At 57.9% G+C, this 57,671-nt stretch carries 46 protein-coding genes (2 of these 46 running past the window's edge); 29 read left to right on the forward strand and 17 right to left on the reverse strand.

Going from position 1 to position 57,671, the window contains the following annotated elements; all coding sequences use genetic code 11:
- Both AZE99_RS06185 and AZE99_RS06190 read left to right on the forward strand, forming a co-directional pair.
- On the forward strand, window positions 1-134 hold the 3' portion of the coding sequence (locus tag AZE99_RS06185) for a ribonuclease J (RefSeq protein WP_067198936.1). The gene continues 1,507 nt to the left of window position 1, outside the view; only the last 134 of its 1,641 coding nucleotides appear in the window; its start codon lies beyond the left edge, outside the window; its stop codon occupies window positions 132-134.
- Window positions 135-140: 6 nt separating this feature from the next.
- Complete coding sequence (locus tag AZE99_RS06190) at window positions 141-419, forward strand: DUF1467 family protein (protein ID WP_067198940.1); 279 nt, start codon at window positions 141-143, stop codon at window positions 417-419.
- 10 nt (window positions 420-429) lie between these two features.
- Here the strand turns inward: AZE99_RS06190 and AZE99_RS06195 are convergent, their stop codons facing one another.
- Window positions 430-2,766 carry a hypothetical protein gene (locus tag AZE99_RS06195; RefSeq protein ID WP_156472120.1) on the reverse strand — a complete coding sequence of 779 codons (2,337 nt, stop codon included), beginning with the start codon at window positions 2,764-2,766 and terminating at the stop codon, window positions 430-432.
- A gap of 69 nt (window positions 2,767-2,835) precedes the next feature.
- Between AZE99_RS06195 and AZE99_RS06200 the strand changes: the two genes are divergently transcribed.
- From AZE99_RS06200 to AZE99_RS06215, 4 genes are all read left to right on the forward strand, one after another.
- A complete protein-coding gene (locus tag AZE99_RS06200; RefSeq protein ID WP_067198944.1) occupies window positions 2,836-3,144 on the forward strand; it encodes a hypothetical protein in 309 nt (102 codons plus the stop codon).
- Between the two features lie 120 nt (window positions 3,145-3,264).
- Window positions 3,265-4,470, forward strand: a complete 1,206-nt coding sequence (locus tag AZE99_RS06205) for a hypothetical protein (RefSeq protein ID WP_067198945.1) — start codon at window positions 3,265-3,267, stop codon at window positions 4,468-4,470.
- Window positions 4,471-4,587: 117 nt separating this feature from the next.
- Window positions 4,588-5,583, forward strand: coding sequence for a hypothetical protein (locus AZE99_RS06210; RefSeq protein ID WP_156472122.1), 996 nt, complete (start codon window positions 4,588-4,590; stop codon window positions 5,581-5,583).
- Window positions 5,580-6,980 (forward strand): sensor histidine kinase, encoded by a 1,401-nt coding sequence (locus AZE99_RS06215; RefSeq protein ID WP_067198948.1) that lies wholly within the window; start codon window positions 5,580-5,582, stop codon window positions 6,978-6,980. The genes AZE99_RS06210 and AZE99_RS06215 overlap by 4 nt, the downstream gene beginning before the upstream one ends.
- A 46-nt stretch (window positions 6,981-7,026) precedes the next feature.
- On the opposite strand, the gene AZE99_RS06220 is transcribed toward AZE99_RS06215, so the two are convergent.
- Both AZE99_RS06220 and gltX read right to left on the reverse strand, forming a co-directional pair.
- Entirely contained in the window at window positions 7,027-8,310 is a 1,284-nt protein-coding gene (locus AZE99_RS06220; RefSeq protein ID WP_067198950.1) for a citrate synthase, read from the reverse strand.
- A 26-nt stretch (window positions 8,311-8,336) separates the two neighbouring features.
- The gene (gene gltX / locus AZE99_RS06225; RefSeq protein ID WP_156472124.1) at window positions 8,337-9,740 is read right to left on the reverse strand and encodes a glutamate--tRNA ligase; all 1,404 of its coding nucleotides are present in this window, start codon (window positions 9,738-9,740) and stop codon (window positions 8,337-8,339) included.
- A 70-nt stretch (window positions 9,741-9,810) separates the two neighbouring features.
- On the opposite strand from gltX, the gene AZE99_RS06230 reads away from it, so the two are divergent.
- Window positions 9,811-12,027 (forward strand): ComEC/Rec2 family competence protein, encoded by a 2,217-nt coding sequence (locus AZE99_RS06230; RefSeq protein ID WP_082788268.1) that lies wholly within the window; start codon window positions 9,811-9,813, stop codon window positions 12,025-12,027.
- On the opposite strand, the gene lexA is transcribed toward AZE99_RS06230, so the two are convergent.
- The 7 genes from lexA to AZE99_RS06265 all read right to left on the reverse strand — a co-directional run bounded on the left by lexA (window position 12,021) and on the right by AZE99_RS06265 (window position 18,470).
- Window positions 12,021-12,713: a transcriptional repressor LexA gene (lexA, locus tag AZE99_RS06235; protein WP_067198953.1), complete on the reverse strand. Its 693-nt coding sequence runs from the start codon at window positions 12,711-12,713 to the stop codon at window positions 12,021-12,023. The two genes, AZE99_RS06230 and lexA, sit on opposite strands and share 7 nt — an antisense overlap.
- Window positions 12,714-12,911: 198 nt before the next feature.
- Entirely contained in the window at window positions 12,912-14,141 is a 1,230-nt protein-coding gene (locus tag AZE99_RS06240; protein WP_082788269.1) for a GGDEF domain-containing protein, read from the reverse strand.
- Window positions 14,142-14,466: 325 nt separating this feature from the next.
- Window positions 14,467-15,651, reverse strand: a complete 1,185-nt coding sequence (locus tag AZE99_RS06245; protein WP_067198955.1) for a molybdopterin molybdotransferase MoeA — start codon at window positions 15,649-15,651, stop codon at window positions 14,467-14,469.
- Entirely contained in the window at window positions 15,648-16,118 is a 471-nt protein-coding gene (gene moaC, locus AZE99_RS06250; protein WP_067198957.1) for a cyclic pyranopterin monophosphate synthase MoaC, read from the reverse strand. Before moaC ends, AZE99_RS06245 begins: the two co-directional genes overlap by 4 nt.
- Complete coding sequence (gene trpC, locus AZE99_RS06255) at window positions 16,115-16,906, reverse strand: indole-3-glycerol phosphate synthase TrpC (protein WP_067198959.1); 792 nt, start codon at window positions 16,904-16,906, stop codon at window positions 16,115-16,117. Before trpC ends, moaC begins: the two co-directional genes overlap by 4 nt.
- Window positions 16,903-17,889 carry an anthranilate phosphoribosyltransferase gene (trpD, locus tag AZE99_RS06260; RefSeq protein ID WP_067198966.1) on the reverse strand — a complete coding sequence of 329 codons (987 nt, stop codon included), beginning with the start codon at window positions 17,887-17,889 and terminating at the stop codon, window positions 16,903-16,905. The genes trpC and trpD overlap by 4 nt, the downstream gene beginning before the upstream one ends.
- Window positions 17,886-18,470 carry an anthranilate synthase component II gene (locus AZE99_RS06265; RefSeq protein WP_067203354.1) on the reverse strand — a complete coding sequence of 195 codons (585 nt, stop codon included), beginning with the start codon at window positions 18,468-18,470 and terminating at the stop codon, window positions 17,886-17,888. Before AZE99_RS06265 ends, trpD begins: the two co-directional genes overlap by 4 nt.
- 88 nt (window positions 18,471-18,558) lie before the next feature.
- Here AZE99_RS06265 and AZE99_RS06270 point away from each other — a divergent pair, with 88 nt between their 5' ends.
- Together AZE99_RS06270 and AZE99_RS06275 are read left to right on the forward strand one after the other, a co-directional pair.
- The gene (locus AZE99_RS06270) at window positions 18,559-18,861 is read left to right on the forward strand and encodes a polyhydroxyalkanoic acid system family protein (RefSeq protein ID WP_067198968.1); all 303 of its coding nucleotides are present in this window, start codon (window positions 18,559-18,561) and stop codon (window positions 18,859-18,861) included.
- A 216-nt stretch (window positions 18,862-19,077) separates the two neighbouring features.
- Complete coding sequence (locus AZE99_RS06275) at window positions 19,078-19,857, forward strand: alpha/beta fold hydrolase (RefSeq protein WP_067198970.1); 780 nt, start codon at window positions 19,078-19,080, stop codon at window positions 19,855-19,857.
- A gap of 276 nt (window positions 19,858-20,133) precedes the next feature.
- Here AZE99_RS06275 and trpE read toward each other — a convergent pair whose 3' ends face one another.
- Window positions 20,134-21,684 carry an anthranilate synthase component I gene (gene trpE / locus AZE99_RS06280; protein ID WP_067198972.1) on the reverse strand — a complete coding sequence of 517 codons (1,551 nt, stop codon included), beginning with the start codon at window positions 21,682-21,684 and terminating at the stop codon, window positions 20,134-20,136.
- Window positions 21,685-21,691: 7 nt separating this feature from the next.
- Window positions 21,692-23,635, reverse strand: coding sequence for a peptidylprolyl isomerase (locus AZE99_RS06285; protein ID WP_067198974.1), 1,944 nt, complete (start codon window positions 23,633-23,635; stop codon window positions 21,692-21,694).
- Between the two features lie 153 nt (window positions 23,636-23,788).
- Between AZE99_RS06285 and tpiA the strand changes: the two genes are divergently transcribed.
- The 4 genes from tpiA (at window position 23,789) to AZE99_RS06305 (ending at window position 27,811) form a co-directional block, all read left to right on the forward strand.
- On the forward strand, window positions 23,789-24,535 hold the full coding sequence (gene tpiA, locus AZE99_RS06290; RefSeq protein ID WP_067198975.1) for a triose-phosphate isomerase: 747 nt from the start codon (window positions 23,789-23,791) through the stop codon (window positions 24,533-24,535).
- Window positions 24,536-24,780: 245 nt separating this feature from the next.
- On the forward strand, window positions 24,781-25,173 hold the full coding sequence (gene secG, locus AZE99_RS06295; protein WP_067198977.1) for a preprotein translocase subunit SecG: 393 nt from the start codon (window positions 24,781-24,783) through the stop codon (window positions 25,171-25,173).
- A gap of 178 nt (window positions 25,174-25,351) precedes the next feature.
- Complete coding sequence (locus AZE99_RS06300) at window positions 25,352-26,983, forward strand: CTP synthase (RefSeq protein ID WP_067198979.1); 1,632 nt, start codon at window positions 25,352-25,354, stop codon at window positions 26,981-26,983.
- 132 nt (window positions 26,984-27,115) lie between these two features.
- Window positions 27,116-27,811 carry a Crp/Fnr family transcriptional regulator gene (locus tag AZE99_RS06305; RefSeq protein ID WP_067198981.1) on the forward strand — a complete coding sequence of 232 codons (696 nt, stop codon included), beginning with the start codon at window positions 27,116-27,118 and terminating at the stop codon, window positions 27,809-27,811.
- A gap of 166 nt (window positions 27,812-27,977) precedes the next feature.
- Here the strand turns inward: AZE99_RS06305 and AZE99_RS06310 are convergent, their stop codons facing one another.
- A complete protein-coding gene (locus tag AZE99_RS06310) occupies window positions 27,978-28,457 on the reverse strand; it encodes an Hsp20 family protein (protein ID WP_067198983.1) in 480 nt (159 codons plus the stop codon).
- Between the two features lie 507 nt (window positions 28,458-28,964).
- Here AZE99_RS06310 and AZE99_RS06315 point away from each other — a divergent pair.
- The 5 genes from AZE99_RS06315 (at window position 28,965) to AZE99_RS06335 (ending at window position 36,804) form a co-directional block, all read left to right on the forward strand.
- On the forward strand, window positions 28,965-30,215 hold the full coding sequence (locus tag AZE99_RS06315) for a lipoprotein-releasing ABC transporter permease subunit (RefSeq protein ID WP_067198985.1): 1,251 nt from the start codon (window positions 28,965-28,967) through the stop codon (window positions 30,213-30,215).
- The gene (locus AZE99_RS06320; protein WP_067198986.1) at window positions 30,208-30,894 is read left to right on the forward strand and encodes an ABC transporter ATP-binding protein; all 687 of its coding nucleotides are present in this window, start codon (window positions 30,208-30,210) and stop codon (window positions 30,892-30,894) included. Before AZE99_RS06315 ends, AZE99_RS06320 begins: the two co-directional genes overlap by 8 nt.
- 98 nt (window positions 30,895-30,992) lie before the next feature.
- Entirely contained in the window at window positions 30,993-31,466 is a 474-nt protein-coding gene (locus AZE99_RS06325; protein WP_067198988.1) for a glutathione peroxidase, read from the forward strand.
- Window positions 31,467-31,642: 176 nt separating this feature from the next.
- Entirely contained in the window at window positions 31,643-35,146 is a 3,504-nt protein-coding gene (gene dnaE, locus AZE99_RS06330; protein ID WP_067198990.1) for a DNA polymerase III subunit alpha, read from the forward strand.
- A gap of 50 nt (window positions 35,147-35,196) precedes the next feature.
- The gene (locus tag AZE99_RS06335) at window positions 35,197-36,804 is read left to right on the forward strand and encodes a long-chain fatty acid--CoA ligase (protein ID WP_067198991.1); all 1,608 of its coding nucleotides are present in this window, start codon (window positions 35,197-35,199) and stop codon (window positions 36,802-36,804) included.
- Here AZE99_RS06335 and AZE99_RS06340 read toward each other — a convergent pair.
- Window positions 36,801-37,898, reverse strand: coding sequence for a PA0069 family radical SAM protein (locus tag AZE99_RS06340; RefSeq protein WP_067198993.1), 1,098 nt, complete (start codon window positions 37,896-37,898; stop codon window positions 36,801-36,803). The two genes, AZE99_RS06335 and AZE99_RS06340, sit on opposite strands and share 4 nt — an antisense overlap.
- A gap of 48 nt (window positions 37,899-37,946) precedes the next feature.
- Window positions 37,947-38,474, reverse strand: coding sequence for a molybdenum cofactor biosynthesis protein B (gene moaB, locus AZE99_RS06345; RefSeq protein ID WP_067198994.1), 528 nt, complete (start codon window positions 38,472-38,474; stop codon window positions 37,947-37,949).
- 233 nt (window positions 38,475-38,707) lie between these two features.
- On the opposite strand from moaB, the gene AZE99_RS06350 reads away from it, so the two are divergent.
- The 7 genes from AZE99_RS06350 to trxA all read left to right on the forward strand — a co-directional run bounded on the left by AZE99_RS06350 (window position 38,708) and on the right by trxA (window position 49,925).
- On the forward strand, window positions 38,708-40,939 hold the full coding sequence (locus tag AZE99_RS06350; RefSeq protein WP_335339236.1) for a sensor histidine kinase: 2,232 nt from the start codon (window positions 38,708-38,710) through the stop codon (window positions 40,937-40,939).
- Between the two features lie 4 nt (window positions 40,940-40,943).
- Window positions 40,944-41,390: a tRNA (adenosine(37)-N6)-threonylcarbamoyltransferase complex ATPase subunit type 1 TsaE gene (gene tsaE / locus AZE99_RS06355; protein ID WP_067198997.1), complete on the forward strand. Its 447-nt coding sequence runs from the start codon at window positions 40,944-40,946 to the stop codon at window positions 41,388-41,390.
- Window positions 41,387-42,373, forward strand: coding sequence for an aminoglycoside phosphotransferase family protein (locus AZE99_RS06360; RefSeq protein WP_067203356.1), 987 nt, complete (start codon window positions 41,387-41,389; stop codon window positions 42,371-42,373). Before tsaE ends, AZE99_RS06360 begins: the two co-directional genes overlap by 4 nt.
- Window positions 42,370-43,086: a nucleotidyltransferase family protein gene (locus AZE99_RS06365; RefSeq protein ID WP_067198999.1), complete on the forward strand. Its 717-nt coding sequence runs from the start codon at window positions 42,370-42,372 to the stop codon at window positions 43,084-43,086. The genes AZE99_RS06360 and AZE99_RS06365 overlap by 4 nt, the downstream gene beginning before the upstream one ends.
- On the forward strand, window positions 43,079-46,078 hold the full coding sequence (gene addB / locus AZE99_RS06370; RefSeq protein ID WP_067199000.1) for a double-strand break repair protein AddB: 3,000 nt from the start codon (window positions 43,079-43,081) through the stop codon (window positions 46,076-46,078). Before AZE99_RS06365 ends, addB begins: the two co-directional genes overlap by 8 nt.
- A complete protein-coding gene (gene addA / locus AZE99_RS06375) occupies window positions 46,071-49,523 on the forward strand; it encodes a double-strand break repair helicase AddA (protein WP_067199001.1) in 3,453 nt (1,150 codons plus the stop codon). Before addB ends, addA begins: the two co-directional genes overlap by 8 nt.
- Window positions 49,524-49,598: 75 nt before the next feature.
- A complete protein-coding gene (gene trxA / locus AZE99_RS06380; RefSeq protein ID WP_067199002.1) occupies window positions 49,599-49,925 on the forward strand; it encodes a thioredoxin TrxA in 327 nt (108 codons plus the stop codon).
- On the opposite strand, the gene AZE99_RS06385 is transcribed toward trxA, so the two are convergent.
- Together AZE99_RS06385 and argJ are read right to left on the reverse strand one after the other, a co-directional pair.
- Window positions 49,922-50,728, reverse strand: coding sequence for an inositol monophosphatase family protein (locus tag AZE99_RS06385; protein ID WP_067199004.1), 807 nt, complete (start codon window positions 50,726-50,728; stop codon window positions 49,922-49,924). The genes trxA and AZE99_RS06385 overlap by 4 nt on opposite strands.
- Before the next feature lie 4 nt (window positions 50,729-50,732).
- Complete coding sequence (argJ, locus tag AZE99_RS06390) at window positions 50,733-51,962, reverse strand: bifunctional glutamate N-acetyltransferase/amino-acid acetyltransferase ArgJ (protein WP_067199006.1); 1,230 nt, start codon at window positions 51,960-51,962, stop codon at window positions 50,733-50,735.
- Window positions 51,963-52,021: 59 nt separating this feature from the next.
- Here argJ and AZE99_RS06395 point away from each other — a divergent pair, with 59 nt between their 5' ends.
- From AZE99_RS06395 to AZE99_RS06410, 4 genes are all read left to right on the forward strand, one after another.
- The gene (locus tag AZE99_RS06395; protein ID WP_156472126.1) at window positions 52,022-52,348 is read left to right on the forward strand and encodes a hypothetical protein; all 327 of its coding nucleotides are present in this window, start codon (window positions 52,022-52,024) and stop codon (window positions 52,346-52,348) included.
- A 104-nt stretch (window positions 52,349-52,452) separates the two neighbouring features.
- Window positions 52,453-55,194 carry a preprotein translocase subunit SecA gene (gene secA / locus AZE99_RS06400; RefSeq protein ID WP_067199010.1) on the forward strand — a complete coding sequence of 914 codons (2,742 nt, stop codon included), beginning with the start codon at window positions 52,453-52,455 and terminating at the stop codon, window positions 55,192-55,194.
- Between the two features lie 32 nt (window positions 55,195-55,226).
- Window positions 55,227-55,994, forward strand: a complete 768-nt coding sequence (locus AZE99_RS06405; RefSeq protein ID WP_067199012.1) for a sulfite exporter TauE/SafE family protein — start codon at window positions 55,227-55,229, stop codon at window positions 55,992-55,994.
- A 643-nt stretch (window positions 55,995-56,637) separates the two neighbouring features.
- Window positions 56,638-57,671, forward strand: the 5' portion of a protein-coding gene (locus tag AZE99_RS06410; protein WP_197460265.1) for a GGDEF domain-containing protein. 121 nt of this gene lie beyond the right edge of the window; 1,034 of the gene's 1,155 nt are visible here — the first part of the coding sequence; the start codon lies at window positions 56,638-56,640; its stop codon lies off the right edge, out of view.

The raw sequence follows: 57,671 nt of genomic DNA on the forward strand, positions 1-57,671 counted from the left end.
TTGTCAGCAAATATTCCAAACCGGTTGGTGATATCGACAAGTTCAACGAGGCGATCCGCTTGCTGGTCCGGCGCAGCGCGACCGAATGGACGGGCAAGAAACCCATTGTTTCGGTGCTCACCGTGGAGGCCTAAACGACCATGGAACTCACCTCTGTCCTCGCCATCTACATATTGTTCTGGGTGACGGCTGCGTTCATCATCCTGCCGATCGGCATTCGTAACCACCACGAATCCGGGATTGACATGGTCAAGGGGCAGGCAGATGGCGCGCCGGTCAACTTCCGGCCGCTGCGGATATTAATGCTGACGACGTTGCTGGCTACGGCTGGGTTCGGGCTATTCTATCTCAACTATGCCAATGGCTGGATCACCCTGGACACTATCGACTTCTTCAACAGCCGCGAACGGATGCGCTAGGGGCGGGGCGCTAGTTGCGCAGGCGCTCAATAGCCTGAGCCAGCGCGACGTAAAGCTTGCCGACGTCAGAGGACAATAGCGTAACGCTGACCGCGCTGCCATCACGGGTGGCGAGCACGCCACGCAGCATCGCTTCAAAATCATGGATATAGCGGTTCACATGCTCGCGGAATTCGTCATTGCCGGAATATTGAGCGAGGATTTCGCGGACTTCCCTGTTGTCGAGCAGGCGAACGGCTCGCCGTGTGAAGATGCCGCGATCGCCTTTCAGATAAGCGGCCCACTCGGTGTCGGTAACGTCGTTGGACAGGATCTTGCCGACATCGATCGAGATGGAATTGAGCGATTCGGTTAGCTGCGCCACCCGCCGGGTGAAATTCTCGTCGCTGCTTTGCTCCGCCTTTTCCCTGGCGAACAGGATCCGCTGCTCCAGCTTCGTCGTCATATCCTCGATTGCGGCCAGCTGCTCGGTGAGATGGGCAGCGGTGGACTGTGTGGTCACAACCGCGCTTGATACCGCCTGTTCCAGCTTCGGTGCGATCGAGGCTATCTTGTCGTCGATAATCCGGTTCAACGCCTCTTCACTCATTTTTTCAAAAGCTTCGGTCGAGCCGGCGATGGTATTTTCAAATGCCTGGCGCGAATGTTCGGAGGCCTGTTTCGCGGTCTCTTTCACCCGCAGAAGCGCGTTGATCATCTTCTCGCCAGCGCTTTCGGCCAGCGATTCATTCTGCTCGCGCACAGCCTCTATGGCTTTGGAAATATCGTCAATCTGCTGGACGACCGACTTGCTTGTATCGTCACTCTTGTCGCGCAGCTTGCCTAGCTGCTCCTGCTGCTTGGTGATCGAATGGTCGGTCTGCGCAACCTGTTGTGCCACTCTGCCAGCGTCTTCCTGCGCCTTGCGCGCTTCGCGGGCGATTTGACTGTATAGTGCCAGACTTTCCTTCGATTTCTCCGACACTCGTTCGAAAGCCGTGGGCAGGGTCTCATCCATTTCCCGGGCGCTGCTGTCGAGCGCGACAAGCAATTTCTCCATCCGTTCGATCATGCCATCGGCGACGCCATAACCATTTTCGAGTGATTGCTGCAAAGCGGCGCTATTCTGTTCCATCGCCGTCATGGCAAAGGCCAGATTCGCCGTCTTTTCGCCGCTTTCATTATCAAGATTCTCGAGGTTATCGGCAATCTCGGAAATATGCTGATTGAGCGTCGTGGCCAGAGCTTTCAACCGGACTTCCTCTTCGTCGGCAATCTGTCCGGCTGAAGCCAGCGCTGCTTCCAGTGCATCCAGATCTGACCGCATAGCCAGAGCCGATTCCGAGGCTTCCGTGGCCAGTTGAGCGCGGGTCTTGTGAATGGCGTCCACGGTTTCAGCTGTCGTTTTATGCAACAGGTTGGCGAGCTGGTGAGAACCAGCCTCCGCTTCAGCAAGCTGTTCCGCCAGACTGGTTTTGATGCGCTCAGCTTCCGCGGCCAGGCTTTCCACCGACAGAGCTGACTTGTCCGTCAGTTCGGTGAGGCTCTTCCTTGCGGCCGTGCCGACTTCCCCGATCTTTTTGAGCGTCGAGACCATGGCCACCATTTCGTTCTGGGCGGTGCGACCGGAATTGCCGATCTGGTTGGTCACGTCCTTGGCGGTGCTGATGACTACCGGCAAATGTTCGCGCAATTGTTCGAGATTCTTAAAGGCAGAACCGCCTACGTCATCGAGCTTTTGCATCTGGCCAAGACCGTCATCGAGGGATTTCTTGATCAAACCAGCTGCAGTCGTGAGCTTGCGGGAAGACTGATCGCCTAAAAACTGCAGCTCGCGGCTTTCATGGCCCAGGAATTCGCGGGCCACACTGAGTTCGTTGTTGACTGTCTTCAACCGGGTCTCGAGCAATTCGGATTCCGCGCGCAAGGATATTGCGACATCGGCAAAGCGGTTGGCTTCGCGCGTGCTGTTGCGCATGTAGAGCAGATAGCCAATGCCAAGCGTTGCGATCGGCAAACACCATTGGACCAGCAGGTCGATTCCCGCCTTGGCCGTCGGTATTGTTGTAAAAATGTCGCGGTTGGCCCACAGGAAAAATCCGGTCCAACATGCGCCCGAAAGGACCAGCAACAATAGCGGCATATTATGGGAGCGGGCAGGGGGTGAAACTATATCGTCGGCATAATGGTTCCAGTCGCCTTCCGAAGTGCTGTCGCTATTTTGCTGATTTTCTTCGGGAAAATCATGCATTTTCGCTTCCTGGCCATGCGCTTCGCTTTCCACGCCTGCGGTTGTTTCTCCCTGGTCACTGTCAGGGCTTTCCCCCCGGTCGCGCCACATCCCGATAATCTTAGATTCACCTGCCATGGGGACTATTTAACACAATATCAGATCATAGAAACCATAAGTTAAGCATCTGGGGTGTAAGGAACAGAAATGTCATTTGATTATGGAGCTTTGGATGCCGCTCTGACGGCTGCAGTGGGGGACGATCAACCTCTTATTGCGGAATTGCGCGCAGCGTTTCTGGAGAGCGCGAAGCGGCAGGTCGACTTGCTGGGAAGAGCGCGTTGTGATGCCAATTGGGAATATGCCGCGTGGCGCCTGAAGGGGCTGGCCGCCAGTTTTGCTGCGACCAATATTCTGGAGCTGGCCGATGAAGCCGCCCGTTCCGCACCGGGCGATCCGGTAATATTGCGTAAACTGGAACGCGCGGTTTCCGCAGTCGAGGCCCATCGGGACTGATATCCCGTTTCTGCGGCGCCGAAGGCAGGACAATCGGCAGATTATCGCTTGGCATGTCCGGACGCCACCATCTATGGATGAAAACACCTTTTCTTTCCATCGTTCAGGACCCCAAAATTCGTGAAACTGGCACTGATTTCTCTGGCTAAAGACGATCTTGACGGGCACGGGCCGATAGCCCTGCTGCCGTTGTTCGCCGGTACTTTGCTCGATCTGCAGGTCAGTGCGGCGCAACGCTTCGGCTGCGAGAAATTCGTCTTTCTGTGTCCTGTCACCCACGGCGCGCTCTTGCAGAAGATCGACGCGATGAAGCAGCAGGGCCTCGATGCAGAATATGTCCGTAGTCCCAGTGACCTGGTGCAATATGCGAGCGATCAGAATCATATAATCTATATCGCCGACGGAATTCTTCCCAGCGAGGAAATTATCGATCAGTTGAGTGGCCCGCCCCAGGAACTGCTGTTCACTGTGCTGCATGCCGAGGAATATCAGGAGTTCGAGCGCATCGATCTCAACCAGCGCTGGCTTGGCATTGTCTCGTTCAACGCGGCGCGCCTCATTGCCATGATCGATATTCCGGATGAGTGGGAGATCGGTTCAGCCCTGCTCCGGACCGCGGTCCAGGCCGATTGTCCGCGCGCGATCATATCGGACCGGCGGATGGGTTCGGGAGCAATCGCTCACATCCAGAGTGAGATCAGCGCGGCTCAATTTACCCGGCGAAAGTTGAAAGAAATGCCCGCCGAAAGGGATAATTTTCTGAACCGCTTTCTTTTGCGCCCCTTGATCAAACGGAGCCTTCCCAAGCTTTGGGCAAGAAAAGCTGCGCCGCAATATCTTCAAATATTTTCTCTGGCTGCTGGATTTGCAAGCATAGTGACGGCGGTGTTCGGCTTTGCTGTGGCGTCATTATGCATATTTTTTCTGGGCAGCGTCGCGCAATTTACCCGCTCTTCCTTGGTGCAATTCGGCAGCGCCATCAAAATACAAGACTGGACAGCTTGGGTACTGGATTTGATTGTAGCAACCGTTGTAGCAATTCTTGTGGTGCAAGCGTCTGATGCGGCGACATTGGCACCCAATCTGGTGATTTTCATATTGCTGGTCGCGCATCTTGTGCTCTTGAGATTTGCGCCGGAAAACGTGCGTCTGGCGCTGACAAAACCGGATATTCGATTGCTTCTGCTGATCTTGCTCCTAGCATCAATTTTCGGGCCAATAACCTATGGTATTTACGCAGCGGCACTATATTCTGGCCTGACGCTCATAATCGACCGCTTTTTGAGCAGGGATTCGTCGAAAAGTCCCAAGCCTGACGACGCGTAGCGGTATATTCGGCTTATCGGCTTGTTAACCACATTGAGGTACGGCCTAGCCATGGCACAGCAAGTTTATCCGATGGACCGAACAAAGCACAACGATATTATCCGGCATGCGAGAGCAATGGCCAATAAAGCCTCTTTTGTGGCTGATGATTTTGCTCAGGCCCTGTTTCCCAGAACGGACGTGGTTTTCAATGACCGCATGCGTTCGAATGCGCAGCAATATTTGCGCAATGTCATCGGTCAGATAGAAAAGCGGATATGCCTGATCGCGACCCAGGACCTCGGTGTCAGCCAGGAAAAGCTTGTCGCAATCGCGCAGGGCGGCAATGGTCAGAGCTTCGGCTTGCTGAAACATTCCGGCTTGCTGAAAACTGCCGAAATCGTTCAGCATCTGTTTGTCAGAACCCAGCAGAGCGAGCTGGCTGCGCGATTGCTGCAGAAAATTTCACAAGAAGATCTTGAATTGACGCTGACCCGACATCTCGATCATGACGATCCTGCTGTCGCGGACGCGGCCATGGGACTTCTGGTAGCCCAATCCAAAACCACTGGTGCAGCAGGTGAAGTTGCCGCCAGTCTGGCAGATTTGCCGCCGGAAATCGTTTACGCCTTTGCCTGGCCAGTAACCGCAGCATTGGCCCGTCTGTCCGGTTTGTCTGGCTTGCAGCTGCAACAGGCGACCGAACGGCTGCTCACCGCGCATGACGAAAGCGCCGGCGTCGCGCGCAAGGCCGAACGGCTTGCCCAGTTGCTCGAACAATCGAAGACGGAAAAGGATCCTTTTCCCCATCCGATGCGGGACGGCCTGCCGCTGTTCGGCGCGCGTCTGGCCCGGAAATCCGGTTTGACCAGCGATCAGATCGTCGCTTTTACGGCCGAGCCGAATATGGTGCGATTTGTCGTTACGATGCGTGCGGCAGACTTTCCCGTGGCGGACGCATTGTCGATATTCGCGGCGCTTGACGGTGGCGACCAGATGCTGACTGCAGCAACCTATGGAGAGACTGATCAGGACCGGTCGTCGGCTCTGGTATCAAGCTGGGCATCACCGCATGCCTACCAAAATGCTGAGCGAATTCTGGGCAGCGACTTTCTGGGCGATCAGGGAGCATGACGACGGCGCGCCATTTGGCCGAGCCGGTGATGGGGCAGGTGGACGTTGATGGGTTGCTTCTGTCGGCGGATCCTCTGCTCATGCGCCTCCATTTGCGCTGTGGCGGCAAGGAAGGCGGGCCATTGGCAGTCCCCGAACTGGCGGAGCTATGCCGTCTCAGCCGGCGGCTAGGGATGAACCTCTCGCGTCCGGTCCAGGCATCGGACGATGACTGCCGCATCGAAATGTGGGTTGAAACACGTTTCGATTCACTGGAAAAGACAAAGCCGCTGAGCCTGTCGATCATCGACTGGAAAGAATATAGCCATGACGATAGCGGCAAAATTGATTCCGGCCGCGAGCGTGATTTTGACAGGTTGGAAGGCCGGGGAGCGATCAGGACTGACGCAGCCTTGCGAATCATTGCGCAGCAAATGCCCGGAGGCGCGGAACAGGATTCTGAGGGCATAGGTCAGTCTCTACTCGATATATATGATGTGATTCCACCTTCTGCGCATGCCAAATTGCTGGAGGCTGTGGCGGAGCGTCAACCGATCCGGAACCAACGGATGCGGCAAAGAAATGCAGCGCAGCGTTTGTTTGTCCTGCAAGGTTATCCATTGATCGACAAGGCGGGCCTGTTCGCCGGCTATCGCTTCATGGCAACGCCGGAGGACGCATTGGCTGATCCGGAAGCCAGTGAAACAAACGTGAAACGCGCGACCGGAAAACTGATCAGCGACAGTCTGTTCGGCATGCAACTGGGCCCGGCTCTGCGCCAGCCGCTCGGAAAGATCATTGCCAATGCCGAAACGATCAGTGGCAAGCTGGAAGGCCCGCTGCGCGGTGACTATGCCAGCTATGCCAAGGATATCGCCTCGGCCGGCCGCCATCTGCTTGACCTCGTCAATGATCTGTCCGATCTGGAAGCGATCGAGCGGCCGGAATTTAGCGTTGCCGGCGATGATATCGATCTGGTTGATCTGGCTCACCGTGCGGCAGGCCTGCTAGCGGTCAAGGCAGCCGACCATCAGATAAGAATAGAACTTCCGGACGAGGACGAAAAGGCGCCCGCGAGCGGCGAATTTCGTCGGTCGCTGCAAATTCTCGTCAACCTGATCGGGAATGCGATCCGCTATTCGCCCGATGGTTCCGTGATCAAGCTGTTTGTCTCTAATGAACCGGGATTTTCCAGGATTTCCGTTTCCGATCAAGGCGATGGTATCGCCGAGGAAGATCAAGCTCGGATTTTTGAAAAATTCGAGCGTTTGGGTCGATCCGGCGACGGTGGCAGCGGACTGGGCCTGTTTATCTCCCGCCAGCTGGCCCGGGCGATGGGTGGAAGTTTGGCCGTTGAGAGCAAGGCGGGCGAAGGTTCAACTTTCACATTGTCGCTACCAGAGCGGAAAAAGCCATAAAAAAAGGGGAGCGAAACGCCCCCCTTTTGCACAATTTCAATTTTTATCAGCGCTTGTCGATCGAGACATAGTCGCGTTTGGCCGGGCCAGTGTACAACTGGCGCGGACGACCGATGCGCTGGCCGGGATCGGAGATCATTTCGTTCCACTGGGCGACCCAGCCGACGGTGCGGGCCAGAGCGAACAGCACCGTGAACATCGATGTCGGGAAACCGATCGCCGAGAGGATGATGCCCGAGTAGAAATCCACGTTCGGGAACAATTTCTTGTCGATGAAATACGGATCGTTGAGCGCCATTTCCTCAAGCTTCAAGGCTACGTCGAAGACCGGATCCTTGACCTTCAGCGTTTCGAATACTTCGCGAACCGTTTCCTGCATCACCGATGCACGCGGATCGTAATTTTTGTAAACGCGGTGGCCAAAGCCCATCAGACGGAACGGATCGTCCTTGTCCTTGGCGCGCGCGATATATTCCGGAATGCGGTCGGGATGGCCGATTTCGTGGAGCATGTTGAGCGCCGCTTCATTGGCGCCGCCATGCGCCGGGCCCCAGAGGCAGGCAATGCCGGCTGCGATGCAGGCAAACGGATTGGCACCGGATGAACCAGCGAGACGGACGGTCGAGGTCGACGCATTCTGCTCGTGATCGGCGTGGAGGATGAAAATCCGATCCATCGCCTTTTCAATCGCCGGATGCACTTCATATTCCTCGGCCGGAACGCCGAAGGTCATGCGCAGGAAATTACCGGTATAGGACAGGTCATTGTCGGGATAGACGAACGGCTGACCGATCGAATATTTATAGGCCATGGCGGCAATGGTCGGCATCTTGGCGACCAGACGATGGCTCGCGATCATCCGCTGAGCGGGATCGTTGATGTCGGTGCTGTCATGATAGAAAGCCGACAATGCGCCAACCACACCGCACATGATCGCCATCGGATGGGCGTCGCGGCGGAAGCCCTGATAGAAACCGCGCAACTGCTCGTGCACCATGGTGTGGCGTGTGATCGTGTTAGTGAAATCGGCATATTCATCCGCCGACGGCAATTCGCCACGCAGCAGAAGATGCGCGACTTCCATGAAGCTGCTGTTCTCGGCGAGCTGTTCGATCGGATAGCCGCGGTGCAGCAATACGCCTTCGCCGCCGTCGATGAAGGTCAGTTCAGACTCACAGCTGGCGGTCGAGGTGAAGCCCGGGTCATAGGTGAAGGCACCGGTCTGGCCATATAATTTGCGGATATCGACGACATCGGGGCCCACAGTGCCCGTCAGAACCGGATATTCGTAATTTTCACCGTTGATGCTGAATTTTGCGTTATCGCCCACGATATTGTCCTTTCTGCTCCTGAAACTCAGGTTTTTTCTATTTGATCTGCAAGACGCCCCAAAGACTCTTCCTTGCCAAGAAGTATCAGGACGTCAAAAATTCCGGGTGAACTGGTACTTCCTGTCAGTGCAGCGCGCATAGGTTGTGCGAGCTTTCCCAACCCCAATTCGGCAGACTCTGCGATCGCTTTTATGACTTCTTCCGTGGCCTCGAGCGTCCAGTCTTCCAGATCGGTCAAGCCAAGATGAATCGATTTAAGCAGCGTCCGTGCGTCAGCGTCTAGCAGATTTTCTGCCCGTTCGTCGAGGCCAAGTGGGCGTTTTTTAAAGAGAAAAAGACTGGATTCGGCTAATTCGATCAGATTTTTTGCCCGGCTCTTCAAAACCGGCATCGCCTGACCGAGCAATTCGCTATCTGCTGATGATAATGTCCTGCCCAAATCCTTCTCGATCCACGGGGTCGCGAGCCGAACGAGGTCGGCATCATTTGCCTCGCGCATATAATGGCCGTTCAGATTCTGCAGCTTTTTCGTGTCGAAGCGCGAAGGCGATTTGCCGACGCCTTCCAGCGCAAACCACTCGATCGCCTGTTCCCGGGAAATGATCTCGTCATCGCCATGACCCCAGCCGAGGCGCAACAGATAGTTGAACATCGCGTCGGGCAATATGCCCATATCGCGATAGGCCTCGACGCCGAGAGCGCCGTGGCGCTTGGACAATTTTGCGCCGTCATTGCCGTGGATCAGCGGGATATGCGCATAGGCCGGTTCGGCCCAGCCCATCGCCCGGATCAGGGCGAGCTGGCGGAAAGCATTGTTGAGATGGTCATCGCCGCGAATCAGATGGGTGACGCCCATGTCATGGTCATCGACCACCACGGCGAGCATATAGGTCGGCGTGCCATCCGAGCGCAGCAGGATGAAGTCGTCGATCTCGCTGTTCTGGACCGAGACATCGCCTTGCACCATGTCAGCAATGGTTACCTTGCCAGAGGTTTCGGTTTTCAGCCGGATCACGAACGGCGCGCCTTCCGGGGCTTCAGACGGGTCGCGGTCGCGCCAGCGGCCGTCATAGCGCATCGGCTTTTTCTCGGCCCGCTGCTGTTCGCGCATTTCGGTCAGCTCTTCGGGTGTGGCGAAACATTTATAGGCATTGCCGGATGCCAGCAATTCATGGGCAACTTCAGCATGGCGTTCGGCGCGTTCGGACTGGAAGACGGTTTCGCCATCCCAGTCGAGGCCAAGCCATTCAAGCCCTTCAGAAATCGCATCAATCGCTTCCTGGGTGGAGCGCGCCTTGTCGGTATCCTCGATGCGAAGCAGCGCTTTGCCGCCGTGATGCCGAGCAAATAGCCAGTTGAACATCGCGGTTCGCGCGCCGCCAATATGCAGGAACCCGGTTGGGGAGGGGGCAAAGCGGGTTACGACCATATTTGTCTCTTTCGGCTGTTCAGCATCATTTGAATTCACGCTTGCAAGGTCCCTGTGATAGGTATTTGAAATGCGGGATGGATTGAGCCCGAATGGCACCTTAGGCACCGGTTCCGGTTCGACTGGCACCGCCCTTAGCACGCTGTTTCACCCGCGACAATTGTCTGATTTCCGGCGCGGGCCGCAACTCCCCAAATTGATTGAAATGCAGCTCGAGAAGGAGCGGGACCAGCTTCCCTTATGGGTGCCGGTGGCGCTTGGCTGCGGCATTGCGTCCTGGTTCAATCTGGCCAACCCCGCCTGGTGGCTGGCGTTTATAAGTCTGTGCGGCGGGCTCGGCCTGATTGCGGTCATGAACGGGCGAGATACGCGCGCAGGCAAGGCTTTATTCTGGTTCGCGCTGCTGGCCGCCATAGGCTGCGCGCTGATCTGGCTGCGTTCATGGAGCGTCGCTGCGCCGGTGCTGGAACGACCAATTGTCGTCACTTTCAACGCGGAGATCGAGCGGGTCGAGCCGGTTTTAGCGCGCGATATGGTGCGGCTGACGCTTGGCACCGGCGAAAATCCCGAATTGCCGCCGCGAGTTCGGGTGAATGTGCCGCTTGACCGGGCCAGTCCCGATTTGCAGGACGGTGCCCTGATCCAGCTGCGCGCCCGGCTGATGCCACCGGCGATGCCGGCGCTGCCGGGGGCCTATGATTTTTCCGAAAGGGCCTGGTTTCAGGGGCTCGGCGCGACCGGCCAGGCGCTGGGCGCTATTCAGATATTGCGCCGCGCCGATCCGCTTTTCGCGCTGTCGCGATACCGACAACAGCTCTCGGCTCATGTACAGGCGCGGATGGCCGGCGCTGCCGGTGCGATTGGCGTGACCCTGGCCACCGGGGATCGCGGCGCGATTGCCGAAGCGGATGCCGAAGCGATGCGGCGCAGCGGGCTGGCGCATCTGCTCTCGATCAGCGGGCTGCATGTCACTGCGGTTGTCGGGGCGATTTATCTGATGGTGCTCAAAAGTCTCGCTCTCTCACCGACACTGGCGCTGCGCTTTCGGTTACCGGTCGTGGCGGCCGGATGCGCGGCGCTGGCGGCGGTCGCCTATACCTTGTTGACCGGAGCGCAGGTGCCGACGATTCGGGCCTGTGTCGCGGCCTTGCTGGTGCTGGTGGCGCTGATGATGGGGCGCAGCGCGATCACCTTGCGGATGGTCGCTGCCGGCGCGCTCTTCGTGTTGATTTTCTGGCCCGAATCGCTGGTGGGACCGAGCTTTCAGCTCAGCTTCGCGGCGGTTACCGCGATCATTGCGTTGCACGAGCATCCGCAGATTAAGGCGCTGGTCATGCTGCGCGAGGAAAATCTGTTGCGCCGCGCCGGACGTTTTATTTTTGCGCTGTTCCTTACCGGGCTGGTGGTGGAAATCGCGCTGATGCCGATCGCGCTCTATCATTTTCACAAGGCGGGGCTTTATGGCGCATTGGCCAATATCGTCGCTATCCCGCTGACAACATTCGTGATCATGCCGCTGGAGGCGCTGGCTCTGGTGCTGGACAGCGTGGGTCTTGGCGCGCCGGTCTGGTGGCTCTGCGAGCAGGCGCTGAGCAGCCTGATCGGGCTTGCCCATTTTGTCTCGAGTAGACCCGGCGCGGTGACGATGTCGCCGACTATGCCGGTGCTCGCGTTCGGATTGGTGCTGCTTGGCGGGCTGTGGCTTTGTCTGTGGCGAGAACGCTGGCGTTATCTGGGGGCGATTCCGGCGATGATCGGAGCGCTGTTGATCGCCAACACCCGCGCGCCCGATATCTATATCACCGGCGACGGCCGCCATGTCGGCATTCGCAACGATCAGGGCGAGCTGGCGATGTTGCGCACACGCAGCGGTGATTTCATTCGCGACATTATCCGGGAAAATGCCGGAGTAGAAGGGGAATCGCAGGCGCTGGAAGACTGGACGAATGCCGATTGCAATGCTGACAGCTGTCTGGTCACTTTGCGCACGGACGGACGTGACTGGCATATATTGGCGACCCGCAGCTCGCATTATATTTCCGCTCTGGCTCTGTCCGCAGCCTGTCGCCGCGCCGATATCGTCGTCAGTGATCGGTGGCTGCCGGCAAGTTGCCAGCCGCGCTGGCTGAAGGCTGACCGCAACCTGCTGTCACAGGTCGGCGGCATGACCATCGATCTGGAAAGGCAGAAAATATCCACCGCGCTCGGCTGGACCGGCAGGCATATATGGACCCGCTATCGCTCCGTCAGGAATGGTGGTAACGACAGCGGCAGGCCGGATCAGTAGCGGCGCAGCAATCCGGCCATCTTGCCCTGGATGCGCACTTCGCCTTCGCCATAAATCTGCGGCTCATAGGCGGCATTGGCGGGATCGAGGCGGATGCTCCGGCCATCCTTGCGGAGATATTTCAGCGTCGCTTCTTCCTCGTGGATCAGCGCCACAACAATCTCGCCATCGCGCGCGACTTCGGTTTTCTGGATCAGCGCATAATCGCCATCGAGGATACCCGCGTCGATCATCGAATCACCGGATACTTCCAGCGCATAATGCTCGCCGGGGCCGAGCAGGGCGGCAGGAACGCTGAGCGCCGACTGGCCTTCCATCGCCTCGATCGGCGCGCCGGCGGCGATGCGGCCGTGCAGCGGGATTTCCAGGACATCATTATTGGCAGCCGGAGCAGGATTGGAAATGACTTCGCGCACCGGCGTTTCCGGGTGCAGCGAGACAACATTTGATGGGGCCGCTTCCTGCACGCCACCTTCCGGCAGTTTCAACACTTCCAGCGCCCGCGCCCGGTTGGGCAGGCGGCGGATGAAGTGCCGCTCCTCGAGCGCGCTGATCAATCGGTGAATGCCGGACTTGGACTTGAGCCCCAGCGCTTCCTTCATTTCCTCGAACGAGGGGGAAACGCCGCTATCCTTGAGTTTTTCATCAATGAAGCAGAGGAGTTCATGTTGCTTTTGCGTGAGCATGTCCAGTGTCCTGTTCTGGGAACGAATAAAGAACAATTAAGAAACAAAACGGGGGAAGTCAAGCGGGAAAGCACACAGGGTCCGGGCTGTTGAAGCGCGACGGCAATCCTTGCAGCGACAGCGCGGGGAGCGCGAGGACATATTATGTATGCATAGCCTGCCAAGCAGGTTGTCGAGCAGTGTCCAGCGGACTATTGATCAGCCCAATGCGCGCTTAAACCTGATTTGTTCTGATTTTAGTGGGGGCTCGGGCTCTTTCAGAGGGCGTTCCGCTTTCAGATTGCGTTCTTCGGCATTCTCGACACGGTTCCGGCCGCTCGACTTGGCCCTGTAGAGCGCAGCATCGGTTCGCGCGAACAACTGCTCATATGTCTCCCCATTACGGGCTGTGGCCACGCCAAAACTCGCAGTCAGACGGACATCGTTGCTCAGGCCGGAATGCTCGAGACTTTCGAATGCCCGCCGGATTCGGTCGGCCGACTGCTCTGCAGCGTTATTCGGGCAATTCCAGATGGCGATGCAGAACTCCTCTCCGCCGATTCGGCCGGCCGTGTCACATCCACGCACCATGTTTCCGATGAGTTTGCCAATGCCCGCGATCGCCTGGTCGCCCGCCTGGTGCCCCCAAATGTCGTTCACTTTCTTGAAGTGGTCGATATCGACTACCACCAGGCTCAGTGGCAGTCCCTCCGTCTGCGCACGTGGGAGAAGATTTCGCATCGACTCTTCAAACGCACCCCGGTTGCACAGCCCGCTGAGCGCATCACGCTCACTGCTTTCCCGCAGCGAAGTCGTCCATTCGGCGATTGTCGCACCGATCAGAACCGTGGCGGTGGTCACGCCTTTCACTCCGAGAACAAGCCCGATTAGGGAATAATAGATCGAGTCCCGATAGACCTCGGCCGGAATCGCCTGCTCAAACAACAGGGTCAAGGTTGGTCTTAAGAGGAAATCGGCAGCATGAAACGCCATGACCGCGATGATCGCAACATCGAACACTTTGCGGCGCCGCGCGGTGAGGAGCGTCGTCACGCCCATGGCGAACATGACACCGTAGCCCATATTGACGATGACCAGCCGCGAAGCGACTTCGTTGGATAAGCTGACAGCCACTCCCAGCACCAATGCGCTAATGAGGTAAACGACTGCCATGCTTCCTAGATGAAGCCGCTGCCCGGCGCGCTCGCAGACCGAAACCAGCATCACCGTCGTGCCCATAGTGTAGAAAAACTGCGTCAAATGGAAGACGTAGAAAGCATCAGCAGGCAGCAAATGGGTGATCAGAAATCCCGCCGCAGAAAGGGTGAAGGCAATGCCGTAGCCGAGCACGTGACGCTTCATGCGTCCTACTCGCCAAAGCACTGCGAAGGTCGCCGCGAAAAATAGCACCATGAGCGGTGTTACCAGTCCAAGAATTTGCGTCTGCATCGACCCTTAGTGCTCCTTTTCCAGTCGGTTAGTCCAATAAGGTTAATGGCGCGTTTCGGAATCGGACTTTGTCCATGGATTTTTAATTGTCTCACACAATTGGACGTCTCGACGACCCCACTTTGCCCAGCGCTGGCCAACCTTCTATCTGCGCACGGTATTTTTCATTCCCGTCAGATACGTTTGAAGGACACCGGATCTCAGCCGTTCAGTGCGCTATCAAGGTACCGATAGCGGATGACGATTATGGCAAGATCAAAATAAAAACTTTGAGAAGATTATCATAAGGCACTGATTCCAAGAGATTTATTCTGGATACTATGAATTATATCCCAACATAGGGCACCATCTCACCAACATCAGACGCTGCCGCATGAGCTGGCCGACATAGCAGTGCATTCGCCGCCGCCAAGACCGAAAGCTTAGCGCTGTCCTGGCTGTTGAAGGGCGTGATCCCGGCCTGGTCGACCTTCGCCCGCAGAAACTGGGCGCGGGGACCGTTGGCGGGGAGGGCTTCGCGGGTCGGGGCGCTCTGATAGTCGGGCAGATAGCGGGCGGCTCCGGCCATGAAGCGGATCAGCGGCAGCAGGAACAGGGTGGCCGCGACAAAGGCGGAGGCGGGATTGCCGGGGAGCGCCAATATCACCGTCTTGCCGAGCTTTCCGGCCATCACCGGCTTGCCCGGTTTCATCGCGATCTTGTAGAAATCGATTGCGGCGCCGAGCTTGCGGAAGGCGGGGCCGACCAGATCATGATCGCCGACCGATGCGCCGCCGATGGTGACGATGATATCGCAGTCTTTTGCGCTGTCCAGCGTCTGGCACAATATGTCCATATCGTCGGGAATGCGGCTCAGGCTGCGGGTTTCGGCGGTCAGGCCGCAGAGCATGGCTGACAGCATGACGTCATTGCTGGCGGGTATCTGGTGGGGCAGGGTGTCGCTGCCCGGCGCGACCAGTTCGTCGCCGGTCGAGACCACCGCCACGCGGGGCTGTGTGCCGACCGACAGTTCGCCATAGCCGGCGATAACCGCTTCGCCGAGCGCCGCCGCATTGAGCAGGCTGCCTGCGGGTAATCCGACGCTTCCTTGCTTGAAATCGCCGCCCTGATGCCGGATATGCCGGCCCTTCTCGGGTGAGGGTTCTGCTGTCAGTCGGATGGTGGCGCCGTCCGCTTCGACATTTTCCTGCATGACCACGGTATCGGCGCCTTCGGGCAGCAGGGCGCCGGTGAAAATGCGGGCGGTTTCTCCCGGTCGCAGCGCGCGGCAGGGCGGGCTTCCGGCGGGACATTCGCCGATCAGGGTCCACGGGCCGTTCCGGTCCTCGAAACGGATCGCATAGCCGTCCATCGCCGACATATCGGCCGCCGGCTGCTCGCGTCTGGCGATCAGGTCTCCGGCGAGATAGCGGCCGAGCGCATCATGGACGGAAAGCGTTTCGGCGGGCAGGCGGGACGCCAGCGCGATCAGTCGCTGCTGGGCTTCGTCCAGAGGCAGCAAGCTGCTCATTCCGCGACCCAGTCTCCTGACTTGCCGCCGCTTTTCGAGAGCAGCCGGATGTCGCTGATCACCATATCCTTCTGCATCGCCTTGGACATGTCATAGATTGTGAGAAGTGCGACCGAACAGGCTGTTAAGGCTTCCATTTCCACGCCGGTCTTGCCGGTGAGGCGGGCCATGGACGACACCTGGATACCATCATCGAGAAAGGTGAAATCGACCGCCACTTTGGTCAGCGCCAGCGGGTGGCACAAGGGGATGAGATCGCTGGTCTTCTTCGCCGCCATGATCCCGGCAATGCGAGCGGTCGCCAACACATCGCCCTTCTTCATGGCGTTCGCTTTTATAGCTTCCAAGACTTCCAGTTTCATCGCGATCCGGCCCTCGGCATGGGCCTCGCGGACCGTGTCGGCCTTGCCGCCAACATCAACCATATGGGCCGCGCCGTCGCCGTCGATATGGGTCAATTTGCTCATTGGGTTCCTGTCAGCAGTTCGCGGGTTGCGGCCTCCACATTATCCTGTCGCATCAAAGATTCACCTACCAAAAAGGCGCGGGCTCCGGATTGGGAGAGGCGCTGGCAGTCTTCATGGCTGAAGATACCGCTTTCCGACACCATAATCCGGTCGTCGGGCACCAGCTTCGCCAGCCGTTCGGTCTGGTCGAGGCTGGTCTCGAACGTCTTCAAATTGCGGTTGTTGATGCCGAGCAGCGGCGATTGCAGCTTCAGCGCCCGTTCCAGCTCCGCTTCGTCATGCACCTCGATCAGCGCGTCCATGCCGAGCGCCAGGGCTTCCGCTTCGATCTCAGCCGCCAGAGCGTCATCGAGCACCGCCATGATGATCAGGATCGCATCGGCGCCCAGCGCCCGCGATTCGGCGACCTGCCAGGGATCGACCATGAAATCCTTGCGCAGGCAGGGCAGGTCGACCGCAGCGCGCGCAGCCACCAGATATTCGTCCGCGCCCTGAAAATAGGGCTGGTCGGTCAGAACCGACAGGCAGGCAGCTCCACCAGCCTGATAGGCGCGGGCGTGAGCAGGGGGATCGAAATCCGCGCGGATCAGGCCCTTGGACGGGCTGGCTTTCTTGATCTCGGCGATCAGGGCGAAGCCGGTGGCTGATTTCTCCCGGATCGCCGCAGCAAAACCGCGCGGCGCGCTCTGACGGGCGATGTCATCGCTCAGCTTCGACGCCGGGACATCAGCCCTCCGTTGCCGGACATATTCCCGCGTTGTCGCGCAGATTTCTTCAAGCTTGTTCATTGATTGGCGATCCAGCAATTGAGCATGGCGTTGGCAAGCCCCTTGTCGAGCGCCTCGGCGGCTTCCTCGACGCCTTCTTCCCAGCTGTCGACTTCGCCCGCGACCATCAGCGCGGCAGCGCTGTTGAGCAACACGGCATCGCGATAGGCGGATTTCTCGCCCTGCAGCAATGCCTTGAGCGCAGCGGCGTTATATTGCGCATCGCCGCCCTTAATCGCTTCCGCCGGATGGCGGGTCAGTCCCGCGTCTTCCGGGGTGATGCGGCTGATGGTGACGCGGCCGTCGCTGATCATGGCAACGCGGCTGGGACCGGAAATGCTGAGCTCGTCGAGTCCTTCTTCGCCGGACACGATCATCGCCTTGTCATAGCCCAGTTGCAGCGCCGCTTCGGCATAGGTCTCGACCAGATCGGGCGAGGCTACGCCGATCAGCTGGCGTTTGACCTTCGCGGGATTGCACAGGGGACCGAGCAGATTGAAGATCGTCCGGCGGCCGATGGCCTTGCGGATCGGTCCCAGCGGGCCGAGCGCCGGATGATGATTGGGCGCAAAGAAAAAGGCGATGCCGATGTCGCGCAGGCTCTGCTCGCCATTGGCCGCCGCTTTCGCCAGATCGAGACCGAGCGCCTCCAGCGTATCCGCCGCACCCGATTTGCTCGATGCGGCGCGGTTGCCATGTTTCGCCATCGGAATTTCGCAGGCGGCTACCACCAGAGCGGTGGCGGTGGAAATGTTCAGGCTGTGGCTGCCATCGCCGCCGGTGCCGCAGACATCTATGGCATTGGCGGGCGCGTCGACGCCGATCATCCGCGCGCGCATTTCCTGCGCAGCAGCGGCAATCTCGGTAGCGGTTTCGCCCCGGTCGGCCAGCGCGACCAGAAAGGCGGTGATTTCCTCTGCCGAACAGGATCCGTCCAATATCGCGGAAAAGGCTTCGCGGGCCGCGGCTTCGGACAGGGCGCTCGCCGGGTCGGGCAGGGTCATGCCCGTTCCTTCGCTTCGATCCCCGCGATCGCCATGAAATTGGCCAGCAGCGCGTGGCCATGTTCGGTGGCGATGCTCTCGGGATGGAATTGCACGCCGTGGATCGGCAGACTTTCGTGGCGGAAACCCATGACCGAACCATCGTCGGCGGTCGCGTTGACCGGCAGGCAGGCGGGAATATCCTCGACGATCAGCGAGTGATAGCGGGTCGCGGTATAAGGCGAGGGCAGGCCGGCAAAGACGCCGCTGCTGTCATGGGTGACCGGCGATGTCTTGCCGTGCATCAGCCCGCCGCGCACCACCTTGCCGCCGAAATGCTGGCCGATGCTCTGGTGGCCGAGACACACGCCGAGCAACGGCTTGCCCGCATCGGCGCAGGCTGCGACCAGATCGAGCGATATGCCCGCTTCATTGGGGGTGCAGGGACCCGGCGAAATCAGGAAGGCCTGCGCGCCGGTGGCGAGAGCTTCGCTGGCGGTCAGTGCATCATTGCGCTCGACGCGCACCTCGGCGCCCAGTTCCATCAGATAATGGACCAGGTTGAAGGTGAAGCTGTCATAATTGTCGATAACGAGGATCATGCAAAGCTGCCTAATCGGAAATTCCGCTCTCGCCAAGCTTTGACGTGCGACCGAGTGCTGATAAAGCACCGAAAAGGGAGAATATTTCATGGGCGAGCCCGTCACCGTCAACATTCCGCACAAACTGGGTCTGGCCGAAGCCAGGAACCGCATCGGCAGCGGCATCCACACGCTCAGCGATGTCATCCCGGGCGCCAGCCTGACCGACCATCACTGGGAAGGCGATCATCTCCACTTCACCCTGGAGGCCATCGGCCAGCGCATCATCAGCGACATGCATGTCCGTGAAGACGAGGTCTACGCCGTTCTCGACCTGCCGCCGATGCTGGCGATGTTCGCCAACAAGATAAAGGCCAAGCTGCAGAAGGAAGCGCCGAAGATGCTGGAGTGAGTCTGGTTGGCTAAGAATAGGTTTAAGCCGTTAGTGTGCTGAAGCGCTGTTCGTCTTTGACGTCTGCTATTGGGTGGGGAGCGGTCATTCAAGATGAGCGATCCGTATTACAGCTTCTGGGCCGGTAACGGACTATCCGCTCTTGGCGAACCACTCGGCAAAATGGACAGCCGTGGGCCGAGCGGAACTTAACCCGTTGTAAGGTGTTACTTTCACATGACCTTACACCACACGCGCATAGGCCGCGGAAAACCACTTCTGCTTGTTCATGGACTGGGGGGAACTTACCGCTCTTGGGATACGATCTTGCCTGCGCTTGCCCAAGTGAGGGAGGTAATCGCCCTGGACCTGCCAGGGCACGGGCAGACACCCGAAGAGGCCGACAGTGGGACGTTTAACGGGCTGGCGCGCAGCTTGGACAATTGGCTCGGGGCTGAGAAACTCACAGGGATCGATATGGTTGGCAGCTCCATGGGCGCTCGCATGGTGCTCGAGATGGCGCGACGCGGCAAGGCCGGCGCGGTCGTCGCTCTGGATCCAGGTGGCTTCTGGCAAGGATGGGAGCGTAAGTTCTTCAGGACCACTATAACGGCATCGATTGCTCTGGTTCGGGCGCTGCGACCGGCGCTTCCTGCCATTACCGGAAATATCGCAGGTCGGAGCGCGCTCCTGGTCCAGCTTTCCGCAAGGCCGTGGGCGCTCGATCCCGCATTCGTCGCGCACGAACTAAGGTCATTGGCGGATACGCGTATCGTCAACTCGCTTGTGAAGGATCTCGCTACCGGCGCAAATCAGCAGGGTTCTGCGAACACGCCTTCACCAGTTGTAATCGGCTGGGGACGCAAGGATCGGTTGTGTCTACCGCAGCAGGCGAACCGCGCGATGGCGGCCTTTCCTGGAGCAACGATCCACTGGTTTGAGCGCAGCGGACACTTTCCTATGTGGGATCAGCCACAGGAGACGGTCAAGGTCATTCTGGAAGCAACCGATGACTAGTGTCATATTGACGCTGCAATAGGCGGATTAGCAGCTCGAAGACTCCAATATGGGCTTACCCCGCATTGGCGCTTATTGGAGCGAAAGCCGCCGTCGCCTGCCACCTGAACGGGTGGCAGCTTTCAGGGTAATAAACAGGCGAGTCGAATGGCCGAAATTGGGGCGCGAAGCGGACATAAAATCGTGTTTCGGCGAATGTCTGATATTCGGACGGTAGCCGACGGACAGGAACTGCACGCGCCATGCCCCTATTTGCGGCCATAGCGAACTTTTAAGCTATTGCCCGAAACCAACATCCCGCGCTCGCTTCACCGCCTCTTTCGCCGCCGCCAGCAACGCCCCGGCCTTGGCCCGGCATTCGGCCAGCTCATAGGCGGGGTCGCTATCCGCCACGATCCCCGCGCCCGCCTGCACATGCAGCGTGCCGTCCTTCACAATGCCGGTGCGCAGGACGATACAGCTGTCCATGCTGCCGTCGGGGGAGAAATAGCCGACGCCGCCGGCATAGGCGCCGCGGGTTTCGGGTTCGAGTTCGGCGATGATCTGGCAGGCGCGGACCTTTGGCGCGCCGCTGACCGTGCCGGCGGGGAAGCCGGCGAACAGGGCGTCGAGCGCATCCTTGTCCGGGGCCAGTTCGCCAACGACGTTGGAGACGATGTGCATGACATGGCTGTAGAACTCGACGGTATAGCTGTCGGTAACCTCGACGCTGTGCGCGGATGCCACCCGGCCAACATCATTGCGGCCAAGATCGAGCAGCATCAGATGTTCGGCGCGTTCCTTGGGGTCGGCGAGCAGGCTGTCCCGGTTCGCCTTGTCCTCGGCGGCATTCTTGCCGCGCGGGCGGGTGCCGGCGATCGGCCGGATGGTGACTTCGCCATCGCGCGCGCGGACCAGGATTTCCGGGCTCGAACCGGTCAGGGCAAAGCCGGGCAGGTCGAGGAAGAACAGGAAAGGGGACGGATTGATCCGGCGGAGCGCGCGGTAGAGTTCGATCGGCGGCAGGGTGAAGGGCGTGGTGAAACGCTGGGCCAGCACCACCTGGAAGATATCACCGGCTTCGATATAGTCCTTGGCGCGCAGCACCATCTCGCCATATTTCTCGGCAGAGATTTGCGGGGTGAATTCCGGGCCGTTCGGGCTGAGATTGTCGACGTTAGCCTCGTTGGTGGCTGAGACTTGTCCTTCGACAAGCTCAGGACGAACGGGGAGGGACAGTCCGCGCTGCGCCTCGTCCAGTCGTTGTTCCGCTGAAGCAATCTTGGCTTCGTTATCGCCGTCACTCTCGGGCCACACTGGTGCCACCACAAACAATTCATCGGCCAGCCGGTCAAAGATCAGGATTACGGTGGGCCGCACAAACAGCATGTCGGGCAGGTCGAGCTCGGAATGCGGCGCGCGGGGGAGCTTCTCGACCAGCCCGATGGTTTCATAGCCGAAATAGCCAACCAAACAGGCGAGGGCGCGGGGCAGATCTTCCGGCACGTCCATCTGGCAGGCCTTGACCAGATTGCGCAAGGCCGAGAGGCTGTCGCCGCTTTCCGGGGCAAAGGCTTCGCGGTCCTGCAGCCATTTAGGGTTGATCGCGGCTTTTTCGCCATCAGCCCGGAACACCAGATCAGGCGCTAGCCCGATCATGCTGTGGCGTCCGCGCGTTTCCCCGCCTTCAACCGACTCGAGCAGATAGTCGCCGCGGCCTTCTTCCATCAACTTCAGGGCCGCTGACACCGGCGTTTCGGTGTCGGCAACCTGCCGTCGCCAGATCAGCGCCGGCTTGCCGCTGTCCAGTGCCGCGCGCGCCGCTTCAAGTCCGAAACTGCCCGCCATAGGTGGGTCAGTTTCCGCCGAGCAGCTGGTTTTTCAGCGCGGTGAGCGTTTTCTCGTTCCGTTCCACACCAATATCCGCCTTCATCGCGTTGATGAACTGCGCGGTATATTCGTTACCGAACACCTGCTTGAACTGGGTCTTTGTCGCGTTCAGCAAATCTTCGCGTTTCGAGGCATCGCCACGATTGAGCTTGTCGAGGGTAACCACGAACCAACCTTGATCGCGCGGCGCTGCCAGCGATTTGGCTGTGCCCTGCGCCATGCTGAACATCAGGCTGAGCGGCGCAGGAACCTGACCCTGCTGGCTTTGCCGGGCAAGGTCCGCTCTGGTCGAGCTGATCTTCTGGATGCCGGGCAATTTCACCCCGGCATCGACCACGGCCTTGGACAGGGATGTGCCACCACTGACCGCTTTGGCAATCTTGTCCGCGACGGCTTTCGCCTTCTTCGATCCCTGGTCGAGCATATAGTCGCGGGTCACCAGCTGCTCGATCTGTGCCAGCGGCGGCGGCGCGGATTCGGTGATTTCCGAGACATCGACAGCGGCATATTGCTGGCCGGGAATGATTTCGACCACCTGCGGATCGGAATCTTCTTCCAATGCAAAAGCTATCGGCAATATCCGCTGCATTTCCGGGATTGGCCGGTAATTTTGGTCATTCGGGTTCTGGCCATTGGCGAGGAGAGCAGGAGTGGATTCAATTTTGAGCTGTTCCGCTTTGGCAATGTCGCCGAGCGTCGCTCCGTCAGCAAACTCGTCCTCCATGCGCACGGTCAATTCCGCCATTGCCTCTTCGATCTTTTCGCGAGTCAGTTCGTTGACGATCTCGGTCCGGACCTGGTCGAGCGAGCGGGCAGGGGTCTGCTTGATATCCGTCACCTTGATTATGTGCCAGCCAAGCGCACTTTGCGCCGGCCCGGCAATGGCGCCGGATCGAACCGCAAATGCGGCGTTGGCGACAGCCTGCGATGCGCTGCCGGCAAAGGCGGTCTTGCTGACCGATCCCACTTCGGCGGCAGACAGGCCGACTGACTGGGCAGCCTGTTCCAAAGTCGTGCCGCCATTGATCTTGGCGGCCAGTGCCTTTGCCGCTGCTTCTGTCGGCACAATGACCTGGTTGAGATTGCGGGTCTCGCTGGCAGAATAGCGGACCTTGTTGAGATTATAATAGCCGGCAATTTCTTTTTCGGTTGGCTTGATCTTGTCGTTGAACCGGGATTTTTCGAACAAAGCGTAGCGGATCGTCCGGCGTTCGGGAATCGTGTAGCGGGAGGCGTTCTTGGCATAAAAGGCCTCAACAGCTGCCTTTGCCGGCTTGCTATTGTCAATGAACGCAACCGACGGAATGGTGGCGATCTGTCCTTCGCGGGATTCCAGCAACAGAGAGGCATAAGGTACGACCAGCTTTTGCGGAACCGCCGCCCCGAAACCTGCTGCGGTCAACAGCTGGTCAGCAAGCAGATTGCGCGTGAAATCATCGCGCAGTTGGGTTTCGTTTATACCCTGCTGCTGCAAGGCGCGCCGGAAATTTTCTTCGCTGAACTGACCATCTGCACCCTGAAAGGTCTGTATGCTGGCGATTTCGCCATCGACCAGCCGTTTGCCAGCGGCCATGCCATATTTGGTACCGAAATCGGCAATGGCAAAGCTGTTGATCAGCCGTTCCAATACATCGTCAAATCCACCGCCGTTGATAAAGCTCTTGAGATCGAGGCCAGTATTCTCACGCTGTTCGCCGCGAAAGGCATTGTTGACCGACTGGCTGAGCTCCGCGCTGGTCAGTTTGCTGTCGCCAACTTTTGCAGCGGTGCCGGAGCCGGTGACCCCGCCGAATGTGCCGCTGCTCGACACGTCTGCCGTGGCGAAGGCAATGGCAATCAACCCGACAAAGCAGAAGGTCAGGAAAAGACCCAGCTTCGAGGAAAAAATACGGCGGAAAAAACTGATCATGAAAGATAGGTTCCATTGCGGGAGTTGGATTTGCGCCTGCTTTAGGCGGCTTGGCTTTGTGGTTCAAGCAAAAGACTGCGGAAGGAAATTGGCAAGCGCATGGATATTTGTTAGCGGGCGAGCATCAGGAAAATAGAAAAGGCTGAGGGCATCATGGCAAACCGCAAATATATTGTCGGCAACTGGAAAATGAACGGACTGCGCGCGCAGCTTTCGGACATAGCGGCCATTGCCGCGATCGCAGCCAATCATGAAGGCGCTGATGTAGGCATCTGTCCCCCGGCGACTTTGATTGGCCCGGCTGTGCAGGCCAACCCCGGCTTTGCCATTGGCGCGCAGGATTGCCATTTTGCCGAGAGCGGCGCGCATACCGGCTGTCTTTCCGCCGCCATGCTCAAGGAAGCAGGAGCAACCTATGCGATTCTCGGTCACAGCGAACGTCGCGCCGATCAGCAGGAAGGCGATTCCGAGGTAAAGGCCAAGGCGGAAGCGGTCCATGCGGCCGGTATGGGAGCGATTATCTGCGTGGGTGAAACCGAAGAGGAGCGCGATGCCGGACAGGCGATAGACATTGTCACGATCCAGCTGGCCCGTTCCTTTCCCGCGCATGCCAGTGCAGATTGGCTGACTATTGCCTATGAACCGGTATGGGCGATCGGCACCGGCCGGGTTCCCGAAGCTAGCGATGTCGAAGAAATGCACGCCGCGATCCGGGCGAAGCTCGCAGAATTGATGGGGCAGGGTAGCGACGCCGTGCGCATCCTCTATGGCGGATCGATGAACGGCGGCAATGCAGCCGAGTTGCTGGCGATTGCCAATGTCGATGGCGGACTCGTCGGCGGCGCAAGTCTGACAGCAGCGAAATTCGGTCCGATTATCGAGGCGGCTGCAGCAGCCTGAACAATCTCGATATGAAGGCCTATGTCCCGGTCTCGAAGAAAACGGATGGCCAATCCGTCCAGAATTTGATTTCCTTCATTTGTGAGATTCTATCTGGCAACATGTGTTCGCGGCTTTCCCTGGCCCGAAGTTTGACAATCTTTGTCTGTTGCATGGGAGTGGATCATCGCTTGAACTCGGACGGGGCAATCGCTATGTGCGCTGCACGTCGGAGCGCTTGCTCGCTATATTAGTTCGGAAAACCCATGTTTCTTTTTCTCACCGTCCTTCAAGCCATTGTAGCCGCCATGCTGGTTGGTGTCATATTGATGCAGAAATCCGAAGGCGGCGGACTGGGTGTCGGCGGCTCTCCGTCGGGCATGATGTCGGCGCGCGGCGCAGCGGATTTGCTGACCCGGACGACATCGGTTCTGGCGGTATTATTTGTCGCCTTGTCGATCACGCTGGCGGTTCTGGCTGCTGCGGAAGGCAAGGTTGAATCGATTGACCAGAGTCTGCAACGCGATACGGCGCCGATTTCCGCTCCGGCTGATGATGTGCCTCTGGTCGGCGACGATCCACTGGCGGCAGCCGCTGCAGCAGCGGCAGAAGAAGCACCAGCAACCAGCACGGACGGTTCGATTCCGCTCGACCAATAAGTTTTCTCAACGCTTTCGACAGAGTTTGATTCTCCAGGTGTCACAGCTGTAGCTGTGAACGTTGGTTTGTTAACCGCTCAATGAGCGGAAAATGACCATCTCCTAATAATATTTATTTCGCTTTTCCGGATTCGCGGGATTGCCATATGTGGGGTTAACGGCTTAAGCCTTTTCTCCCATGGCGCGATATATTTTCATTACCGGCGGTGTGGTTTCCTCTCTTGGCAAAGGTCTGATGGCGGCGAGCCTCGGCGCTCTGTTGCAGGCTCGCGGATATTCCGTGCGAATCCGGAAACTCGACCCCTATCTCAACGTTGATCCGGGCACGATGTCGCCCTATCAGCATGGCGAAGTCTATGTCACCGACGACGGGGCGGAGACCGACCTCGATCTCGGCCATTATGAGCGCTTTACCGGCGTTCCTTCGTTGCAGTCCGACAATGTCACCTCGGGCCGAATCTATCAATCGATCATCACCAAGGAGCGCCGTGGCGACTATCTCGGTGCGACGGTACAGGTCATTCCGCACGTCACAGATGCGATCCAGGAATTTGCCGAAGACAAGCTGGATGGCATAGATTTCGTGCTGTGCGAAATTGGCGGCACGGTTGGCGACATTGAAAGCCTGCCGTTTATCGAAGCGATTCGACAGTTGCGCAACAAGGTTGGCCGGGACAATGCAATTTCCGTCCATGTCACGCTGGTGCCTTATATTGCCGCGGCCGGTGAACTGAAAACAAAGCCAACACAGCACAGCGTCCGGGAATTGACATCGCTGGGTATCCAGCCGGACATATTGCTCTGCCGCTGCGAGCATCCGCTGCCCGAAAGCGAACGGGCCAAGATCGCTCAATTCTGTAATGTCAGGAAAGAATCGGTGATCCCGGCTCTGGACGCGAGCAATATCTATAACGTGCCGTTGCAATATCATAGGGAAGGTCTGGACCGGGAGGTGCTGCGCGCCTTTTCCATCGATGATGCGCCGGAGCCTGACTTGTCACGCTGGTACGATGTGATGGAGCGGATCGAACATCCGGAAGGCGAAGTGATTGTCGGCGTGGTCGGCAAATATGTCGGCTTGCAGGACGCTTATAAATCGCTCCAGGAAGCGCTTTTTCATGGTGGCCTGGCTAATCGGGTGAAAGTGCAGGTTCGTTGGCTCGATGCGGAAATGTTCGAGAATGAAGAGGATCTGGCCACCAAACTGGAGCCGCTTCACGCGATTCTTGTGCCGGGTGGCTTTGGCGAACGGGGCAGCGAAGGCAAGATCGGTTCGGTCAAATTTGCCCGGGAAAATGACATTCCGTTTTTCGGTATCTGTCTCGGCATGCAAATGGCCTGCGTCGAAGCGGCCCGCAATCTGGCCGGCATTGACACGGCGTCGACAACCGAATTTGGTGAAACCGAAGAGCCGGTCGTGGGGCTGATCACCGAATGGATGACCGAAGAAGGTCTGCAAAAACGGGAAGCCGGTGGCGATATGGGCGGTACCATGCGACTCGGAGCTTATGATGCGATGTTGCAGCCCGGCTCAAAAATCAGCGAAATTTATGGCAGCCGCGAAATCAGTGAACGCCACCGCCACCGCTATGAGGTAAACAAGGGCTATGTCGAACGGCTGGAGAAAACCGGTCTGATCTTTTCGGGCATGTCTCCTGATGGCGAGTTGCCGGAAACCGTTGAACGACCGGACCATTGCTGGTTTGTCGGCGTCCAGTTTCATCCGGAACTGAAAAGCAAACCTTTCGATCCCCATCCGCTTTTTGCGTCTTTCATTGCTGCGGCATTGCAGCAAAGCCGTCTCGTTTAGGCACATAAAACAATTGTTTTCGCTAGATGTTGGCAGATGTCGAATCTGTCCAATATATTTTACAGGATGTGACTATTGTCACGCGAATACGGTGCAAGGGAGCTGGCAAAAGCTTCCAGACAGGACCGAGGGATGGGTGCAGTGAAAGCCGAAGAACTGGCAAACATATTGGCCGACCATAGTCTGTTTGCTGATTGTGACGAGGCCGAGTTGGCCGACTTGATATTGCGTGGGCATTTTGTGCAATATAAAAAAGGGGATGAATTAATAATGCAAGGCGATCCTGGAAACTCGCTCCTGATATTATTGTCAGGTAATGCGCGCACCAGCATGATCGCCAGCAATGGCTATGAAGTTGTTCTCGATTATGCGGAAGCCGGGCAGGTCCTCGGTGAAATCGCGCTACTCGACGGCGGCGAGCGGACGGCCAGCGTGACCGCCATCGAACCGACGTCGGCGCTTTCGATAACTCGGGAAGCCTTTGAAGAAATTCTGGAAAAACACAAAAGCATGGCGCTGCGGCTGCTGAAAGTCATGGCCAAGCGGATCCGCATGGCCAACAGCATGATCGAAGGTGATCGGGCGTATACATCTGGTCCACGGCTGGCACGCTATCTGTTGAGGCTATCGGTAGTCGGCGCAGAAGAAGGGCGGCTGAAGCTGGACCTGAGCCAGAGCGAACTCGGTAACTTTGCCGGGATGTCGCGTGAACATATTAATCGGCAGCTGTCCGCCTGGTCGGAAGGCCAGATCGTGGCAGTGGAGAGCGGAAAGGTCCGGATATTGGACCATGCGACGCTTTCCAATATAGCCGAAGCAGATTCTTGACGAAAATTGGCCTTTTGCGACCCGGGCTAATTATCGTCAAGAGTGACACCAAGCGGGTGTCAGGGGCAGTCGGATCCTCATCCGGCTGCCCCATTTCATTTTACAGCTGATAAAAAAAGGCAGCCAGATTGCTCTGGCTGCCTCTGTTTTTTGATGAAAGCCTGACTTAGGCGGCCTTGTCTTCTTTCTTATTCCGCTTGTCAGCAATCTTGGTGACATTGTCGCCCTTGTTAATGGCGATTGTCTGCGGCCGCATCGCTTCCGGAATTTCCCGGACCAGGTCGATCACCAGCAGGCCATCGGCCAGCTCGGCATTCTCGACGCGGACGAAATCGGCGAGTTCGAAGCGCCGTTCAAAGTTGCGGTTGGCTATGCCCATGTGCAGGAATTGCTTGCCTTCATGGTCTTCGGCTTGCTTGTTGCCGGCCACGAGCAGCAAATTTTGCTGGGCGGTGATTTCGATTTCATCGTCCTTGAAGCCGGCGACGGCGAGCGTGATCCGATATTGATCTTCACCGCTGCGTTCGATGTTGAACGGCGGGTAATTCTCGGATTGCTGCGCGCGAGCATTATTTTCAAGAAGGTCGAACAGCCGGTCAAAACCTACGGTCGAGCGGCGGTATGGGGTAAAGTCAAAACGGTTCATATCTATATCCTCTAAAATTGAGCAATGTAAATTTGGACCCGCAAATGCGGCATCCGGTTCGTTGCTGTGAAACCCGAATGGCGTCTCACAACAATAAAGATATGATCAAGCTGCTGGATTTCAAGAGGAAGAAAAAGACAAATTCACAAGGGCTTAGAAAATAATCAGCGCAAAAAAAACGCCCGGATGCCAATAAGCACCCGGGCGAAAATGGTGACGAAATAATTCGCCCCCTGTTTTCCCGTCCTATTCAACGCCGCGTGTCCCCCAACATTTGGCGGAACCGGAAGGGATCCCTGAACCATGACCCGTTAATCGAGATGTTTGATTCTGTAACCATCTCTGATCGACTGACATAAATTTGTCATGATAAATTTGGGCGTTTCAGAAGATTGATCACTGCTTGTGTCTTATCGGCAACAGCATATTTCCCACCATGCCACTTGCTTGCCCCGGCCAGCAACCGTAAAGGCAGGGAAACCTGATCCAAGGAAGTCGTCCCAAGTCATGCTCCTATCCCGTTATGAATGGGTCATCGCAAAACGCTATCTGTTGCCCGGCAAGGGGGAAGGATTTATTTTCCTCGTTGCCAGTATCAGTCTGGTCGCAGTCATGTTGGGCGTTGCCGCGTTGATCGTGGTGATGAGCGTCATGAATGGTTTCCGCGCGGAACTGTTTGACAAGATCGTCGGACTCAATGGCCATGCTGTTATCCAGGGCTATGGGGGCCGTCTGCCGGATTGGCGCGAGTTGCTTGAGGAAACCCGCGAAACCAAGGGTGTGGTCTCCGCGTCACCGATGATTGAGCAGCCTTTGCTGACTACATTCAACGGACGAGTCGAGGCAGTGCTGGTGCGCGGCATGCTGGTGCCCGACATATTGAACAATGACACGCTGGACGGAAAAACTGTGGCCGGAGATTTGTCGCGCCTAGAGCCCGGCGCCGGGCGCGTCGGTATCGGCAGCCGCTTGGCAACAACACTAGGGGCACAGGTAGGAAGCCGGATCACTGTTATCAATCCGCAGGGTCGGTCCACGCCGTTCGGAACGATGCCACGAGAGATTGCCTATGAGGTGGCCGCGATATTCGAGGTCGGTGTCTATGATTATGACAAGGCTTTGGTGATGATGCCGATGGAAGACGCTCAGACGTTACTTCTGCTGGGTGACCAGATCGGGATGATCGAGATCAAAACAGATGATGCTGACAATGTCGGGAAAATTATTGCACCCCTGGTGCCCAGGGTAGCTGATCGCGGCGTTATCACCGACTGGCAGACGATGAACGCTTCCCTGTTTGAAACGCTGCAGGTCGAGCGGGTGGTGATGTTCGTGATCCTGTCGATCATCATTTTGGTTGCCGTCTTCAACATATTGTCGTCGCTGATCATGTTGGTGCGCGCAAAAACCAGAGACATAGCAATCCTCCGCACCATGGGTGCGTCGCGAGCGTCACTGGTGCGGATTTTCGTCACTGTCGGAACCGCCATCGGCACGCTCGGAATAGCCGCGGGAATCGTGCTCGGCCTGATTGCGATATATTTCCGCCAAAATGTAATCAATTTCGTTCAGATCATCACCGGGCAAAATCTTTGGGATCCGTCGATCCGCTTTCTGACCGAGTTGCCGGCGCGGACCGATCCGATGGAAGTCGTCGGTATCGCCGGACTGGCATTATTATTCAGTTTTCTGGCGACTCTCTATCCCGCCTATAAGGCCGCCAGTACCGATCCGGTTCAGGTGCTTCGCTATGAGTGACAAGACAATCGAAAAAACCGTCGAATTGCGCGATGTGAAGCGCAGCTTTGTGCAAGGCGACGTCGTGATCGAGGTGCTTCGCGGCGTAAATCTCGATATCCATGCGAATGAAATAGTCGCGCTGGTTGGCCCCTCTGGTTCGGGAAAGTCAACTTTATTGCAGGCGGTCGGATTGCTCGAAGGCGGCTTCGAAGGATCGATCAAGCTCAACGGCGAAGAGACCGCACAATTGCCAGCAAGCGGCCATACGCGGATCAGGCGCGATTTGCTGGGTTTCGTATATCAGTTCCATCACCTGCTACCCGACTTTACCGCACTCGAAAATGTAGTGATGCCGCAACTGATTGCAGGGGTGAGCCAGAAAGCGGCCGAAGCACGAGCGGAAACACTTTTGCGCAGCCTGGGGCTGGGCGAGCGACTGGACCACAATCCCAGCAAATTATCCGGCGGTGAACAACAGCGCGTTGCGGTTGCCCGCGCTCTGGCCAACGCCCCAAAACTGGTGCTGGCCGATGAGCCCACCGGTAATCTGGATGAAGCGACAGCCGATTTGGTTCTCGCTGAATTTATCGCACTGGTGCGGCAGGAAGGCAGTGCTGCATTGATCGCGACGCATAATGAACGCATGGCCGCCAAAATGGATCGGGTCGTCCGGCTCCATGAGGGAGTTTTAACCTAGGTTTTTCAGGTCGAAACGAGATTGGCTTTGACTTTTTACGTGTGAGTATCAATCTGTGGGCGAGCAAAACCTAAAAAAACAAACGATGCGGGGCGCATATGAAGGTTACGGAATTTCAGGTGAAGCAAGCGGATGGTTCAATGGAGGACTTGTCCGCCCATCAGGGCAAAGTGCTTTTGATAGTGAACACCGCCTCGAAATGCGGGTTTACACCGCAATATGAGGGGCTCGAAAAACTGCACCAGGAATATCAGGACAAGGGTCTCGAAATACTGGCATTTCCCTGCAATCAATTCGGGAATCAGGAGCCTGGTGATGCCGAAGAAATAAAGAATTTCTGCTCGCTCAACTACGATGTCAGCTTTCCGTTAATGGGCAAGATTGATGTGAACGGCAATGATGCCGATCCACTCTGGAAATATTTGAAATCCGAAAAATCCGGTCTTCTCGGTTCCCGGATCAAGTGGAATTTCACAAAGTTCCTGGTCGACCGCGAAGGCAATGTCGTTGCGCGCTACGGTCCGGCGGTGAAGCCGGAACAGCTGAAAAGCGAGATTGAAGCGCTCCTGTAAGCGCCGCCGCCCGAGGCGATTGTTCGCCGCGATCAGATCCCGATCGTTTGAAACAGACGGGGGAACGCGATCCGAATTGGCGATCCGCCAACTATACTGTGGACAAATAGTCGATAGTTAAGATTCTGGTCACGGTCAGCATATGCAAGACCTTATTATCACGCTAGTCTGACGCCATGGTCCAAATCCCTTTCGTCCATCTTCGCGCCTTTTCTGCCTATACGATCCTCGACGGTGCGATGGAGCCGGCGGTTATCGGTGCTGCAGCAAAAGAGCGTGGTTTCCCGGCGGTTGCGCTTTGCGACAGGATTGGCCTTTTCGCTTCAATGGCTTTTGATGACGGCTGTCGTTCGCAAGGCGTGCAGCCCATCACCGGTTGCTTCCTCAGAGTTGCGCGACCGGGCAGCGGCGACCCGGCCAAGCCGGTTCTGGATTGGCTCGCACTCTACGCGCAGGATGCGGAGGGATATGAAAATCTCTGCAAGCTGGTCTCAGCGTCCCATCTCGATCGGCCCAACGAGCTGGAAGCGCATGTCGGGATGGATATGCTGGGAAATCACAGCGCCGGCTTGATCGCTTTGACCGGTGGCGGTGAAGGCGCGCTCGCCCGATTGATCGCGGAAGAACAGCAGTCGGAAGCCGAATCCTATCTTTCATTATTACAGGAATATTTTCCCGGACGGCTCTATATAGAACTGTCCCGCCGCGAAGATCCGGTCGAAATGGCTGCGGAATCCGGTCTCGTCACACTGGCTATGGATCGCGACATTCCTCTGGTCGCCACCAACCCGAGCTGTTTTTCCGATCCTGATTTTCACGAAGCCCATGATGCGATGAAATGTATCGCGCAGTCCGCTTATGTCGAAAATGGCGACCGCGAAAAACCATCCAAACATCTTTGGATGAAAAGCGCACTGGTGATGGAGGATCTGTTCTCCGACATCCCGGAAGCGTTACAGAACACTGTGGTCATAGCGCAAAGATGTGCATTCTCGCCGCCGAAAAGAGATCCGATCCTGCCCAGTCTGGCCGGCGATCTGGCGGGAGAGATCGAGCAATTGCGCCGTGATGCCACCGCTGGTCTCGAAGCGCGCCTGGCAATTCTGGACTTGTCGGACGAGGATGAGCGGAAAGTTTACTTCGACCGTCTGCAATTCGAGCTTGATGTGATCGTCAGCATGGGATTTCCGGGCTATTTCCTGATCGTTGCCGACTTTATCAAATGGGCGAAAGATCAGGATATTCCAGTCGGGCCGGGTCGTGGTTCGGGCGCTGGCTCGGTTGTCGCATGGGCGTTGACGATCACCGATCTCGATCCGATCAAACTCGGCTTGCTGTTCGAACGTTTCCTCAATCCGGAACGGGTTTCGATGCCGGATTTCGATATCGATTTCTGTGAAACCCGGCGCGGTGAAGTCATTCGCTATGTGCAGGAAAAATACGGCGACCGGCAAGTTGCCCAGATCATCACCTTCGGAAAGCTGAAGGCGCGCGCCGTGCTGCGCGACGTCGGCCGGGTGCTGCAAATGCCTTATGGGCAAGTCGACCGGCTGACCAAATTGATACCCAATCATCCCACCGATCCCTGGGATTTGAAGCGCTCGCTCAACGGTATTTCGGAATTGGCGCAGGAATATAAGCAGGCGGACGTGAAGCGGCTGTTTGATCTGGCCATGAAGCTCGAAGGTCTGCCACGACACAGCTCGACCCATGCTGCCGGCGTGGTGATCGGTGATCGCCCGCTGGACCAGCTGGTGCCGCTATACCGCGATCCACGCTCGGATCTGCCGGTGACCCAGTTCGACATGAAATTTGTCGAAAAAGCCGGGCTGGTGAAGTTCGACTTTCTGGGACTGAAGACTCTCTCCGTGCTGAAAAAGGGCGTCCAGCTGCTCGCAGAACGCGGCGTGGAAGTCGATCTGGATAGTCTCAGCTGGGAAGACGAGAAAGTCTTCGAGCTGCTTCAGCGCGGCGACACTGTCGGCGTGTTCCAGCTGGAATCGGAAGGCATGCGCCGCACGCTGGCGGCCGTGAAGCCGACCAATTTCGGTGATATTATCGCACTGGTTTCGCTCTATCGGCCAGGTCCGATGGACAATATTCCCCTGTTCGGCGACCGCAAGAACGACCGCGTCGAAATCGCCTATCCGCATCCGCTGCTGCAAGATATTCTCAAGGAAACCTACGGGATTTTTGTCTATCAGGAGCAGGTTATGCAGGCCGCGCAGATCATCGCCGGCTATTCGCTCGGCGAAGCAGATTTGCTGCGCCGGGCCATGGGCAAGAAAATCCAGGCGGAAATGGATGTCCAGCGCAAAAGGTTCGTGACGGGTGCCGCGGAAAACGGTTTGAACAGCGAGCAGGCCAATGAGCTGTTCGACTTGATCGACAAATTTGCCGGCTATGGTTTCAACAAAAGCCACGCTGCCGCTTATGCGCTGCTCGCCTATCAGACCGCCTGGCTGAAGGCGCATCACCCGCATGAATTTTACGCGGCCTCGATGTGCTTCGACATGCACCAGTCTGACAAGCTCAGCATCTTTGTCGACGATATGAAGCGGCTGGGCGTCACCGTATTGGGCCCCGCGATCAACAAGAGCCGGCCCAATTTTTCCGTCGAGGAACAGCCGGAAGCTTTGCTTGCCGTCCGCTATGCGCTGGCAGGTCTGAAAAATGTCGGCGAGAAGGCGATGCAGTCCCTGGTCGCCGAACGCGCCGAGGATGGCCCGTTCTCGTCGATCGAGGATTTTGCCAACCGGATTGACCCGCACGGCCTCAACAAGCGCCAGCTGGAAAGCCTTGCTTCGGCCGGTGCGTTTGATGATCTGGAACCCAATCGCGCCGCGATTTATGACGGCGCAGACATGATCCTGTCGGTCGCCAATAGCGCTGCCGACGCGCGTGAAAGCGGGCAGGGCGGCCTGTTCGGAGAAGGCAGCGCCGGCGGCGAAATGCAGGCGATACGATTGCCGGAGAACAGCAACTGGTCGCTCAACGAGGTCATGATCCATGAACGCGATGCCTTCGGCTTCTATTTCTCCTCGCATCCGGTTTCCCAGTTCCAGGCGGTTGCCGCTTCGCTAGGCGCGCAGACTTATGCCAGCCTTTGCAGTGGGGACCCGATTGGCGAAGGGATTCGCAAGCCGGCGGTCATGTCGGCGCTCGTCGAGAAAGTACGCTGGCGCGACAGCCGCAGGGGCAAGAGATTCGCGCTTTCCGACCTGTCGGACAGCAGCGGCCAGTTTTCCGCCAGTTGCTTTGATGAAGACCAGTGCAAGATTCTGGAAGAGCTCGCGCAGCAGGGCCGCTGCGCTCTGCTCAAGGTTGAGCTGGACCAGCAGTCGGAAGATGAAAATCCGCGTGTTGCGATCCGAACGGTTCAGCCGCTGGACGGACTGGAGAAAACGACCCGGACACGCATGGAACTGGAAGTCCATGATATCGCGGGATTGCATGAACTGACCAATTTGCTGGCGCCTTTGGTTGGCGGCCAGAGCGAACTGGTGGCGCTGATGGCTGGACCAGACGGCGACCCTGTTCAAGTCTGTCTAGGAAGGTCCTTCCGTCTGGATGCCGAAACCGTGGAGATGCTGGATCGGGTAAAAGGTATCTCCGGTGTCCGATTGGGCCCGGCCCGACCAATGCGGGTAGCGAAACCCAAATTAAGGCTTGTCAGCTAGCCCTAAACATACCAGAAACCGGCCAAATATAACTTATGTGGAGAGAAAATATGGCCGGTGCGATGCAAGCGAGTTCGCTCAAGATCACCAATCTGATCGATCATGCTGCAAGGGAGCATGGTGACCGCGAGATTGTCAGCTATTGGGCGGATGGCAATGTCACGCGCAGCAACTGGGCCGAAATCGGGCTTGAATCGCGAAAATTCTCTCAGGCATTGCAGCGGCTTGGAATGAAGAAAGGCGATCGGATCGCCACAATCGCCATGAATCACGCCCATCATCTGATCAGCTGGTATGGTTCGGCCGGTATCGGGGGCGTCCTCCATACGGTTAATCCGCGTCTGTTCGAGGAGCAGCTGGTCTATATCATCAACCATGCCGAAGACCGCGTCTTGCTGTTCGACAAAATGTTCGCGCCAGTCGTCGAAATGCTCAAGCCTCAGCTCAAATCGGTCGAACATTATATCCAGTTTGATGGCGAGAAAGGCGACTATCCTACATTTCGCGAGCTTGTTGATGCGGAAGACGGAGAATTCGAATGGGTCGATGTCGATGAAAATGATCCTTGTGGCCTCTGCTACACCAGCGGCACCACCGGCAATCCGAAAGGCGTGCTGTACGAGCATCGCTCGAACGTCATTCATGCGATTACCGAGGTGCAGCCCGATGTGATGGATCTGGCAACCCGCTCGGTGATGTTGCCGGTCGTGCCGATGTTCCACGCCAATGCCTGGGGATTGCCCTTTGCCTGTGCCGCGGTCGGTGCAAAAATGGTCTTTTCCGCCAGCAACGAAGCACAGGTATTATGGAAATTGATCCGCGAGGAAGGTGTCACCCATAGTGCCGGTGTGCCGACGGTCTGGCTGTCGATGTTTGCCGATATGGATGAAAATGGCGGTGACTATGGCAAATTGGGCGTGGTCGTGATCGGCGGCTCGGCCTGTCCCCGGTCGATGATCGAACGGTTGATGAAAAGCGGCATTCGCGTCGCCCATGCCTGGGGCATGACCGAGACATCGCCGATCGGAACAACCGGCGCGCTGCCGGCAAACTGGGACGAACTGAACTTTGATCAGCAGGTCGATATCATTTGCAAGCAGGGCAGGCCGCCCTTTGGCGTCGAATTGCGCGTGGTTGATGAAGAAGGCAATGTTGCACCGCGCGATGGCAAAACCAGCGGCACGCTCGAAATTCGCGGGCCATGGATCATCAAGCGCTATTATCGAGCGGATGAGGATGCCGTGGAAGATGATGGCTGGTTTGATACGGGCGATGTCGCCGTGCTGCATCCTGACGGCACTATGCAGATTACCGACCGGGCCAAGGATGTGATCAAGTCCGGCGGCGAGTGGATCAGCTCGATCGAACTGGAAAATGCCGCTGTCGGTTGTCCCGGGGTCGCCGAAGCGGCTGCGGTTGGCGTCTATCATCCGAAATGGGACGAGCGGCCTTTGCTGCTGGTGGTGCGCAAGCCGGGCAGCGATGTGTCGGAAACCGATGTGATCGAATATCTCGGCGACAAGGTTGCCAAATGGTGGCTGCCCGACGAAGTGAAATTTGTCGATGAGGTGCCGCACACGGCTACAGGCAAGATTCTGAAACGAGCGTTACGCGACGAATATCGGGAATATCAGCTGAAAAGCCTGGTCGAAGCTTAAAAAAGTTCAAACTGGCTGCCCTTGATTATCGGGCGCCGGAACAGATCGGTTCTGAGCTTGAGCTTGGCCTTGCCGACTCCGGCCTTGCGCGACGCGATGCCAATCCGGGTGCGGATCAGGTCGGCCCATGGGCCCTGACCACGCATGCGGCTGTGGAAATCGGGATCGTTGCGCTTGCCGCCGCGGATTTGCCGGACGATGCTCATCACTTTGGATTTCCGCTCCGGATAATGGCTTTCGAGCCATTGTTCGAACAGCGGTGCGACTTCATGTGGCAGGCGCATGGGGATGAAGGAGATGCTCGTGGCGCCCCAATCTGCCGCGGCAGCAACAATCGATTCAATCTCGTGATCGGTAATGCCGGGAACGACCGGTGCAATATTGACGTGCACATATATGCCGGCGTTGCTGAGGGCTCGCACAGCTTCCAGTCTCCGTGCGGGAGCGGGCGCTCTGGGCTCCAGCAAACGCGCCGTCTGTGGATCGAGAGTGGTGACGGAAATCGCCACTGCCGTGAGCTGTTGCGCGGCCAGCTGTGCCAGCAAGTCGACATCCTCGACCACGCGATTGGATTTGGTTGTAATCACCACCGGATGGAAAGTCTCCAGCATGACTTCCAATATCTGCCGGGTGATCTTGTAGCGTTTCTCGATCGGCTGATACGGGTCGGTGTTGGTCCCGATGGCAAGGCTGGCTGGCTGATAATTCGGTTTGGCAAATGTCTGGCGGATCAAGTCCGCAGCATTGGGTTTGGCGAACAGCTTGCTTTCGAAGTCGAGCCCGGGGGACAGGTCATGATAAGCGTGGGTAGGCCGCGCGTAACAATAGACGCAGCCATGTTCGCATCCGCGATAAGCGTTGATTGACCGGTCAAACGGCAGGTCGGGTGACTGGTTGTAGCTGATGATCGATTTGGGATATTCGATCGTGACGTCGGTTCTCAGCTTGGCGGCGCCGTCTCCGATAATGTCTCTTTCATCCAGCCAGTCGCCGTCGATCTCGCGGTCCTGAAGATTGAACCGTTGCGATACTTCGTTGGATGGCGCACCCCGGCCTTTTCTTGCGTCTGGATATATTCGGCTTTTGTCGCGCATTCGTTCTTCATACCATGAGAACATATAAAGAACAAATGAATTGAATAGCTATTTTTCAAGTAGCCTGGGGATCAGTTCGACAAAATTGCAGGGCCGGTGGCGGCTGTCGAGCTGCGTATCCAATATGCCGTCCCAGCCATCTTTGACCGCGCCATTGGAGCCCGGCAGCGCAAATATATAGGTGCCGCGTGCGACCACGGCGCACGCGCGGGATTGCACAGTGGAGGTGCCGATTTTGGCAATGCTCAGATAGCGGAACAATTCGCCGAACCCGGGAATATCCTTGTCCTTGACTGCATTAAGCGCTTCCGGGGTAATATCGCGGCCAGTCAAGCCGGTGCCGCCGGTGGTGATGATGACATCGACCTGTTCATCGTCAATCCACTGGTGGAGCTGCGCGACAAGGATGGACTTTTCGTCTCTCAACAGGTTGCGATAGAATAATATATGGCCCTTTTTCTCGATCCGCTCGGCCAATATGTCGCCCGACGTGTCTTCTTTTGGCGTGCGTGTATCGGAAACGGTCAGCAACGCGATATTGATCGGCTTGAAGGTCCGGCTTTCGTCAATCGGCATGGCTGTTCTCCGCTTTATTGCGACGGGAAGAATAGCTTAGTCCGTCGCGCTTTTCCAAGTCATAAAGAATAGGGGTTTTCGAAGGTTAACTATCCGTCTAATCGCAATAGTCAATGTCGAGTGTTCCGGATCTCACTGCTGTAATTTTGGGCCTCATTCTTGCTGCCTGGCTCGGTGGTGCCGCTTGGGCAATTTGGACGGGCCTGGCGATGAAGGCCAGGGCGGAGTCCACCTTGCGTCAATCCGGCAGATTGGGGCGATTGCTCGAAACATCTCCTGCTTTGCCACTGCTGGTGCGATCAGACGGCAAATTGGAGGCTTCCCAACGGCTGATGCACTGGCTTGGTTTCGATCACCTGCCTGCGCATATTTCAGAATTGCACGAAGAATCCCGCGGGATGATCCGACAGGATCTCGATGCTCTGATGAAGGATGTCAATCTTGCCCAAAAAACCGGAAACAGTTTTGTTCGGGCCATTAAAATTGTCGGTTCGGACAAGTCCCTGCTGATCCGTGGCGGACTGGCGGATCAGAAGATTGCCCCCAATGGCAGCGCTCTTTTATGGGTTTTTGATGCCACCGACAGCGAAGGGCAGATAGCGAAGCTACGCGAGGAAAACGAAGCGGCACGCGCGGCATTTGATGCGCTCTCTGCCTTGATTGAGGCAGCGCCGGTTCCGATGTGGCACCGATCTCCAGATTTGCGCCTGACATTGGTCAACAGCGCTTATGTTGCCGCTGTCGATGCCGCCAATGGCGAACAGGTGATTGCCAAGGGAATCGAGCTGGTGGAACCGGTCGATGGCTTCAGCCCGGCACATGCCGCGGCCCGTGCGCGGGATAGAGGTGAGCCACTCGAACGGATCGTTGCGACGACGGTGGGCGGTGAACGACGCATGATGCAGGTGGTCGACGTGCCGCTGGGTAAGCCGGGCATTGCTGGCTATGCGATCGATATTCAGGAACTGGATGATGCGCGGCGGGAACAGCGACGTTTCGGTGAATCGCAGCGTGACATGCTCGACAAGATTTCCGCCGGCGTGGCCCAGTTTGGTCCGGACAAATCGCTGAGATTCTGCAATCTGCCGTTCCAGCGCATTTTTTCCATGCGTCGGCAATGGATAGCGGAGCGGCCGGAATTTCCGCGTGTTCTGGACCGCATGCGCGAAATGAACCGCCTTCCGGAGGTCCGTGATTTTCCGGAATGGCGCGAAGAACGAACCGGCTGGTTTCAGGCCACCAGAGCAAGTGAGGAAAACTGGTTGCTGGCCGATGGTACCCACCTCAGGGTGCTCGCCAATCCGACACCGGACGGTGGATTGCTGGTCATTTTCGAAGACCGTACCGAACAGGTCCAGCTGGCGAGCGCCCGCGATACCTTGCTCAGGGTCAGGACAGCGACGTTCGACAATCTGTTCGAGTCCCTCGCGGTGTTCGCAGCTGACGGCAAGCTGAACATCTGGAACCATCAATTTGCTAATAATTGGGGTCTCGATGAAACCGACCTTAGCAAGCATCCGCGGGTGGATTCGCTGATGCAGAAAATGGCGGGGCAGTTGAAACAGCCAGCCCGCATTTCGGAAGTGCGGGAAATGGTGCGCAGCGCGACGACCGAGCGGCAGCAGAAGGGCGGACGTCTCAACTTCGCCGATGGCCGGCGGTTTGAATTTGCCGCGATTCCCTTGCCCGATGGCAATGCGCTGTTCACCATGCTCGATATTTCGGACAGCTACCGGATCGAACAGGCGCTGCGCGAACGCAACGAGGCGCTGGTCGAGGCCGACTCGATAAAGGGCAGTTTCCTGTCCAACATGAGCTACGAATTCCGGACTCCGCTTACCTCCATCGGCGGTTTTGCGGAGCTTCTGGATCAGGGCATTGCCGGACCGCTGACCGATAAGGGCCACGAATATGTGCGCGCCATCCTGCAGTCGGTCAAACGTCTGGGCAACCAGATCGAAAATGTTCTCGATCTCAGCCAAAGCGAAGCCGGCGCGCTGCCGATAGCCAAGGAGAAGGTCAATCTGAAGAGGATGATCGAGGATATAGCGGGCCATTTCGCTGACGATGCTTCCGCCAAGGCGATCGGTGTGGAGTTGCAACTGGATGAGAAGCTTGGCTCGGCGATGGCTGACAAGAAAAGGCTGACCCAGGCCATTTCGCAAATTGTCGACAATGCGATCAAATATACCAACGAAGGCGGGCGGTTGCTCATTCACGGATCCGGGGATGTGAAGCAGGCTCTGATCCACATATCGGACAATGGCCCCGGGATGACCGCCGGCGAGCAGTCCAAGGTCTTTGACAGTTTCGCCCGGTCTCGGGACCAGAAGGCCAATCAAAAAGCGGGCGGCCTCGGGCTACCGCTGGCGCGCCAGTTGGTCCGCGCCCATGGCGGTGACCTAACCCTGACCTCCGAACCCGGGCAGGGTACGCTGGTCACCCTGCATCTGCCGCGGCAATGAGACAATGCTGATATTGGAAAACGAGCAAGCGACCCTGGATGTCGGGCGGAAACTGGGCGCGCTGCTGCGGGCCGGGGACAAGATCGCGCTGCGGGGCACGCTGGGTGCCGGAAAAACGACATTGGCGAGAGGCATATTGCAGGGACTGGACTATGACGGGGAAGTGCCCAGTCCGACCTTCGCGATTGTCCAGCCCTATGAACCGCCCGAAACCAGGATCCCGGTCGCCCATGTCGATCTCTACCGGATCGATGACCCGGAAGAAATTCCCGAACTCGGTCTGGAAGACGCGCTGGTCGATGGCGCCATGATCGTCGAATGGCCTGACCGGATGCCCGACAGTTTCTGGACGGATGCTCTCAATATTGAATTGGAAATTACCGGGGAGGGCAATCGTCGGTTGACTTGGACAGCCGGGGACGCTTGGAACAAACGATGGCCACTGACATGAAACCGCCAGCAGCAGCGGCAGAATTTTTGACACAATATGGATGGCGCGATGCAGAACTGTCGCCGGTTGCGGGAGATGCGTCTTTCCGCCGCTATTTCCGCGTCCGTGACGGTGATCGCCGGGCCATATTGATGGATGCTCCCCCGCCGCATGAAGATCCGAAACCGTTTATCGCGATTGCCGAATATCTGGTCGGAGCCGGATTTGCCGCGCCCGAGATTTTCGCCCGCGATCTCGACCAGGGTTTGGTGCTGCTGGAGGATTTCGGAGACCAGCGGATGCGCGAACATCTTGACGACCATCCGCAGGACGAGGACGCGATCTATCGTCGGGTGATTGATCTGCTCCGGGACCTGCACAAGGCACCGGCGGCGGCGCTGCCGCCCTATGACGAGGCGCAATATCTACGCGAAGCGAATTTGCTGACCGAATGGTATTGTCCGGCGCAGCAACTGGATGTCGATGCAGAGGGTTTCGAAGCGATCTGGCGGGGCATTCTCGCGCCCGTGATCGCGGCGCAATATCCGCCGGTCACGGTGATGCGCGACTATCACGCCGAGAATATCATGCTGCTGGATGACGGCCGGCTCGGCCTGCTGGATTTCCAGGATGCTCTGATGGGCCATCCTGCCTATGATCTGGTCTCGATGTTGCAGGATGCCCGCCGCGATGTGCCGGATGAACTGGAAGAGAATATGCTCGCATATTATCTCGCCGGTCATGACCAGGATGCGGCGGACGAATTTCGCCGCCATTATGCCATATTGGGCGCGCAGCGGAACACCAAGATCATCGGCATCTTCACGCGTCTCTGCATGCGGGACGGCAAGGCCCGCTATCTCGATTTCCTGCCGAGAATGTGGCGCCTGCTGGAGAAAGATCTGCGTCATCCTGCGCTGCAACCGATGGCAGAATGGTTCGGCCGGAATATTCCGCACGAGGTCCGCAGCCGCCCGATGCCAGCAGCGAAAGCAGCCCAATGATCAAAGTCGACACCGCGATGATCATGGCGGCTGGACTTGGCAAACGCATGCGGCCGCTGACCGAAGCGCGGCCCAAGCCGTTGGTCGAGGTCGCCGGCAAGGCAATGATCGATCATTGTTTCGAAAAGCTTGTCGCAGCGGGAATAGGCAAGGCTGTGGTCAACGTGCATTATCTCGCCGACATGATGGAAGCGCATCTGGCCGCCTTGCCTTATCCGATCGATATTCAGGTGTCCGACGAGCGGGCGCAGCTGCTGGAGACCGGCGGCGGACTGGTGCAGGCACAGCCGCTGATCGCGGAAGATATTTTCTTCTGCATCAACAGCGACAATCTATGGACCGATGGGCCAGCCAACAGCCTGCTGCAGCTGGCGGAAGCATGGGACGAGGACAGGATGGACGCGCTGCTGCTGCTGATTGAGCGGGAGGCCGCTCACAATTATCAGGGCCATGGTGATTTCCATCTCGATGGCGAGCAGCGGATTTCGCGCAAGCTTCCCGACCAGAAGGCGCCGCTGATCTATTCGGGCATCCAGCTGATCTCGAAACGGCTGCTGCGCGATGCGCCCACCGGTCCTTTTTCAACCAATATCTTCTGGGAGCGCGCCATCGGCGAAGGTCGTCTGTTTGGCACAGTTCACCACGGCCAATGGTTCGAGGTCGGCTCGCCGCAAGCGATAGCGCCGACAGAAGCCGCGCTGGCGAATGTCTGACCGCCGCCGACCATCCATCTACAATATCGCCGCACACGGCGGTTTCGCTGATGCGCTGGCACAGGGACTGATCGACCGATTTGCCAAGGACGCCTTCGGGCTCGCCCGCGGCCTCGTCATCTTGCCCAACAACCGGGCGCAGCGCGCGCTGCAGGAAGCTTTTGTCCGGCTGAGCGAAGACGGGCTGTTGTTGCCGCAAATGGCGGTGATCGGCGATCTCGATCTGGACGAATCAATCGGTGTCGCGCTCGATTCCGGGGAATTGGCGCTCGATATTCCGGCCGCCGTCGATCCGATGGATCGCCTGCTCACGCTGGCGCAACTGATCCAGAAGGAAATCCGGCTGCGCGACGATGCCATATTGGCGAAGGATGCGCTGCGGCTGGCGCGCGAATTTGCCAGCACGCTCGACCAGCTGAATGTCGAGGAAATCTCGCTGGCCGACCTGATGAAGACTGAGCCAGAAAGTCTCGACCTGTCCAGCCACTGGCAGGATTCCTACCGCTTCTTCCTGATCATCGCCGAGAAATGGCGGCAGCAGCTGGAAAAATGGCAGCGGGTCGATCAGGCGGTGCGCCGCAATGCCCTATTTGATCATATCGCGAAAAGCTGGAAGACCTCGCCGCCCGATCATTTCGTCGTCGCGGCCGGCATCACCACCTCCGCTCCGGCCATTGCCCGTTTTCTGGAAACCATATCCTTCATGCCCCAGGGGCTGGTGGTCTTGCCAGACCTCGACCTGATCATGCCGGACGAGGAATGGGAACTGCTCGGCCCGTTCCAGCCCGACCCGGACAGCGGTTACACAAAGCGCGCGCAGGAAACCCACCCGCAATATCATATGAAATTGCTGCTCGACCGCATGTCGATCGCGCGCGGCGAAATCTTGCGCTGGCCGCGTACCGGCGAAAGCGGCGCGGCGGCCAGGCGCAGCCGGGCGCTGAGCAATGCCTTCGCGATCCCGAAACTGACGGTACGCTGGCAGACGCTGGACAGCAGCGAACGCAGCCTTGCCGGGGTGCAGACGGTCGAGGCGCGCAACAGCGCCGAGGAAGCCCAGATCATCGCCCTTCTGGCGCGCGAAGCACTGGAAGATCCGGATCAGCGGGTAGCAATTGTAACGCCGGACCGATCATTGGCGACCCGTATCTCGGCCCATCTGAAACGCTGGGAAATTCAGGTCGATGACACCGCTGGCCAGCCCTTGGCGAAACTGCCGGAAGGCGTTTTTTTCCTGAACCTGCTGGCTGCGGTCGCGGACGGTTTCCCGCCGGCGGAATTTCTAGCCTTGCTCAAACACCCGCTGGTGCAGCGCGGGGAAGGGCGGTTGCAATGGCTCGACCATGTCCGCAGGCTCGACCTGCTGCTGCGCGGCCCGCGCCCGGCACCGGGACTGGCGGGCATTGACGCGCTGCTGAAGGCCGAGAATCACCGGACAAAGAAATTGCGCGCCGCCATCACGCCATGGTGGCAATCGGTGCGCACGATGTTCGAGCCGATGGAAAGTCTCTTCGCCTCTTCGCTCGACTGGCCCAAGCTTCTCGACCAGCTGAGGCAATTGGCCGAAAATTTGACCGAGGGCGCGATCTGGGCCGGTCCGGGCGGCCGGGAACTGGCCGACCTGCTGGCGAAGCTGCAGATTCGCGCGGAAATGGGACCGATCCGCATCAAGGCAAATGAACTGCCCGGCTATTTCGAGACCCTGATGGCCGATATTTCTGTTCGTCCGCCTTATGGCGGCCATCCTCGGATCGCGCTTTACGGTTTGCTGGAAGCGCGGCTGCAACAGTCGGAACTGGTGATCTGCTGCGGCCTCAACGAGGGCAGCTGGCCGCAGGCGATTACGCCCGATCCGTGGCTCGCGCCGATGATCCGCAAATCGCTCGGCCTGCCGGCGCAGGAGCGGCAAATCGGTCTTTCCGCGCACGATCTGGTCGGCGCAATGGGAGCGAGGAAGGTCATCCTCTCCCGGGCGCACCGGGATGATTCCGGTCCCGCCATTGCTTCGCGTTTCCTGCTCCGGCTGAAGGGCATGTGCGGCGACAATCTGAAGGAACATCCGCAGGCCCGAGCCTGGTTGTCCGCTATCGACCAGCCGGAAAGCGAACCCGCGCCCTATGTCCGTCCAGCGCCCCTGCCGAGCAGGGAACAGCGCCTTATTCCTATTTCGGTCACTCAGGTCGATAGCCTGATCGCCGATCCCTATTCCTTCTATGCGAAGAAGATCATGGGATTTGCCGCGCTCGACATGATCGACGCCGACCCGAGCGCGGCCTGGCGCGGGACCGTCATTCACGACATTCTCGACCAATGGGCGAGAGAGGATGATTATGCGCCGGCGGCGTTGCGCAAACGGGCGCAGGCATTTCTCAATGATCCCGGCCTGCACCCGCTGATGCGCAGCCTGTGGGCGCCGCGCCTGCTGGAAGGGCTGGACTGGATCGCCGCTACGCTGGCGGAGGGTCGCAAGACGGGCCGCGAACCGCTGGCCTCGGAAATTTACGGCAAGGCCGAGATTGCTGGTGTCGAACTGTCCGGCATCGCCGACCGCATCGACCGGATGCCCGATGGCGGTATCGCGATTGTCGACTACAAGACCGGCGGTGCGCCGAGCAACAAGGCGGTGGCCGAGGGCTATAATCTGCAGCTTGGCCTGCTGGCTGCCATCGCCGAACTCGGCGGGTTCAAGGATATTGAAGGTGAGGCGGTTGCCTTCGAATATTGGTCGCTGGCGAAAAAGGGCGGCACCGACGATTTCGGCTATATCCGCTCGCCCGCAAAGGGACGCGGCGAGAATATCATCCCGGCGGACGCGATGGTCGACCATGCCGTCGCCCGGTTCAACGAGGCCGCCGATCAATATCTGAAGGGCAGCGAGCCGATGACCGCCAAGCTGCATCCGGAATATGCCCGCTACGCCGATTATGACCAGCTGATGCGGCTCGAGGAATGGTACGGTCGTGCACCGGCAGAAATGGCTGACGATGAGTAGCGCCAAGCCAAAAATCTTTCCGCTCAAGGACCGGCAGATCGATGCGGTTGAGCCTGATGCCCACATCTGGCTCAGCGCATCGGCGGGCACCGGCAAGACCCAGGTCCTGACCGCGCGGGTATTTCGCCTGCTGCTGACCGAAAAGGTCGATCCCGAACATATTCTCTGCCTGACCTTCACCAAGGCCGGCGCGGCGGAAATGGCGGAACGGATCAACCGGCAACTGGCCGCCTGGGTGCGGATGGATGATGTCAGGCTGGCCAGCGACCTTGCTGCAATCGGCGCATCGACCGGACCGGAAACCAGAGATCGCGCGCGGACCTTGTTTGCCCGCGTGCTCGATGCGCAAGGTGGTGGCCTCAGGATCATGACCATCCACGGCTTCTGCCAGTCCTTGCTTGCCTCTTTTCCGGAGGAGGCCGGTATCGCCTCTATGTTCAAGCCGATTGAGGCGCGCGACCAGAAAATTTTGGCGCGCGAGGCGCTGGGTGATCTGTTGCTCGACGAGGAACAGGCCAGGCGTCCGCAGATCATCGAGGCGATCCAGCGCCTGAGCGTCCGGATGGGCGAAGAGGCGACCGAGCATTTTCTGATGGCCTGCGCGGCCAAGGCCGATGCGATGGAGGGACTGCCCTCTGGTATATTGCCGTTCGTCCGCGGGCTGCTCGGTCTGCCGATTGACGGCGATGCGCAGTCGTGGCTGGCGGATCGTTGCAGCGACGAAGCGATCGACCTCCGCGCGATCACCCTGTTGCGCGATGCAATGGCAGAAGCTGGCGGCAAGAAGGAACAGGAGCGGCAACTGGCGATTCGCCTGTGGCTGACCCTCAATCCGCAGGAACGCGCTGCCGCCCTGCCGGATGTCCATCTGGCCTGGGCGACCAAGACCACCGGCGCGCCGCCCAAACCCACAAAGGGCCTACTCAGAGCCCTGCCGGACTATGATTTCATCGCCGGATCGCTGTTCGAATGGAGCAACGGCCTGCTCGAAAAGGCGGTGCTGTTCGAATATGCCGATCTGTTCGCAGGTGCCTTACAGGCCGGGCAGGCTTTCTACCATCGCTACGCTGACGCCAAGAAATTGCACGGCGTTGTCGACTTTGACGACATGATCCGGATGACCGCCCGGCTCTTGCAGAAAAGCGATATGGCGGCCTGGATCCGCTACAAGCTCGACCAGCGCACCGATCACATCTTGATCGACGAGGCGCAGGACACCAATGTCGCGCAATGGGATATTGTCCGGGCGCTGGCTGGTGAATTTTTTGCCGGCATGGGCGTGGAGCCCGAACGGCACCGGACATTGTTCACCGTCGGCGATTTCAAACAGGCGATCTTCGGATTTCAGGGCACTAGTCCGCATAATTATGCCAATGCGCGAACCGAGTTTTTCGCTCTGGCAGAGGCATCGGAAAAGCCGTTCGGCGACCTGTCGCTGGATCGCAGTTTCCGTTCCACACCGCCGATATTGAAGGTTGTCGATGCAACGCTGGAACAGCTTAGCCACGAGCAACTGGGTCTCGACGAGAAAATCCCCGATCATCGCAGCAATTATCTCGACTCCAGCGGCAGCGTGACTTTGTGGAAGCCGATCGCCAACACCAGCGACGGTGATGACGAGGATGAGGAGTCCTGGGCCAGCGAGGAAAAACGGGTCTTCGCCCAGCAGCTGGCGGTGCAGATCAAGCAATGGCTGTCGCCGGAAAACCCGCTTTGGCTGGATCGTCAAAACCGGGCGCTGCAACCCAAGGATATATTGATATTGGTGAGCAAGCGCGACGAGCTGAGCGCGCTGATCGTCGCTCGCCTGTTTGCCGAAAAGGTTCCGGTCGCCGGGATCGACCGTATCCGCCTGAACCAGCCGCTGGTGGTGCAGGATATGCTCGCGGCCATCCGCTTCGTGCTGCAGCCCAATGATGATCTCAATCTCGCTAGCTTGCTGGTCTCGCCTTTGCTCGGCTGGACGCAAGAGGGTCTGCTAGCGCGTGGTCATCGCGGCAAGGCCAATGGCGAGAAGAGCCTCTGGAAATTTCTGCGCCGGCAGGACGGGCTGGGCGAACAGATAAAGCCGTTGCAGCAATTGCTGGCGATGGCCGATTTCAACACGCCTTACCAATTTCTCGAAACGATCTTGTCCGGCCCGATGCAGGGCAGGCGCAAATTGTTGTCCCGGCTTAGCCATGCGGCGGTCGACCCGCTCGACGAATTGCTGGCGACCGCCCTGGCCTTTGAGCGGGACCATATCCCGACCTTGCAAGGGTTCCTGGACTGGTTCGACCGCGGTGATGTCGAAATCAAGCGCGAGCAGGTCGAGGGCGGCAATGAAGTGCGGCTGATGACCGTGCACGGCGCGAAGGGCTTGCAGGCGCCTTTGGTGATCCTTGCCAATGCGACTTTCGATCCGGCGAGCAAGAAAAGCGGCGGTTTCAGCATCAAACTGGGCGAGGGGACCGATCGCGAACGGGAATATCCGGTGGTGCCGGTCCGCAAGGCCGAGCGCGTCGGCATATTGGCCGAACATGCGGCCTATGCCGACAAGGTTGCGATGGAAGAACATTGGCGGCTGCTCTACGTCGCGATGACCCGGGCGGAAGAACATCTGGTGGTGGCGGGTGTTCTCGGACCCAGAGCGAATGGCGAAGTGCCGGAACTAAGCTGGTATGGCGCGATCGAGCGCGGCCTGACGACCTTGGGCAGCGAATGGCGCGAAGACCCGGACTGGTTCGCGGTGCGCGAATATCGGACGGAGAGCCGGAACAGGCCCGCGACACCATCTGTCATCGACGATGGTAGCGACCATGGTGCTGGAAAAGCACCGCCGCCGGACTGGCTATTTCGGCCGGCACCGGAAGAATCGCGCCCGCCGCGACCCCTGACTCCATCGCATCTTGGCCCCGATGATGCCAGCAACCCGCCGCCGGATCTGACCATGCGCGATGCTGCCGAACGAGGCATATTGCTGCACAGCCTGTTCCAGCGATTGCCCAATATCGTGCCGGATCGCCGGATGGATGTCGCCGACCGCTGGCTGGAAAAGCAGAAGCAGATCGCCGATCCTGCTCGCCGTGCAGAGATTATCACGACGGTTCTGGCGGTCATGGACAATCCGGTCTGGTCCGCTCTTTTTGCACCGGAAAGTCTCGCAGAAGCGCCGATAGCCGCGGTGGTCGGCGAACATGTCATCTCCGGCACGGTCGACCGCTTGCTGATCACCGATGATTATATCTATGTCGTCGATTTCAAGACCGGCCGCAGGGTTCCCGACGATGCCGAACAGGCGCCCGTCGCCTATCTGCGCCAGATGGCGGCCTATGTCGCCGCGCTGGAAAAAATCTTCCCGGATCGCCCGATCAAGGCCGGTCTGCTCTACTCGCACGGTCCGCAAATGCTGGAACTTTCCCCGGATCTGATCGACCGGCACAAGCCCGGCTTTGAGCCGATATGAAAATCCTTTCCGCTACTGCGCTTGAGCAGCGGCGCGACCATACCTAAATAGGGTTAGAACAATTGGAGATTCGTTATGGCTACCAAAGCAATTACCGACGCAAGTTTTGAAGGCGATGTCCTGAAGGCTGACGGCCCCGTGCTCGTCGATTTCTGGGCAGAATGGTGCGGCCCCTGCAAGATGATCGGCCCCGCGCTCGAAGAAATCAGCGATGAACTGGCCGGAAAGGTGACCATTGCCAAGCTTAATATCGACGACAGCCCGGATGCGCCGGCGAAATATGGCGTACGCGGCATTCCGACCATGATCCTGTTCAACAACGGCGTTCCGGTTGAAACCAAGGTTGGCGCGGCTCCAAAAAGCCAGCTGAAAACCTGGCTCGAATCCAGCCTGCCTGCCTAAGGTTTAAAAATATCCCCGAGCCGCTCGGCTGCCTCGCCCCAGAGTTTCGGTGATGAGGCGCCGAGCAGGCCTTTCCTACGGTCTGCGGGGCGATAATCAGAACCGTCCCAGCGTGCGCATTTTCCGCCAGCTTCGTTGAGGAATAACACGCCCGACGCATGGTCCCACGGCAGAGTCCGCTGAAATACCGAAATATGATTGCTTCCCTGCACAAGCCGCGGATATTGTTCTGCGGCACAGCGCGGAATGTCGACAATTTCGTAAAAAGGTCCGGCAGCGGCCAATAATGTTTCCCGCTCTTCGGAAGTCATGAACCCCGTGGCCAGCGCCGCAACCGGTCTTTCCGGATGATCTTCCGGAACGGTGACCCGATCTCCATTGATGAAAGCGCCACCATTTTTATCGGCATGGCAGATGCGCCCGGTCAACGGGTCGTAGAGCCAGCCGGCAACGGTTTCATTCTGCTCGACCAGGGCTATCATGATCCCGAAAGGCGGCCGTCCGGCGGCATAATTTCCGGTCCCGTCGATCGGATCAATGATGCAGACCTGACCATCGGCCAGTTGATCCAGCACCGCTTCATCGGTGGCAAAGGCTTCCTCGCCGACGATCTTGGTTTCCGGGAGCAGCGCAGAGAGCACCCCGGCAATATATTCCTCGCTGAGATGGTCCGCAACAGTGACCAGATCTCCCGGCGTTTTTTCGTCAACCTGATGCGATTTCAGATTCTGGTAATAGGGCATAACAATATCGCGCGACGCGTTTTCGATTATGTCGAGAACGGGCTGATAGAGGGAATGCATGCGCCTAGCTCCTGTAATCCGCGTTGATATCGATATAACCGTGGGTCAAATCGCAGGTCCAGACCGTTGCCCTGCCATTGCCCAGCCCAATGTCGACCGCGATGTCGATCTCGCTGCCCTTGAGATGCGCCGCCACCGGCGCTTCGTCATAATTCGGCACGACCAGCCCGTCGCGGGCCACGGTGACGCCGCCGAAGCTGATCGCCAGCAGGTCGCGGTTGGCCGGCTCACCGGCCTTGCCGACGGCCATGACGACGCGCCCCCAATTGGCGTCCTCGCCGGCAATGGCGGTCTTGACGAGCGGCGAGTTGGCGATCGAGAGGGCAATGCGCTTGGCGCTGCCGTCACTGTCCGCTCCGGTTACCGCAATTTCGATAAATTTGCTCGCGCCTTCGCCATCGCGGACCACCAGATGCGCCATCTGCATGCACAGATCGGCGAGCGCCGCCTGAAAGGCATCGGCACCAGCGTCATCGAATGACGTCAGGGCAGGGGCTATGTTCTGGCCGGTGGCAATGGCCAGCACTGTATCGCTGGTCGATGTATCGCTGTCGACGGTGATGCAGTTGAAGCTTTTTGCCGTCGCCGCGCTCAGCATCCGCTGCAGCAGGCCGGCATCAACCGTCGCATCGGTAAAAATATAGCCGAGCATCGTCGCCATATCGGGGGCGATCATGCCGGAACCCTTGATAATCCCGTTGAGATGGACGGTCTGGCCGCCAATGATCGCGCTTGTCGTCGCCATTTTCGGGAAAGTATCGGTAGTCATAATCGTTGCCGCCGCGTCTTTCCAGCTGCAGGGCTCAGCTTCGAACACAGCTTTCAGGCCCGCTTCGGCCTTGTCCTGGGGCAGGGGCACGCCGATCACCCCTGTCGAGGAAACGAATATCTCATGCTCGGTGCATCCGAGATGAGCCGAGGCCAGTGATAATATTTTCTGCACCGCCGCCATGCCCCGCGCACCGGTAAAGGCATTGGCATTGCCAGCGTTGACGACCAGGCCGCGCGCCTTGCCGCCGTGGAGGGCTTCCCGGCAATATTCGACTTCCGGGGAAGGGCATTTACTCTGGGTCAGCACCCCGGCGACCGACGTACCCGCAGCCAGTTCGACAAAGGTCAGGTCGCAGCGATCCCAATCCTTATATTGCGCACGCGCTATGCGACGGGTGACGCCTGCAATTTCGGGTAAAACTGGATATTGGGCGGGCGCCAGAGGCGAAAGTTTGTCGGACACTTAACTTGCCTTTATATTATGTTTTGATAGAACGCGCTGATATTGACGAGGCCTTGTCCATGAACGCATATTTTGCAAGTTTTATGTTGCTGCTATTCAACGCTGTCGGCCTCGCCGTGCCTGCGTCGGCAGCGGCTGCGGAACGCATGGTGCCCGAACTGGAAAGCGCCGCCAATCTGTCTGAATCCGCAGTCGCGGGGCCATCTGCACTTGTCGAAACGGCAAGGCTCGGATCATCGGATCATCCGTTCTGCGCTACAGTGAAAGCCTGCCTTTCCAAGTCACGCCTCGCAGTCAGAACCGGCAGCATGAGACCAGTGTGGGCCGTCGTTGCGATACGCAGCGAAGTTGGCGACAAGCTGGAGCATGAAGAAGGCGCGCCCTAGCGCCCTTCTCGGCCTTGCCGCTATTGAATGGCAAGCGATTCCCCCTAAATTCATCCTGTTCCCGGCTTTGATTGGCCGGAAAAAATCTATAAATTGGAAATGTCATGCTCGGCAATATAGCCAAATCCATCTTCGGGTCAGCCAATGACCGCTATGTGAAATCCATGCAGAAAGTGGTTGATGCGGTCAACGCATTTGAACCAGCGATCGAAGTTCTGTCGGATGAAGAACTTGCGGCGAAAACGCCCTATTTCAAGGAACGGGTCGCCGGCGGTGAATCGCTCGACGACATTTTGCCGGAAGCTTTTGCGGTCGTGCGGGAAGCTGCGAAGCGGGCTTTGGGTCAGCGCCATTATGATGTGCAGTTGATCGGCGGTATCGTGCTCCATCGCGGCGAAATCGCCGAAATGCGCACCGGTGAAGGTAAAACCCTGGTCGCGACGCTTGCCTGTTACCTCAATGCAATCGACGGCAAGGGCGTGCACGTTGTCACCGTCAACGACTATCTCGCCCGCCGCGATGCGGAATGGATGAGCCAGGTCTATAATTTCCTCGGCCTGGAAGTCGGCGTGATCGTGCCGAATCTCGGCGAAGACAAGCGCCGGGCAGCCTATGCTGCCGATATTACTTACGGCACCAACAATGAATTCGGCTTCGACTATCTGCGCGACAATATGAAGCACGAGCGGGCCCAGATGGTCCAGCGGCCGTTCAACTTCGCGATTGTCGACGAGGTCGATTCGATCCTGATCGACGAAGCCCGGACGCCGCTGATCATTTCAGGACCGACCGATGACAAGTCCGATCTCTATTTGCAGGTCAACGCGGTGGTCCAGAATATCACCGAAGAAGATTATGAAAAAGACGAGAAATCGCGCAATATTTCGCTGACCGAAGAGGGCACGGAAAAGGCGGAACGCCTGCTCGAAGAGGCCGGTCTGCTGGTCGGCGACAATCTCTATGATTTCGAAAATACCCAGGTCGTCCATCACCTCAACCAGGCGTTGATGGCCAATGTCATGCGCAAGCGCGACACCGACTATATCGTCAAGGATGGCAAGGTCATCATCATCGATGAATTTACCGGCCGGATGATGGACGGACGGCGCTGGTCAAACGGTCTGCACCAGGCAGTCGAGGCCAAGGAAGGCGTTCAGATCGAGCCCGAAAACCAGACCATGGCGTCGATTACCTTCCAGAATTATTTCCGCATGTATCCCAAATTGTCCGGCATGACCGGCACCGCGGAAACCGAAGCGGCGGAATTCTTCGAAATCTACAAGATGAACGTCGTTACCATCCCGACCAACAAGCCGGTCCTGCGGATCGACGAGAATGACGAATTCTACAAGAATACGCTCGACAAATTTGCCGCCATTGCAAAAACCGTCAAGGAACATAGCGACAAGGGGCAGCCCGTTCTGGTCGGTACGGTTTCGATCGAAAAATCGGAACTGCTCTCCGACTTTCTGAACAAGGAAGGCGTCGTGCACAATGTTCTCAACGCCCGATTCCACGAACAGGAAGCGCATATCGTGGCGCAGGCCGGTTCTCCCGGGGCGGTCACAATCGCGACCAACATGGCGGGCCGCGGTACCGATATTCAGCTCGGCGGCAATATCGATTTCAGGATCGAGGAAGAGCTGGGCGACATGGAAGAGGGGCCGGAAAGAGACAAGGCCATCGCCAAGATCGAGGAAGAAGTGCGGGCATTGCGCGCAACGGTGAGAGAGGCGGGCGGTCTGTTCGTTCTCGGCACCGAACGGCATGAAAGCCGCCGGATTGATAACCAGCTGCGCGGCCGCTCCGGTCGTCAGGGTGATCCGGGCCTCAGCCGCTTCTATCTCTGTCTCGAAGATGATCTGCTGCGTATCTTTGGGACCGAAACGATGTTCGCCAAGATGATGAACAAGAATCTCGAGGACGGCGAGGCAATCGGTGGCAAATGGCTGTCCAAAGCCATTGAAACGGCACAGAAAAAGGTCGAGGCGCGCAATTACGAAGCGCGCAAGCAGGTCGTTGAATATGATGACGTGATGAATGACCAGCGCAAGGTTATCTACGAGCAGCGCTCGGAAATCATGGATGCGGAAACAGTTGGCGATGTGGTCGAAGACATGCGGCACGAAACCGTCAACGCGATGGTTGCCGATGCCTGCCCGCCGGGCAGCTATCCTGAACAATGGGATATTGAAGGTCTCAAGACTCGCGTTCAGGACGTGCTCAACCTCACGCCGGATTTCGACAGCTGGCTGCAGGAAGACGCGGTCGAGCCCGAGATGATCGAGACCCGGATCGCCGAAATGGCCGATGCCGATTTTGCTGCGAAAAAAGCTCAGGTCGACGCTGAAAAACCTGGCGTTTGGGAAGATATCGAAAAATCGATCCTGCTCGAATTGCTCGACCATCACTGGAAAGAGCATCTCGCCACCCTGGATGCGCTGCGTCAGGTCGTTTTCCTGCGTGCCTATGCCCAGAAAAAACCGCTCGACGAATATAAGCAGGAAGCGTTCGGCCTGTTCGAGCGGATGCTGGAAATCATCCGCGAAGGCGTGACCAAGACCATCGCGATCAGCCAGTTCAACCAGCCGGAAGAGCTTGTCGTACCCGACCTGCCGGAGCTGCCGGACTTCCTGACCACCCATATCGATCCGTTGACCGGCGAAGATAACAGCAATGATATCGACGGCGGCACTTTGGGGACAGTTTCAACCGCTTTGCCGCCACGGCAATCGGGACAGCTGGACAATCCGAATGACGCGTTTGACGGCAGCAAGGTCAGCCGCAACGCGCCTTGTCCCTGTGGTTCGGGCCGAAAATACAAGCATTGTCACGGCAAATTTTGATCTGAAACGTCGGCGGCCAGGCGGGAACTGAGATGGGTTTTTCAATTCTCGGCCTGGCGCTGCTGTTTGCGCTAACAGCGGCGCTCTACGCCAGCGTCGGATTTGGCGGCGGCTCCACCTATATCGCCCTGCTGGCGCTGGCCGCGCTCGATTATCGGGCGCTGCCGGTCATTGCTCTATTGTGCAATATCATCGTCGTGACCGGCGGGACCATCCGTTTCCAGTCACGCGGCCTGATCGACTGGGTAAAAATCTCGCCGATTTTGCTATTATCCGTGCCGGCCGCCTGGCTCGGCGGCCGCATGGTCCTGGAACAGGACAGTTTCATGCTGCTGCTCGGCCTGTCGCTGGCGGCTGCGAGCATATTGCTGATCATCGAGCCTTTCATCAAACGGGCAGGGGACAGCGCTCCCGATGGGCAATGGACAGACCACAGGCTATTCGCCCCCGCCGTCGGCTCCGGTATAGGCTTTCTATCCGGCATGGTCGGCATCGGCGGCGGAATCTTCCTCGCCCCGATCCTGCTGCTCTCCCGCTGGGCCGACAGCCGCCGGATCGCCGCCACCGCCAGCGTGTTCATCCTGGTCAACTCAATCGCCGGTCTGGCTGGGCAATTGATGAAATCCGGATGGAGCAGCGGCAGCGAGGCAATTTTTGCCTATTGGCCGCTGTTCCTCGGCGTGCTGCTCGGCGGGCAGGTCGGCAGCATATTGGCCAGCAAGGCACTGCCGGAGATTTGGATCAGGCGACTGACGGCCTTGCTGATTTTATATGTAGCCGTGAGAATTTTATGGGTTTGAAACATGATGCCTGTTGCAGCGTTCGCGCTTTCGCTTGGCCGAAGCTATTGCTGGGACAGTCTGCTGAAATTGCCTTTCTTCCTAGTCCGTTGGGATGAAGGTGGCGGGACCGCAGAGCATTACAACTCAATGTCGGAACACCCACATCCCAATGCATCTAGCCGCCTGCGCTGACAGTTGCGCGGCAAGATTTCCTATCCTTCTCCCGCTGGGGAGAAGGCGCAATCATCATTGGCAAGGCGCTGTCCTATACCGACCGGAATCGTTTATCGTCTTCACTGGCGTCTTGCCCCGGTCAGGACAGGCGCTTTGACAATATGCATTTGACCATGTCTCTGCCGTACGCCCGCATAGATTAAGCTGATCGATTGCCAGAGCGGGTTGAAAGGTTACACTCGCCGCACGGTTCGCGGCGCAAAAAGCTAGGACATCCGCGTTTTTGGGACAAAGGTCGCGGAAAATAAAACCGGTCTTTGCTGTCAAGTTTCCGATACGAGTCCTGTGGATTCAGGTTGCCGCGATCATCCGCCAAAGCCCTGCTTTCCTGCAACATCCTGATTCTGATAAACCGATGCCGTTTCTTGAACGCGCCAAAAAAATGCGGTTAAGATTTAATTGACGCATGGCTGTTAGACAGGGTCCGATGTCTGAGAATTCCGGCTTTCATATCCAAACGGTGATCATATTGGCGATCTTTGCGCTGGTATTCGGGCTCATCTATTTTTTCAACAAGCGCCAGCCATTTTCCGGATGGGTCGCGATCGGCTATTCGGCGGCTTTGATGGGCTATGTGATCGATAGCACGCGGACACCCTCGACTCATATCGCCTTCATATTCGTTTCGACCGCCATGTTCTGGATATTCAGCCTGGCTATTGCAAAGGCGATTTATGTCAGGTGCAATGCGGCTTTCCCGAATATTCTGGTAGGTCTTATTCTATCATCGGCTGTCACAGGCTTCACAGTGCTCACCTTTTTTGCTCCGGATATTTCCATACGATCGGTTCTGGTCAGCGTAGTTGCAGGCATTCTTCTGGCCTTGTGTCTGCCTCCCTTGTGGAAGGCGGGAGGGAGGGTGATAGACGGAGCCTTGTTCGGAGTGATCGCAACGGTGGCCACCACGTTCGTCGTTCGAGTCGCGGTTGTCTATTCGCTTCATGGTCTGACGCTGACCGAGCAAAGCTATTCGCAATCAACCTACGCTTGGATATTCCATTTCACGAGCGGCATCTGCGCTCTGGCCCTCGCAGTGGTGCTTTTATACGCCGCCGGGCTCGACATGATTTGGCATTTCCACGGGCAATCCAACCGGGATCCGTTGACGGGACTGCTAAACAGGCGTGGGTTGAAGGGGCTCTTCAAAACCTCCACGGTTCGGAGTCAGGACAGCATAAATATACGGTCGGTCATTCTTTTCGACATCGACCATTTCAAGCGGGTTAACGATCAATATGGGCATGCTGCGGGCGACAAGGTTCTGCAAAGAATCGCAAAAACGGCATCCGGCCTTTGCCAGAACCAAGGTCAGGTAGCCCGAACCGGTGGCGAGGAATTTGCAATTCTGACCGACTGGATCCCGATCGAAACCGCACAGCTGCTGGCACAGCATATCTGTGATTCGCTGCGGTTCATTGCCCACCCCGAACTGGATGCGGATCACAAGGTTACCGCGAGTTT

The sequence above is a fragment of the Sphingorhabdus sp. M41 genome, from assembly GCF_001586275.1.
Classification (GTDB): Bacteria; Pseudomonadota; Alphaproteobacteria; order Sphingomonadales; family Sphingomonadaceae; genus Parasphingorhabdus.

What these genes read in the sequence shown, in the direction of transcription:
- AZE99_RS06190 (WP_067198940.1), top strand. Translation starts at nt 141, where the DNA reads ATGGAACTCACCTCTGTCCTCGCCATCTACATATTGTTCTGGGTGACG.
- AZE99_RS06195 (WP_156472120.1), bottom strand. Translation starts at nt 2,766, where the DNA reads ATGGCAGGTGAATCTAAGATTATCGGGATGTGGCGCGACCGGGGGGAA.
- AZE99_RS06200 (WP_067198944.1), top strand. Translation starts at nt 2,836, where the DNA reads ATGTCATTTGATTATGGAGCTTTGGATGCCGCTCTGACGGCTGCAGTG.
- AZE99_RS06210 (WP_156472122.1), top strand. Translation starts at nt 4,588, where the DNA reads ATGGCCAATAAAGCCTCTTTTGTGGCTGATGATTTTGCTCAGGCCCTG.
- AZE99_RS06215 (WP_067198948.1), top strand. Translation starts at nt 5,580, where the DNA reads ATGACGACGGCGCGCCATTTGGCCGAGCCGGTGATGGGGCAGGTGGAC.
- gltX (WP_156472124.1), bottom strand. Translation starts at nt 9,740, where the DNA reads ATGGTCGTAACCCGCTTTGCCCCCTCCCCAACCGGGTTCCTGCATATT.
- AZE99_RS06230 (WP_082788268.1), top strand. Translation starts at nt 9,811, where the DNA reads ATGCGGGATGGATTGAGCCCGAATGGCACCTTAGGCACCGGTTCCGGT.
- lexA (WP_067198953.1), bottom strand. Translation starts at nt 12,713, where the DNA reads ATGCTCACGCAAAAGCAACATGAACTCCTCTGCTTCATTGATGAAAAA.
- AZE99_RS06240 (WP_082788269.1), bottom strand. Translation starts at nt 14,141, where the DNA reads ATGCAGACGCAAATTCTTGGACTGGTAACACCGCTCATGGTGCTATTT.
- AZE99_RS06245 (WP_067198955.1), bottom strand. Translation starts at nt 15,651, where the DNA reads ATGAGCAGCTTGCTGCCTCTGGACGAAGCCCAGCAGCGACTGATCGCG.
- moaC (WP_067198957.1), bottom strand. Translation starts at nt 16,118, where the DNA reads ATGAGCAAATTGACCCATATCGACGGCGACGGCGCGGCCCATATGGTT.
- trpC (WP_067198959.1), bottom strand. Translation starts at nt 16,906, where the DNA reads ATGAACAAGCTTGAAGAAATCTGCGCGACAACGCGGGAATATGTCCGG.
- trpD (WP_067198966.1), bottom strand. Translation starts at nt 17,889, where the DNA reads ATGACCCTGCCCGACCCGGCGAGCGCCCTGTCCGAAGCCGCGGCCCGC.
- AZE99_RS06265 (WP_067203354.1), bottom strand. Translation starts at nt 18,470, where the DNA reads ATGATCCTCGTTATCGACAATTATGACAGCTTCACCTTCAACCTGGTC.
- AZE99_RS06270 (WP_067198968.1), top strand. Translation starts at nt 18,559, where the DNA reads ATGGGCGAGCCCGTCACCGTCAACATTCCGCACAAACTGGGTCTGGCC.
- AZE99_RS06275 (WP_067198970.1), top strand. Translation starts at nt 19,078, where the DNA reads ATGACCTTACACCACACGCGCATAGGCCGCGGAAAACCACTTCTGCTT.
- trpE (WP_067198972.1), bottom strand. Translation starts at nt 21,684, where the DNA reads ATGGCGGGCAGTTTCGGACTTGAAGCGGCGCGCGCGGCACTGGACAGC.
- AZE99_RS06285 (WP_067198974.1), bottom strand. Translation starts at nt 23,635, where the DNA reads ATGATCAGTTTTTTCCGCCGTATTTTTTCCTCGAAGCTGGGTCTTTTC.
- tpiA (WP_067198975.1), top strand. Translation starts at nt 23,789, where the DNA reads ATGGCAAACCGCAAATATATTGTCGGCAACTGGAAAATGAACGGACTG.
- secG (WP_067198977.1), top strand. Translation starts at nt 24,781, where the DNA reads ATGTTTCTTTTTCTCACCGTCCTTCAAGCCATTGTAGCCGCCATGCTG.
- AZE99_RS06300 (WP_067198979.1), top strand. Translation starts at nt 25,352, where the DNA reads ATGGCGCGATATATTTTCATTACCGGCGGTGTGGTTTCCTCTCTTGGC.
- AZE99_RS06305 (WP_067198981.1), top strand. Translation starts at nt 27,116, where the DNA reads ATGGGTGCAGTGAAAGCCGAAGAACTGGCAAACATATTGGCCGACCAT.
- AZE99_RS06310 (WP_067198983.1), bottom strand. Translation starts at nt 28,457, where the DNA reads ATGAACCGTTTTGACTTTACCCCATACCGCCGCTCGACCGTAGGTTTT.
- AZE99_RS06315 (WP_067198985.1), top strand. Translation starts at nt 28,965, where the DNA reads ATGCTCCTATCCCGTTATGAATGGGTCATCGCAAAACGCTATCTGTTG.
- AZE99_RS06320 (WP_067198986.1), top strand. Translation starts at nt 30,208, where the DNA reads ATGAGTGACAAGACAATCGAAAAAACCGTCGAATTGCGCGATGTGAAG.
- AZE99_RS06325 (WP_067198988.1), top strand. Translation starts at nt 30,993, where the DNA reads ATGAAGGTTACGGAATTTCAGGTGAAGCAAGCGGATGGTTCAATGGAG.
- dnaE (WP_067198990.1), top strand. Translation starts at nt 31,643, where the DNA reads ATGGTCCAAATCCCTTTCGTCCATCTTCGCGCCTTTTCTGCCTATACG.
- AZE99_RS06335 (WP_067198991.1), top strand. Translation starts at nt 35,197, where the DNA reads ATGGCCGGTGCGATGCAAGCGAGTTCGCTCAAGATCACCAATCTGATC.
- AZE99_RS06340 (WP_067198993.1), bottom strand. Translation starts at nt 37,898, where the DNA reads ATGCGCGACAAAAGCCGAATATATCCAGACGCAAGAAAAGGCCGGGGT.
- moaB (WP_067198994.1), bottom strand. Translation starts at nt 38,474, where the DNA reads ATGCCGATTGACGAAAGCCGGACCTTCAAGCCGATCAATATCGCGTTG.
- tsaE (WP_067198997.1), top strand. Translation starts at nt 40,944, where the DNA reads ATGCTGATATTGGAAAACGAGCAAGCGACCCTGGATGTCGGGCGGAAA.
- AZE99_RS06360 (WP_067203356.1), top strand. Translation starts at nt 41,387, where the DNA reads ATGAAACCGCCAGCAGCAGCGGCAGAATTTTTGACACAATATGGATGG.
- AZE99_RS06365 (WP_067198999.1), top strand. Translation starts at nt 42,370, where the DNA reads ATGATCAAAGTCGACACCGCGATGATCATGGCGGCTGGACTTGGCAAA.
- addB (WP_067199000.1), top strand. Translation starts at nt 43,079, where the DNA reads ATGTCTGACCGCCGCCGACCATCCATCTACAATATCGCCGCACACGGC.
- addA (WP_067199001.1), top strand. Translation starts at nt 46,071, where the DNA reads ATGAGTAGCGCCAAGCCAAAAATCTTTCCGCTCAAGGACCGGCAGATC.
- trxA (WP_067199002.1), top strand. Translation starts at nt 49,599, where the DNA reads ATGGCTACCAAAGCAATTACCGACGCAAGTTTTGAAGGCGATGTCCTG.
- AZE99_RS06385 (WP_067199004.1), bottom strand. Translation starts at nt 50,728, where the DNA reads ATGCATTCCCTCTATCAGCCCGTTCTCGACATAATCGAAAACGCGTCG.
- AZE99_RS06395 (WP_156472126.1), top strand. Translation starts at nt 52,022, where the DNA reads ATGAACGCATATTTTGCAAGTTTTATGTTGCTGCTATTCAACGCTGTC.
- secA (WP_067199010.1), top strand. Translation starts at nt 52,453, where the DNA reads ATGCTCGGCAATATAGCCAAATCCATCTTCGGGTCAGCCAATGACCGC.
- AZE99_RS06405 (WP_067199012.1), top strand. Translation starts at nt 55,227, where the DNA reads ATGGGTTTTTCAATTCTCGGCCTGGCGCTGCTGTTTGCGCTAACAGCG.